The following is a 56266-nucleotide window of genomic DNA, read 5'->3' as shown; positions in this document are numbered from 1 at the left end:
GATCCGCCGGTGCTCGCCAGCACCATTGGCCAACGCGTGGTCTTCGCTGACGCCGCACAGTCCGGCCGGCTCGTCTTCGAAATCGTCGAGCAGAGCGCCGCCGCCCACGAGATCGCCGCGTTCGCTGCTGAAGTCGCGAGGTTTGCGCCATGAGCGAGCGCTCCATCAAGCGCGGCTTCGCCTCGCGACCTTGCGATACTGAGCGCTGGATCAAGACCAGAGACGCGTCGCCGCGCCGCATGGATGACGCAGCCGCATTCACCGCGCGTCTGACCATCGACGTCACGCTAGCGCTGCGCGGCCGTATCAAGGTCGCCGCGTTCCAGCGCGGGGTGACGGTCGCCGACATGTTGCGTGAATTGCTGGCGCGAGAATTTCCCACGGACACCGGAGATCCGTCATGAACGATAACGAGGCCTTGCCGCCGCGTGCCGTGCCGCCCTCGCATCGGCGCGACGTTGCGCTTACTCATGTCGAACTGACCTGGATCGAGAAGCGGATCGAGCACTGGCTTCGCTTCGGCCGTCGCGCTGAAGAGAAGATCCTCGACCGTCGCCGTTGCATCTCGAGCTTTACGCCAGGCAGCATCTTCGGCTTCGTCCGGTGGGCGTCGAACGACTATGGCACGGTGGTGTCGCGGATGGACATCGTGCGCACTGTCGAGTCCGGCCGGCGCTATCAGACGCTGCCATTCGTGCGGCCCGGCGGTGAGATCCTGCTGCGCGTCGATAGCTGGCCGAAGGTCGAGCGCGTGTTGCAGGCGATCGACGCGATCGAGGCGCTTTCTATCGACCCGGCCGACGCCGCGCCTGAATACTGGCGACATCTCCACAACCGCCTCACCGCCGGTCATGAGCCGCGCGCCTACACGCGCGAGCAGCATCTGGCCTGGCTCAAGCGCCGGAGCGTCACGCCATGACCCGCTTCGGCTACGTCATGGTGACGTACATCGCGATGCTCGCCGCCGGCGGCCTCGCATTCCTTCATCCCGCGCCGCGGCTGGTCTGGAACGCCACCGCGAGCACGCCGACAGGGTTTTACGCGCTGCAGCCGGTCGGAGCGCTGCACGCTCTGGAACTGGTCGCGGTACGGCTACCCGAGCCGATCGCGAGCTTGCTAGCCGATCGCGGCTTTCTTCCGAAAAATGTGCCGCTGCTCAAGCACGTGATGGCGCTGCCCGGGCAGACCGTGTGTCGGTCCGAGGACGCCGTGACGGTCGACCATGTCGATGTCGGCGCGGCGCATGATCGCGACCATCTCGGCCGCTCGCTGCCGCGCTGGAGCGGTTGCCACACTCTCAAGCCGGGCGAGGTCTTCCTCATGAATCCGACCGTCTCGGACAGCCTGGACGGCCGATATTTCGGCTCACTGCCCGTCACCTCGATCCTTGCGCGCGCGGTTCCGCTTTGGACCGATGAGGCCGGCGACGGCCGCTTCGTCTGGCGCGCCGCCACCCATTGACCCGCTCCCAAACCAGAAACCCAAGAGGCTTTCCATGACACAAATTGGTCAGTTCACCCGCGAGAAGTCCGGCTTCACCGGGCGCATTGAAACGCTCTTCTTCGAGCGGATTCTCACCCTCGTCCCGGCCGAATCGTCGGATGCCGAGAACGCGCCGGACTACCGAATTCGTCTCGGCGATGGCGAAGGCCCAGAGATTGGCGCGGGCTGGAAGCGCACCGGCGAAAAGGCTGGCGACTACGTCTCGCTGATCATCGACGATCCCACGCTGCCGCGGCCGATCCGCGCCAATCTCTTCCAGTCGGGCGACGACAAATCAGCCTGGACGCTGAATTGGCATCGTCAGCCGCAGCGCGCCGACCGGGACTGATCGCATGCAGGGTCTTGTCACGCTTGCCCACAACCAGGCGCATCAACGGTCCACCTCTTTGTTCGGGGGAAAGCCGTCTCATCCCTTCGTCCCGCTCGAACATCGGTCGGCCACCGCGCAGACCAGCGATCGAGGGCAGGGCAGCCTGCCGCGCATGCTCCTAACGGACATGTGCACGACGGTTTGTTCGCGTCACGGCGGAGACAGGGTGCGCTTTGCCATTCTCCTGATCGCCGGCCTGCCGTTGATTGGTGGGCCAATGCCGGCGGTGTCAGCAGAGAAAGCACCGACGCGAAGTCAAGCGGCAAGCGACCGCTATGTCGCTTTTGTGGCGGAAGCCGCGCAGCGCTTTGGCATTCCGGTAGCATGGATAGATGCCGTCATGCGCATCGAAAGCCAAGGCGATCGGCGCGCGGTTTCACCAAAAGGCGCTCTCGGCCTGATGCAACTCATGCCCAAGACCTGGGCGGATATGCGGGCTCGCTACGGCCTCGGACGCGATCCCTTCGATCCGCATGACAACATCCTCGCTGGCGCAGCCTTCCTTCGCGAGCTGCACGACCGCTACGGCTCGCCGGGCTTTCTTGCGGCCTACAATGCAGGTCCCGGCCGCTACGAGGATTTTCGCGATAGACATCGTCCACTTCCCGCCGAGACGAAAGCCTATGTCGCAGCCATTGTCCCTTTTGTCGATGCGGAGAGGGCGCCAGAGCCTCTCCTCCTGGCGGCCTCCTCTCGGTCCTCCTGGACGCGGGCGCCGCTCTTTTTCGGGCGCGCTGACGAGCCGTCGTCTGCCGCGCGAGTGACACCCGATCGACCGGCGCACGACAGGCCGGCTGTCGTTCCTGTGCACGATCTTTCGGCGATTGCGCCGCAGTCGGAAGGCCTCTTCGTCGCGCTCTCGACAACGGGACGATCGCAATGACTGCACGGCGTCGCGAACATGACGATCCGGATCGGCGCACGCCTACCAGCACCCATGGTGCGGAGATATGGACATCCGTCGCGCGATGGCGGCTCGGCACCGCAATCCGCTGCGAATTCGGACTCAGGCGTATTTCAGCGCATTCCTGCGAAGGAGAAAGTGTAGGCGAGGGAGACGAGCAGGCAACGACCGAACGAGGGCGAGATAAAAGGCCGCAATGTGCGGCTCGGTCGATCGGTTGTTGTTGCTCTGTTTTTTCGCTGATCCGGCAATGTGCAGCTTCGGCGCGCAATGTGCGCCTCGCCATCAACTCATTGCGGGGGTTCTGCCTTTCGCACATTGCCGAGGCTGGCAATGGCTGAAGAGAACGACTTTCAGCCTCGACCTGGCCGCATCCGTTCTTCGCGGAGCCAGCGAGCCAAGCCCTTCATCGCCCAGGCGCTTGCGGCTGCTCAGCGCGCCGGCGGCGGCATTTCGCGAGCCGGCCATCTCGTGAGCCACCGTCATTCGCGCTTCGGCCGCGGACGGATCGCCAGCGTGCGGGCAAACCGTCTGCTCACCGGCCGCTCGCGTCTGGTGACAATCAAAACCCGGGTTGTCCGGCATAGAGCGAGATCGGCGCCGCTGGCCGCTCACCTCGGTTATCTCCGGCGCGAGGGCGTGACCCGTGACGGGGAGAAGGCCCACCTGTTCGGCCCCGACATCGAGGATGCCGATCCCAAGGCCTTCGCTGAGCGCTGTCAGAATGACCGCCACCATTTCCGCTTCATCGTCTCGCCCGAGGACGCGCCTGATATGGCCGACCTCAAAGGTTTCGCTCGCGAGCTGGTTGGTCAGATGGAAGTCGACCTCGGCACCAAGCTCGACTGGGTGGGTGTCGATCACTGGAACACCCAGCATCCGCACGCCCACATCATCGTGCGCGGCGTCGCCGAAGGCGGCCAGGACCTCGTCATCTCCCGGGACTACATCAAGGAGGGGATGCGCGCCCGCGCCCAGGACCTCGTCACACAGGAACTCGGGCTGCGCTCCGATCTCGATATCCGTCAATCGCTCGAGCGCCAGGTCGAAGCCGAACGCTGGACACAGCTCGACCGCCAGCTTGTTCGCGATGCAGACCGGCACGGGGTCATCGACCTTGCGCCCAATGCGGCCGAGCAGCCCGATCAGTTCCATGCGCTGAAGGTCGGCCGGCTGCGACGCTTGGAGAGCCTCGGCCTCGCTCATCAGCTCGGGCCAGGCCAATGGGTCATGGACGAGGCCGCCGAGACGACGTTGCGCGAACTCAGCGAACGCGGCGACATCATCAAGCGCATCCACCGCAGCTTGACCGAACGCGGCATCGATCGCGGGACCGCAAGTTACGTGCTGGCCGGCGAATGCCTCGACGTTCCCGTCATCGGCCGCCTCGTGGATCGCGGTCTCGACGACGAACTCAAGGGGACCGCCTATGCCGTGGTCGATGGCGTCGACGGCCGCAGCCACCACATCAGGCTGCCCGACCTCGACGCTGCCGGCGACAGCGCGCCGGGTTCGATCGTCGAGCTCCGCAAGTTCGATGATGCGAGAGGGCAGCGTCGCGTGGCGCTTGCCGTCCGTTCCGATCTCGCGATCGAAGCGCAGGTGACGGCGAGCGGCGCGACATGGCTCGACCGTCAGGCCGTCGCACGCGACCCTGTGGCGCTCGGCCAGGCTGGCTTCGGCGCCGAGGTTCGCGACGCCATGCAACGGCGGGCCGGGCAGCTCATCGAACAGGGTCTCGCCGAACGCCAGGCGCATGGACTGGTGTTTGCGAAGAACCTCATCGGCACACTGCGCCAGCGGGAGTTAGGGAATCTCGGCAAGCAGCTCGCTGCCGAGACCGGCCAGCCGTTCAACCCGTCGGCTGCCGGCGAATATGTCGCCGGCACCTATCGGCAGCGCTTCGCGCTCGCCTCCGGCCGCTTCGCCATGCTCGACGACGGTCTCGGCTTTCAGCTCGTGCCCTGGACGCCCTCACTCGACAAGCAGCTGGGCCGGTATATCTCCGGCGTCGCCCGCGCGGATGGCGGCATCGATTGGGGTTTTGGACGCAACCGGGGGCTCGGTCTGTGAGCGATCCCGCCAATCACCGACGTCAGGAAAGGACGGCCGCCATGTCCGTAACCAAGATTCTATGGGGGCAGGTCATCACGGTTTTTGCGATCGTCCTTCTGACGATCTGGGCTGCGACGGAATGGACGGCTTGGCGGCTCGGCTTCCAACCGCAGCTCGGGCAGCCCTGGTTCGAGCTGCTCCATTTTCCGTTCTATCTCCCGCCCGCCTTTTTCTGGTGGTGGTATGCCTACGATGCCTATGCGCCCTCAATCTTCATCGAGGGCGGTTACATCGCGGCATCGGGCGGCATCATCGCCGCAGCGGTTGCGATCGGCATGTCGGTTTGGCGCGCCCGTGAAGCAAATAATGCTGAGACCTATGGCTCCGCGCGGTGGGCTGAGGCAAAGGAGATTGAGCAGGCCGGATTGCTTGGACCTGACGGCGTCGTGCTCGGCCGGTTCGAGCACGCCTATCTTCGCCATGATGGGCCAGAGCATGTTCTGTGTTTCGCGCCCACGAGATCAGGCAAGGGCGTCGGCCTCGTCATCCCTTCGCTCCTGACTTGGCCGGGCTCGGCGATCGTCCACGACATCAAGGGAGAGAACTGGCAGCTTACGGCCGGCTTTCGGTATCGGCATGGCCGTGTCCTTCTGTTTGATCCGACCAACGCGAACTCGTCGGCCTACAACCCGCTGCTCGAGGTCCGCCGCGGCGAGTGGGAGGTGCGCGACGTCCAGAACATCGCCGACATCCTGGTCGACCCTGAGGGCAGCCTCGAGAAGCGAAACCACTGGGAGAAAACCAGCCACGCATTGCTGGTCGGCGCCATCCTCCACGTCCTCTACGCGGAGGAAGACAAGACGCTCGCCAGCGTCGCAGCCTTTCTGTCCGATCCGAAGCGACCGATCGAATCGACGCTTGCCGCGATGATGCGGACGCCGCATCTCGGCGAGGCCGGTGTCCATCCCGTGGTCGCTTCCGCTGCCCGCGAGCTACTGAACAAGTCCGGCAACGAACGCTCCGGCGTCTTGAGCACCGCAATGTCGTTCCTGGGCCTCTATCGAGACCCCGTGGTGGCGGAGGTGACGCGACGCTGTGACTGGCGGATCACCGACATCGTCGGCGGAGAGCGAGCGACCACGCTGTACCTCGTGGTGCCGCCCTCGGACATCAACCGCACCAAGCCGTTGATCCGTCTGATCCTCAACCAGATCGGCCGTCGCTTGACCGAGGATCTGCAGGCCAAGGCCGGCCGGCGGCGGCTCCTCCTGATGCTCGACGAATTCCCGGCGCTCGGCCGGCTCGACTTTTTCGAGTCCGCGCTGGCCTTCATGGCGGGTTACGGCATCAAGAGCTTTCTGATCGCCCAGTCGCTGAACCAGATCGAGAAAGCCTATGGGCCCAACAACTCCATCCTCGACAATTGTCACGTCCGGGTCAGCTTCGCGACCAACGACGAGCGGACCGCGAAACGGGTGAGCGATGCACTCGGAACCGCAACCGAGATGAAGGCGATGAAGAACTATGCCGGCAGCCGGCTGGCACCTTGGCTCGGTCACCTGATGGTGTCCCGGTCCGAGACCGCTCGCCCGCTGTTGACGCCCGGCGAGATGATGCAGCTCCCGCCATCAGATGAGATCGTCATGATGTCGGGTCTCCATCCGATTCGAGCAAAGAAGGCGCGCTACTACGAGGACGGACGCTTCCAGGAGCGCATCATGGCGCCGCCGACCCTGACTAAATCCAATGACGGCCGGCCGGACGACTGGAGTTCACGGCCGCTGCCGTCGCACCCAACTCCATTGGCGTCGTTGACCGACGGCCAGACGGATGACGAAGATCCAAAGACCGCGGATCGGCGGCGGCATCCGGAACTGGATAGAGACATCGTGGAAAAGAAGGAACCGCTCGACAATGAGTTTGCATCTGACCTCGCCGATGAACTCGATGAAGATGTCCCGCGGATCAGGCGTATGAACGACGTGATGCAGGGTGTGGCGCGCCAAGCCTCGCTCGATCCTGGCGATGAGCTTGGATTGTGAGGCTGGCATGGCCGCAGCGAAGAAGAAGGCCCAGATGTCGGTCTATCTCGAACCTGATGTCATGAAGGCGCTGTCGGCCTATGCCGCCCGGCGCGAGCAGTCGCTGTCGCTGATCGCCGAAGCCGCCATTGCGTCCTTTCTGTCGCCGGACGCCGGTGAGCGGCGTGAGGCCGCTACTGCCAAGAGACTCGACCAGATCGACCGCCGGATCGCTCGCCTTGAGCGGGATGTTGGAATTTCAGTCGAGACCATCGCTCTCTTCATCCGCTTCTGGCTCACGACGACACCGCCACTTCCCGAACCGGCCGCCAAGGCAGCGAGGGCACAGGCCGGAGCGCGCTATGATAACTTTGTCGCCGCTCTGGGCCGCCGACTCAGTCAGGGGCCAAAGCTGCGGCAGGAAATCCCGGAGGATGCTCAGCAGACTGGCTCGTTTCAAGGCGACTAGGGACGACGCGACACTGAAATCAAGCCAGTGAAGTGGATGGCGGTCTCGAACCCTGCAATGGGCTAGGGCTACGGCCTATCAGTCAGGTAGCTAACCGCTTCGAGCCCGAATTTGTTGGCGAAGATCTCGCAAACGTCGGTCGCGAAATACCAACTGTGCAAGTGATGTTTGCGACCTCTGTTGAAGTTCAACGCAACGAAACTGGCCACGAAGATCAAGATTTCCGCGATCGTTCCTGACCTGCGGTCCAAAGGGATAGCCCGCCGACGCAGGCCACAATGGCCGCGCCACATGCCATGTAGAGGGTTGCCTCCGAGGCTCCTGGCGCAATTGTCGGGATGAGATATATCGCAAGCCCGAAGCCACCTGTAAGCAAGGCCGTGAACGCTTGCACACGGCCAATCATGCCGGCATCCACAACGGTCAAAAGGTGGCCGTTGGCCGCTGCTCGCGACACGTTCCAGAGCATGCCGGCCACACAGTAGAGAACAATAGCGATGGCCCGATTCGGCGCGAGGGAGAACAAGAACAGGGATACGCCAGCAATAGCCAGGATTGCGGGTGTGAGACCTTGCAGACGTTTCGCTATGGACGGAAAGCCCACCACCGCCAATGCGACCATTCCAGTGATCGCGGCAGCCATTTCGAGCAACCCAAAAAGGCCACTATCACCGTCGAGCGATCGAATCACAAAACCCGGTAAGAGAAGTTTGGTTATCTGGATCACGGCAAATGCCAGTCCGACCGTCACCGCTGCGGAGAGTGCTTGAGGACTGGCGAGCAAATAGCTGAGAGCCTGCCGTGAAGCAGGAAGTAGGCTAAGCCGTCGAGACGATCGGACGTCGCGGGCCTGCGCTGTGATCGGCTTCAGCAAAGGAAGACATGCTAGAGCTGCCGCCGCAAACATCAGTGCGGTCGTGAGACTGCCAAGCCTGTCAATGGCAAGCCCGGTAGCACCCGTCCCGATCGCTATGCCCAACTGATTGAAAAGGGAAAGTCGAAGGGCGAACCCCAGGCGCTGTGCTTCGGGGACGATTGCCTGCAAAATGCCGCTCAGTGATCCCGACAGCAGCGCGAAGCCAAAGGCTCCCAATACGCCGGAAGCGATGAGAAGGACTGGCGACAAAGATTCTGTGAGAAATCCAACGGGAGCGAGAAGGGCCAGCCCCAAGGCTCGGATCGTCTGCCCCGCCACCGTGACCTGTGCCCGATCATGACGATCGGCCAGGTGGCCAGCAACCGGCGCGAGCAGTAAGCCGGCGACGCTGGTTGAAAGTAACACCAGTCCAACCAGTCCAGAACCACCCACGTGGAAAGCTACCCAGGCTGGCAGAACAATGCCGACACCAACGATGAAGAAAGAAGCCGACGAAAACGCTATAAACAGAGGTCTTTCCAAATCTTTCACGCTGAATCTGCCTCAAGGGAGATCGTGGTGGGCATTGTCGTCTCCTAATGATCTGACAAATTTTCCGATTCAAGCGACAGTTTTGCATCTGACATTTGCGATGTCCTAGGGTCCACTGGGAGTGATCGCGCATCTTCGCCGAAATCTGCAGGAAACCTGCGTGGTACCGAACAAAAAATCCGCTAATAGCCTAAGTCGAAGAGGGAATATGCCGTGGTTCACTTTCACGGTCATACGAGTTTGCTGGGTTTCTCCATTGGGCACGGTATTCGCCGAAGAGTACCGCAATCAGCCGACCACGGTTGATCAAAACTCCGGCGAACTCGCAAACCGAACTAGGCAGAAACATCTGGAGTTCACTTCTCATGACGTTCGACGATGTTTCCTTTAGGGCCGCTCGCCGCGAGGACGCGGAGGCGGTTTTCAACGTTACCAAGGCGTCGATCGACGGCCTTGCTCGCGCATCCTACTCTCGCAACCAGATCCAGAATTGGATGGGCTACGTTCGCCGGCTTTTTACGAAGAGCTCATCGCCAAGGGGCGAATGACCGTGTGTCTCCGCGGCCGTATCGTGGTCGGATTTGTCGATGCGGAACCCGGCGAAGTAACACGCCTATTTATCTTGCCAGAAGCCGCTGGCGACGGACTGGGTCGGCGGCTGCTCGAGATCGGGATTGAACAGGCACGGTTAGGCCACAACGGTCCAGTGAGGCTCGAAGCGACGATCAATGCCGAAGGCTTCTACCAAAAGCATGGCTTTAAAAGCATAGGTAGGGGCTATTTCTCTCACGGTCTCGGCGGCGAGCCTGTCGAAATCGTGCATATGGAATTGTGAACTTCGACACCCTTGCTGCTATGTGATTCTCAGCGAGTCGCATTCGCGACCTAGCAAGTATTTTTTCTCTGCTCTACGCCCGGTCCCTACGACGGCTGAATACTTGTTGAACTGCGCCAGTTCCTGCCTTTTGTATCCATCCCCGTTGGCCAATCGCTTGCCGCGATTGGCTGTCGACGGGGGACGATCGTGGCAGGCACTTCACTTCATTCGGAAGCGTTCTCGCGTGGCGCGCGCATGCTTCGCACCGCGCTTGGTCCCGCGATAGCCACCTTCCTTGAGGACCCCTCGATCGTCGAGGTGATGCTCAACCCCGATGGCCGGCTCTGGATCGACCGGCTGTCGGGCGGCCTCGAGGATAGCGGACGTACGATGTCCGCGCTCGATGGCGAGCGGATCGTGCGCCTCGTCGCGCATCATGTCGGCGCCGAGGTGCACGCCGAGAAGCCGCGCGTCTCGGCTGAGCTTCCCGAGACGGGGGAGAGGTTCGAGGGACTTCTGCCGCCCGTCGTTGCGGCGCCGGCCTTTGCGATCCGCAAGCCCGCTGTCGCTGTTTTTACCCTCGACGACTACGCGGCGGCCGGCATCATGACGGCCGGCGAGGCCGGCGTGCTCCGCGAAGCCGTTGCCGCCCGCAAGAACATCCTGGTTGCCGGCGGCACCTCGACCGGCAAGACCACCCTGACAAACGCACTGCTGGCTGAGATCGCCGGCACCACCGATCGCGTGGTCTTGATCGAGGATACGCGTGAGCTGCAATGCCGCGCTCCGAATCTGGTCGCGCTGCGCACCAAGGACGGCGTCGCGTCCCTGTCCGATCTGGTTCGGTCCTCCTTGCGTTTACGTCCCGATCGCATCCCGATCGGCGAGGTGCGGGGCAGCGAAGCCTTGGAGCTCCTCAAAGCTTGGGGCACGGGCCACCCCGGTGGGATCGGCACGATTCACGCGGGCTCCGCGCTGGGCGCACTCCGCCGCCTGGAACAGCTCATCCAGGAAGCCGTCCTCACCGTTCCCAAGGCGCTGATCGCCGAGACCATCGATCTCGTTGCGGTGCTGCGCGGCCGCGGCAGCGAACGCCGCCTCGCCGAACTCGCTCTCGTTGCCGGCCTCGATCCCGCCACCGGCGATTACCGCGTCCAGTCCGCCGAGGCGGCCGGCCAATCCTCACATCCTAAGGACCCATCATGATCCAGTTCCCTCCCACGATCCGTCACGTTCGCCGCCGCTTCGCCGACCTCGTGTCGATTGCCTTCATCTCCATCGCTGTCGCTCCCGCAGCCTACGCCTCTGGCTCCTCGATGCCGTGGGAGACGCCGCTCAATCAGATCCTGGAGTCGGTGCAAGGTCCGGTCGCCAAGATCATGTCGGTCATCATCATTACCGTGACCGGTTTGACGCTCGCGTTCGGCGATACGTCGGGTGGCTTCCGCCGGCTGATCCAGATCGTCTTCGGACTGTCGATCGCGTTCGCCGCATCGAGCTTTTTCCTGACCTTCTTCAGCTTCTCCGGCGGAGCCTTGGTGTAATGGCCGGCATCGTCGATCCGGAAGTGGCGGGTTTTTTCGCGCCGGTCCATCGCGCGCTCACAGATCCGATCCTGATGGGCGGCGCGCCCCGCACCGTTGCGATCGCCAACGGCACGTTGGCGGCCGCCATCGCGCTCGGCCTCCACCTCTGGATCCCCGGAGCGCTGATTTGGGCCGTGGGCCATGCGGCGGCGGTCTGGGCGGCTAAGCGTGATCCGCAGTTCGTGGACGTCGTTCGACGTCACCTTCGCTATCCATCCTATCTCGGCCAGTGAGCCTTCCATGCTGAACCTCGCCGAATATCGCAACCGGCCGCACAGTCTCGCCGACTTCCTGCCTTGGGCCGCTTTGGTCGAGAAGGGCGTCGTCCTTAACAAGGACGGCGCGTTCCAGCGCTCGGCGCGCTTCCGCGGTCCGGATCTCGACAGCGCGACACCTGCCGAGCTCGTCGGCGTGACGGCCCGCCTGAACAACGCGCTGCGCCGTCTCGGCTCAGGCTGGGCGATCTTCGTCGAGGCCCAGCGTATCGCCGCCCAGACGTATCCGCACAACACCTTTCCTGATGCCGCATCAGCGCTGGTCGATCTGGAGCGACGGGACGCTTTCGAGGAGGCAGGTGCGCATTTCGAGAGCCGCTACTTTCTGACTTTCGTCTGGCTCCCGCCGGCCGAGGACGCCTCGCGCATCGAGGGCTGGTTCTATGAGGGCCGTGCGCACAGCGGCGTCGATCCCTATGAGCTGCTGCGTGGCTTCGTCGACCGCACCAACCGCGTCCTGCAATTGGTCGAAGGGTTCATGCCCGAAGTGGCATGGCTCGATGACGGCGAGACGCTGACTTACCTGCATTCGACCATCTCAACCCGGCAACAGCGCGTACGCGTTCCCGAGACGCCCATGCATCTCGACGCGTTGCTCGCGGACCAGCCGCTCGCTGGCGGCCTCGAGCCGCGTCTCGGCCGCCATCATCTTCGCACGCTCACCGTGGTCGGCTTTCCGAGCGCGACCCATCCCGGAATCCTCGACGAGCTGAACCGGCTTGCCTTCCCCTACCGCTGGTCGACGCGTGCGATCCTGCTCGACAAGGCCGAGGCGGTGAAGCTCTTGACCAGGATCCGCCGCCAGTGGTTCGCCAAGCGCAAGTCGATCGCCGCCATCGTCAAGGAGGTGATGACCAACGAGGCCTCAACACTGGTCGATAGCGATGCGGCGAACAAGGCCGCCGACGCCGATCTCGCCTTGCAGGAACTGGGCACCGACGACGTCGGCCAGGCCTACATCACCGCCACTGTCACTGTCTGGGACGAGGACACCGGTCTCGCCGCTGAGAAGCTTCGGCTCGTCGAGAAGGTCATTCAGGGTCGCGACTTCACCTGCATGCCGGAAGAGGTGAACGCACTCGAAGCCTGGCTCGGCTCGCTGCCGGGGCACGCCTACGCCAACGTCCGCCAGCCGCCGCTCTCGACATTGAACCTGGCCCACATGATTCCGCTTTCGGCGGTCTGGGCTGGGCCAGACCGCGATGAGCATTTCCGCAGCGCCCCGCTCTTCTTCGGCAGGACCGAAGGCTCGACGCCGTTCCGCTTCTCCCTGCATGTCGGCGATGTCGGTCACACTCTGATGGTCGGCCCGACCGGTGCCGGCAAGTCCGTGCTGCTCGCGCTGATGGCGATCCAGTTCCGCCGCTACCGGAAGAGCCAGATCTTCACCTTCGATTTCGGCGGTTCGATCCGCACGGCGGCACTTGCCATGGGCGGCGACTGGCACGACCTCGGCGGCAGTCTGTCGAACAGCGCGGAGGACTCCGTCTCTCTTCAACCGCTCGCACGCATCGGTGACGCGGCGGAGCGGGCCTGGGCTGCCGAATGGGTAACCGCAATCCTCGCCAAGGAAGGCGTCACCATCGATCCGACCGTGAAGGAGCACGTCTGGTCGGCGTTGACCTCGCTGGCGTCCTCCCCGGTCGAGGAACGCACGATCACCGGCCTGACGGTTCTATTGCAATCGACCGCGCTCAAGCAGGCGCTGCAACCTTATTGCGTCGGCGGCGCTTCCGGCCGCCTGCTCGACGCGGAAGCCGAGCAGCTCGGCTCTGCCTCGGTGCAGGCGTTCGAGACCGAGGGCTTGATTGGCGCTGGAGCTGCGCCTGCCGTCCTCACCTACCTCTTCCATCGCATCGAGGGACGGCTCGACGGCCGGCCGACCCTCCTCATCATCGATGAGGGGTGGCTCGTCCTTGACGATCCAGCCTTCGCGCAACAGCTCAGGGAGTGGTTGAAGACGCTACGGAAGAAGAACGCTTCTGTCGTCTTCGCAACCCAATCGCTCTCCGACATCGACAGCAGCAACATCGCACCCGCAATCGTCGAGAGCTGCCCGACGCGCATCTTCCTGCCGAATGAGCGCGCGATCGAACCCCAGATCACCGCCATCTACCAGCGGTTCGGTTTGAACGACCGCCAGATCGAGATCATCGCGCGAGCGACGCCGAAGCGGGACTATTACTGCCAGTCTCGCCGCGGCAATCGGCTCTTCGAGCTGGGTCTCGGGCCGGTCGCGCTCGCCTTCTGCGCCGCGTCTTCCAAGGCCGACCATGCCGCCATCGAACGGCTGCTCGCCGAGCACGGCCGCGACGACTTCACGGCCGCCTGGCTCGCGGATCACGAGCTGCTCTGGGCCGCCGATCTCATCCCCGACCTGACAAACCTGGAGGTGCAATCATGACCACTCTTAAGACGCGACGCGCAAGCTTGGTCGCCGCGGCCGCTCTCTCGCTCGCACTATCGATCTTGCCGCCTTCGACGACGCCAACCTCCGCGCAGTGGATCGTCTACGATCCCACCAACTTCAGCCAGAACGTGCTGACCGCGGCGCGCGAGCTGCAGCAGATCAACAATCAGATCCAGATGCTGACCAATCAGGCCCAGAGCCTGGTGAATCAGGAAAAAAATCTCGCGAACCTACCGTTGTCGACGCTGACCCAGCTTCAGTCACAGGTCGCACGGACTCAGTCACTGCTGACCCAGGCCCAGAACATCGCCTTCAACGTCGAGCGCATCCAGACGGCTTACTCCAGCACATACGGCACGGCAGCGGCCACGCCCTCGAACGCGACAATGTTTGCCGCGGCTCAAACCCGCTGGCAGAACTCGGTGGGCGCGTTCGAGGACTCGCTCAAGGTGCAAGCCGGCGTCGTCGGCAATATCTCGACGAACTCCAGCGCAATGAGTTCGCTGGTTACCGCCAGCCAGTCCGCAAGTGGCGCCCTGCAGGCCGCTCAGGCCGGCAACCAACTTCTGGCCCTGCATTCCCAGCAATTGTCCGATCTCGTCGCGGTGCTCGCCGCGAAGGGAAGGGCGGATGCGCTGGAGCAGGCGCGCGTGACGGCGACCGAATTGCAGGGCCAGCAGCAATACAAGATCTTCTCGACACGCAGTGGCTATCAGCCCGGCAATGTCACCATGTTCAGCGGCAACTGAGGCACCGATCATGGAGCGCTCGGATATCCTTCGCGCAGGCGCGATGATCGTCGTGTTCGCCATTTTACTGGCCACGCTGCACGTCATTCATAGGCGCCCGGCTGAGCGGCCCGTATCCGACGTCCCCTCTGTATCCGCTCCCGATGATCTGCCAGCCGAGCTGCGCCGCTGCGGAGCGCTCGGACCCCAGGATGCCGAAGATCCGCATTGCCAGGCGGTTTGGAAGGAGAACCGCGCGCGCTTCTTCGGCAGGCCGGCGCGGCCACTTCTGCCGCAGGCCGCGCCGGCCACACAGCCGATGACGAGTGCTCCACAGGGAGAGAAGCCGTGAACAACGTCGGCGTCATCGACACCTTTCTTAATACCTTCACGACCTACATCGATTCGGGTTTCGGCCTGATCAAGGGCGAGGTCACGTATTTGTCGTCGACGTTGATCGTCATCGACATCACGTTGGCCGGCCTGTTCTGGGCCTGGGGCGCAGACGAAGACATTCTCCAACGGCTGGTGAAGAAAACACTCTACATCGGCTTCTTTGCCTTCATCATCACCAACTTCACCAAGCTCTCAGGCATCATCTTCAATAGCTTCGCTAGCCTCGGACTGAAGGCCGGCGGCTCGTCGATCTCGACCGCGGATTTCCTGCGGCCCGGCCGACTTGCGCAGGTCGGCCTCGATGCCGGGCAGCCGCTGCTCGACGCAGCAAGCCAGATGATGGGCTTCACCAGCTTCTTTGCGAACTTCGTCCAGATTGCCGTGCTGATGGTGTCCTGGTTGCTGGTGCTGATCGCCTTCTTCATTCTGGCGGTGCAGCTGTTCATCACGCTGCTTGAGTTCAAGTTGACGACGCTCGCTGGCTTTATCCTCATTCCGTTCGCGCTGTTCAACAAGACTGCCTTCCTCGCGGAAAAGGTGTTGGGCAACGTCGTTGCCTCCGGCGTGAAGGTGATGGTGCTTGCTGTCATCGTCGGCATCGGCACCGGGCTCTTCTCCCAGTTCACCACGGCCTATGCTGGCGGCCAGCCGACCATCGAGCAAGCGCTCTCTGTTGTGCTCGCGGCGCTTGCCATGCTCGGCCTCGGCATCTTCGGTCCGGGCATCGCGACCGGTCTTGTCTCGGGCGCCCCGCAGCTTGGCGCCGGCGCTGCCGTCGGCACGGGCCTGGCCGTCGCCGGCACGGCTATGGCGGGTGGAGCTGCGCTTGGGCTCGCCGGAAGGGGAGCGATAGCGGCTGGCTCCGGTGCTGCGGCCGCCGCGCGTGGTGGTGCGGCGATGGCGGGCGGTGTGTCCTCCGCCTACAGCCTCGCATCGGCCGGTCGGTCCGGCGCTGGCGGCGTCGCGTCCGGTCTCGGTGGCGCAGGCCACGCGGCGGCAAGTCACGCGGCAGCTCCCGTCAGACGCGCCGCTTCCCAAGCGGCAGGGGCAATGAGGGAGAGCTTCACCTCCGGTGCCCGTGCCGGCGTCGCCAACACCGGTGGCTCCTCGACGATGGGGACCATCGGGAGTGGCGAGGCTGCAGCCGATGGAGCCGAATCTCAAGCAGCGAGCGAAAGCGGTCCGCCCGCCTGGGCCCAGCGCGTCAAGCGCAATCAGACCGTCATTCACGGCGCCCAGACCGCCGCGCAAGCCCTCAAATCCGGCGACAGCCATGGTGGCGGCCACTCCGTCGAGCTATCAGGGGGAGAATAAAGAATGTCAGTCTTCCGGCGATCGTCGGTCCGCTATGGCCGCACGCCCGAACCCGAAACCCCGTACCAGCGCGCAGCGCAAGTTTGGGATGAACGCATCGGCTCCGCCCGCGTGCAGGCCAAGAATTGGCGCCTGATGGCATTCGGTTCGCTGATCCTCAGCTGTGGCCTTACCGGCGCGCTCGTCTGGCAATCCACGCACGGCACCGTCGTTCCCTGGGTGGTGCAGGTCGACAAGCTCGGGGAGGCGCAAGCCGTGGCGCCCGCCACCGCCGACTATAGGCCCAACGACCCGCAGATTGCTTGGTATCTCGCCCACTTCATCGAGATCGTTCGCTCGCTTCCGGCCGACCCGATCATCGTGCGGCACAACTGGCTGCAGGCTTATAATTTCACGACCACGGCGGGCTCGGTGGCGCTGAACGACTACGCCCGCGCCAATGACCCCTTCGCCAATCTCGGCAAGCAGCAGGTCGCAATCGACGTCTCCAGCGTCATCCGCGCCTCGCCCGACAGTTTTCGCGTCGCTTGGGTCGAGCACCGCTATCAAGACGGAGCGCTCGCCGGCACCACACGTTGGACCGCGATCCTCACCATCGCAATTGCGCCGCCCACCGACGCCGATCGGCTGCGCAAGAATCCACTCGGCATCTACGTCAACGCTATCAACTGGTCGAAGGAGCTGGGACAATGACCCCGCCGAATTTCTCGAAAGCCGGCGGTCCGGCTTGGCGCTTTTCCATCGTTCACCAAAATTGGAAAGACGGCGATACGTCTTTCCGTAAACCCGCCTTTGCGGCTTTGCTGATGGTCGCCTCGGTGCTTGGCGGCTGCGCGCACAATTTCATCCCGCCCGACATCAACTATGACACTGCGGAGCCGGCAGCGCTCACCAATGATCCGCCGCCGCCCGTCAAGATCGTGGAATTGCCCCAGCCCCTGCCGCTCCCTGGGCAGTTAAAACCGCTCGCTGGGAGCAAGCGCACGCCCGAAGCCGCCGATCCGAAGGTTCGCGTCAAACAGGCCAACGCCGCGGCACGGGTGCAGCCGGTCCGCAATGGCTTCATCAACGCGGTACAGGTCTATCCGTTCTCGGGCGGAGCCCTCTACCAAGTCTATACGGCGCCGGGTCAGATCACCGATGTCGGACTCCAAGAGGGCGAGCAACTCGTCGGCTCCGGTCCGGTCGCCGCCGGTGACACCGTGCGCTGGATCATCGGCGATACCGAGAGCGGTGCGGGCGCGACCAAGAAGATCCACATCCTGGTCAAGCCGACGCGGCCGGAACTGGTCACCAATCTCGTGATCAACACCGATCGGCGGACCTACCTCCTCGAGCTGCGCTCGACGGAGAAGACCTACATGGCCTCGGTCTCCTGGCAGTATCCCGAGGACCAACTGATTGCACTTCGGCGGCAGAATGCGGCGGCTGAAACCGCAGCTCCCATTGCGGCCGGCGTCGATCTCGCCGCGATCAACTTCCGCTACGCGATCGAGGGCGACGATGCGGCCTGGCGTCCGCTGCGCGCCTTTGACGACGGAAACAAAGTCTACATCGAATTCCCCAGCGGCATCGTCCAGGGCGAAATGCCGCCGCTGTTCGTCATCGGTCCGGCCGGCGGCTCCGAACTGGTGAACTACCGAGCGAACCGCAATTACTACATCGTCGACCGCCTGTTCGCTGCCGCCGAATTGCGTCTTGGCGACAAGGATAGCGAACGGCGCGTGCGCATCGTCCGCACCGACGGAAGGCCGCGCTCATGGCGATAGGCAACGAAGACGAACGTCAGAGCGACATCCCGCCCGTCGCGCCGCCCGACCTTCGGCTCCGAGGCGAGCGGCCGCGTGTCACACGCCTCTCGCGCAAGGTGCTTATCGGCCTCGGCGCGGTGTCTGCCCTCGCAGTCACGGGCGCGCTCGGCTATGCCCTCCAGACCGGCAACAAGCCGCAGACCGGCCAAGAGCTGCTCAGCACTCAGAACCGACCTTCGGCCGAGGGGCTCGCTGGGTTGCCGAAGGACTACACCGGCCTGCCGCGTCAAGCGCCGCCGCTCGGGCCGCCACTGCCTGGCGATCTCGGCAAGCCAATCCTCAACGCCGGGGCCGCACCGAACACCATGGCAGCGACGTCTGATCCGGAGACGCAGCACAGATCCCAGGAAATCGAGGCGGCGCGGGTCAGCCGCCTCTTCGCCCAAACTGCTCAGCAACCGCAGAGCGTCGGCCAGCTCATCCCAAATGCTCCCGCCGGGACCGCGACGGCGCCGGCGGCGACACCACCCGTCGATGCCGGATCTGGCCAGAACATGCAGGAGCGCAAGATGGCCTTTCTCACTGCTGCAACGGACAAGCGCACGGTCAGTCCGGACCGGCTCGAGGCCAAGGCCTCCCCTTACGTCGTGCAGGCCGGCACCGTAATCCCGGCCGCGCTCATCACGGGCATTCGGTCCGACCTGCCTGGCCAAGTCACTGCTCAGATCACGGAGGCGGTCTGGGATAGCCCTTCCGGAAAATATCTTCTCATCCCCCAGGGTGCGAAGCTGATCGGCCAATACGACAGCTCCGTCGCGTTCGGCCAGAGCCGAATCCTACTGGTCTGGACTCGCATCATCATGCCGGACGGCAACTCGATCGTGCTGGAGCGCCAGCCTGGTGCCGACACTGGTGGTTATGCCGGGCTCGAGGATGAGGTCGACAATCACTGGGGCATGCTGTTCAAGGCCGCCGTCCTCTCCACCTTGCTCAGCGTCGGAGCGGAGGCGGGCACGAGCCAGAATGAAAACAACCTCGTTCAAGCGATCCGCAGCGGCGCGTCCAACAGCATCAGCCAGACCGGGCAACAGATTGTGCAACGCCAGCTCAATATCCAGCCAACGCTGACCATTCGGCCAGGATTACCGGTTCGCGTCATCGTCACGCGTGATCTCGTGCTGGCGCCGTACGCTAAAGGAGGAACGCCATGACGAAGCTCAAGCTTGGGCCACTTGAAGATGATAAGCCGGTAAAGCTCACGATCGAACTGCCCGCGGCTGTCTTCAGAGATCTTAAAAGCTATGCCGAGATTCTGACGCGGAACGGTGGCCCGACGCGAATCGAGCCCGCCAAACTGATCGCGCCGATGATCGAGCGCTTCATGTCAACCGACCGTGCCTTTGCCAAAGCCCGACGTAATGCCGCTCAGCCCGCACCTGGATCAGCCGAGAGATCCGGATAGCGCTCGCGAAGCAGGTCAAGAAGCGGACGCAGCGATGGATTGCTGTTGTCCTGCCGCCAATAGGCGCGAAAGCTCAGCCGTGTGGGCCCTTCTGCATCATGTACCTCCCGGAACGTGACACCCGGATAGCTAGCGCCAGTTGCACTTTCGAGAATTAGCAGGATCCCCCAGTCCACGCCGACCAAGGTGAGAAGGCGGTCGAGCCCCACATCGTGGCGAAGCACCGGGCACGGATCAGAAGCTCCCATTTTGCTCATGAGAAGCTTGTGGAATTCCGGTCCCGGGCCGCGCTGTGACACTAAAAGCGGTTCGCGCCTCAGTTCGCCCCAGTGAACCACGTCATGGCCTGCCAGCGGATGGTTCGTGGGGAGAGCGGCGACGATACGTTCGCTCCAGAGCAACAATGACCTGTCACTCCACCGTGGATTGGGCTCGGCCACGAAGGCGACATCAATGACGGAGCTGGCGAGGTCCGAGGTTAGATGGTCGCTCAATCCATCGACCAGCTGCGTTTCGACATCGGGGAAGCGGTGCCGGTGCTCGAGGAGGGTGGCTCGTAGATTCCCGGCTGAGAGAGAGGTTTGGATGCCGATGGTCAATTGACCGCTCTCGCCACGCGAGCGGGTCTTGAGGCGAGCCGCCAGGGCTTCCGTATCACCCACGATGCGCCGGGCGGCATCGAGGAATTCCTGGCCTTCGATGGTAGGTCGTGTGCCACCGTTCGTGCGCTCGAAGAGCGTACTGCCCAACGTGTGTTCGAGATTTCGCAGGCAGCGACTGAGCGTTGACTGCTTGATCCTGAGCGTCTCTGCCGCTTGGCGGAGGCTTCGATGCTGGGACGCGGCGATCGCCCAGCGTAGATCTCGAAAGTCCACTGGCACGGTCGAACCCCTATGGCGAGTTGCCTGTGACCAAGCGTTTCCTTGAGTGAATCATTCCATTTGCTCGCGCTGCTTCAGCGCCTCATAGTCGGCGGGTCTAGGTTCGAGCTCTCGTACGCCACCAAACGAAATCACGCGCTTACATTCTGTGTATAAGAACGGGGCATTTCAGTTGGAAGGTTGGCTTGATCCGTTCTGAAGCTTGGTCGAAAGCTGCGCCTACGTAGCTGATCCGTCTTCTTCGTTTCTGCGCCTTTGCGTTGTGGTGCAAAGCCCAATTGTTACAGTCCGCATATCGCAGTCGTAGAATAGGATACTCAAGCGAGCAAGACGGGCCTGCGCCAAATCGGACTGGCAAATATGGAGAAGATTGCGCTCCTTTACGCGAGAGCTGGTCGGATCGGCATCAAGCGGAAGGGGCCAGTCCTGCCGGTCGCTACGACCTGCTAGGCAACGCCGCCGACTACCAACTCAGTGTCTGGTCGAGCGCTAGCCATTGCGCATGCTCGCGGGGACTATAGGCCCGGTGCTGAACTCAGTGGATCGTGTGATTTTGCCGGCGGCCGCGTTTGTTTGGAATTCTGCAGGACTCTGCCGGAGAGTGCGGATTATCCGCGTTATTTGGCTTTTTCTTCGCAAGTTTGCAGGGAAACAACCCGGCCTTTCGACTAGAAGAGGGCATCCAAACTAGGAGATTGCATATGAAGGTCGGTGTCCCCAAGGAAATCAAGACGCACGAATACCGCGTGGGTCTGACCCCTGGCGCCGTCCGCGAATATTTGGCTGCCGGTCACAGTGTACTGGTCGAGACCAGTGCGGGAGCAGGCATCGGCGCGACGGATGACATTTATCGCAAGGCGGGCGCCACGATTGTGAGCTCAGCTCGTGAGGTGTTTGCATCAAGCGAGATGATCGTAAAGGTGAAGGAGCCGCAGCCTTCCGAGTGGATTCAGCTGCGCGAGGATCAGATCCTTTTCACCTACCTGCATCTGGCGCCAGACCCGGAACAAGCGAAAGGGCTCCTGAATTCGGGATGCGCCGCCATCGCCTATGAGACCGTGACGGATGCGCATGGTGGGCTTCCGCTGCTTGCGCCGATGAGCGAGGTGGCGGGAAGGCTTGCGGTCGAAGCGGCAGGCAGCGCCCTGAAGCGCTATGCCGGCGGACGGGGGCTGTTGATCGGCGGCGTTCCTGGCGTGCAGCCGGCTCGCATCGTCGTGATTGGAGGCGGCGTTGTTGGGACTCATGCGGCACGAATGGCGGCGGGCTTGGGCGCCGAGGTCACAATCCTCGACCGCTCGATCCCCCGCCTTCGCGAGCTGGATGAACTGTTCGAAAGCCGCGTTCGTACCAGATTTTCGACGATCGATGCCGTCGAAGAGGAGGTCTTTGCAGCCGACGTAGTCATCGGCGCGGTCCTCGTCCCCGGTGCGAGCGCGCCGAAACTCGTCAGCCGCAGCATGCTGGGCTCGATGCGCGAGGGATCCGTGATCGTTGACGTCGCCATCGATCAAGGCGGCTGCTTCGAGACATCGCGCCCGACCACGCACGCCGATCCTACTTACGAGGTGGATGGCGTCATTCACTACTGCGTCGCCAATATGCCGGGAGCCGTCCCGCTCACATCGAGCCAGGCGCTGAACAATGCCACGCTGCCTTTCGGCCTGGCGCTCGCCAACAAGGGTTTCGCGGCGGTGCTCGAAAATCGGCATCTGCGCGCAGGCCTCAATGTCTATCGTGGCCGGCTCACTTACAAGGCTGTAGCCGAGAGTCTCGGCCTGCCATTCTCACCGATCGAACAGGCTGCGGCCTGATCCCAGAAGTCCCTATGGGACGTTTCCTCCCTCACTTAGGGGCCGCTCCTTGGAGCGGCCCTTTTTTGGTGTGCCGAGCATGTTCGACAGCTTGGAGGTGGAAGTCCTTTACCCGGCCTGATGGCGGCGAAGGGTTAGCGAAGCGCAAGGGCGTCATCGCGAGGTGGGGTCTGAAGGAAGCGTGGAGCAAACCTGCGGCCCGATGGACAAAAACCGGATGACGAGGCCTACCCTGCCGGACGAGCGAGCCAATAATCGCAAAGTCCACAGTCATCAAGGGTTGGGGTGGTAAATCCGGCGGGCGTGTAGGGAAGGCGGCCGAACTTACCTCGGGAGATCTCCGGCGTGTCCGGGAGACCGAACTGAGCGGGCCGCAAAGGTTCGTGATCGTGACGGAGAACGAGTTTCGCTGAAGGCCCGAACGCTGGAAAGACGTTTGGATGTGGAAGCCTCGAGCCGGCCATGCGGCTGAAATCCAGGCCACTCGCCTTTGACGCGGCGGGAAAGGGTGAAGCCCGGACGGCGCCGCTCAAAGGGGCCGGAGCTGACACGACAAAGTCCACTATCTGAGCCTCTGGCGCGGACGCAAAACAAACCATTCGTGCTTAATCCGGTGAACCGCCGTATACGGACCCGTATGTACGGTAGTGTGGGAGGGGAGAGTCGCGAGACTCCCCTATCCCGATCGAAGACGCGAAGGGGCCTACTTTTAGAGTGCGCGAAGGTCCTTCGATTTCATTGCTGTCTCGAAATGTGGGCCCTGACATCTTGCCCAGCGCAGTCGAGGGGTCCTGCTTGGATGACCCTGACCTCCCTAAGAGGCAATTGGATCAACAGTGAAGCATCCTGTGAGCTCTTCCTCGAACGAACTCGCCCAGATGATCCGGGCGTAAGTGCATCACGACGAGTAGATCAGAAGGACGCATCCAGACCGAGCGCCTTGCCGCGAGCGTCATGGCTCGATACGTTCCGACCAGACCGATACTGTCTTCGATTTATCCAGATACTTCTCGTAAAGCTCGTCGATCAGTTCCTTGCCGGCGACGGCGAGTTCAGTTTCGTAGACCGTGCGATCGGTCACCTCGATACGCTCGATATAGTCCCACGGCCCACCGGTGAGACCAGTTTCGGTGATGCGATGCGTGCGATAGCTCAAGATCGACTTCAACTTCGAAGCAATCACATAATCCACGTCGCGTTCGAAGCGCTCATAATCCGCCGCGCTGACACCCGGCTTCAATGCCGCCAAAACAAACCGGACAGTAGCCATCTCGAATTGCAGCTCCTCAGGACCGCGGCCCTAGAAAAGAGACGACCTTCTCAGACCAGGTGACAGGCGACGAACCGGCCGGGCGCAACCTCCTTCAGAGGCGGTCTTTCCGCGCAGACAGGCTTGGCCAATGGACAACGCCCTCTCAGCCTGCATCCGGGCGCGATATCGATAGGGCTTGGAATTTCTCCCGACAAAGCGAAATCGTCGCGCTTTGCGTCGGGATCGGGCACTGGAACAGCCGCCAGCAAAGCTCGCGAGTAGGGATGCAATGGGTTCGCAAACAGATCCTTTGTGTCCGACATCTCCACGATGCTGCCGAGATACATCACCGCAACGCGACTCGCGAGGTACTTAACGGTGGCCAGATCGTGCGAGATGAAGAGATAGGACAGACCAAGATGTTCGCGCAGCTTCTCCAGTAGGAGAATCGCGCGCGACCGCGAGGAGACGTCGAGTGCGGAGGTTGGCTCATCAAGAACAACGAAGCGGGGATTCGTTGCAATGGCCCTGGCTATATTGACCCGTTGGCGTTGACCGCCCGAAAGCTCGTGCGGATATCGGTCCAACAGGTCGCGGCCGAGCCCGACTTCCTGCATGCGCTCCTCAACCCGTTCGCGCCGCTCCTTCGCGTGAAGCTTCGTATGAAGCGTGAGCGCCTCCTCGACCATCCGTCTCACCGAGAGCCTGGGATTGAGCGAGGCAGTAGGATCCTGAAACACCATCTGGATGTCGCGGCGCAAAGGCTTCATGGCACGCGCATCAAGCCTCGCTATCTCCGTGCCATCATAGCGGACGGATCCCGCCGTCGGCTCAAGTAGCCGGACCAGGCAGCGTGCGACGGTCGATTTTCCACATCCGGACTCGCCGACCAGTCCAACCGTTTCGCCGGGCTCGATGTCGAAGGAGACGGAATCGACCGCCCGCACTGTGGGCTGATCCTGGCCGCGCAGGCGCGCGAGCGTGCTGGCGATCCCGCCGAGCGGAAAGTGCATTTGCAGATCACGAATCTCAACAAGTGCCACGGCGTTCCTCGAATCCATAACATGCTACGACATGGCCGGGACCGGCCTCGATCATCGCAGGGCGCGAAGCACGACAGCGATCCATCGCCCACTCACAGCGTCCTGCGTAACGGCACCCGCTCGGCGGGTTGACCAAGGAGGGGACCGACCCGGGTATGGGCTCTAGAACGACGTCCCGATCTACCCTCGGTATCGATCGGACGAGCGCCTTGGTATAGGGATGGGCGGGATTATGGAACAGCTCCCGCACGGGCGCGCATTCCACCACCTGGCCCGCATGCATAACGGCAACGCGGTCGCAGATCTCGGCAACGACGCCGAGATCGTGCGTGACGAGCATGATCGCAGCACCTGTTTTCGCGCTCAATTCGCGCAGCAGATCGAGAATCTTGGCCGCGATCGAAACGTCGAGCCCGGTCGTTGGCTCGTCCGCGAGCAGGAGCTGAGGTGAGGTTGCAAGCGCCATAGCGATCATGATCCGCTGACACATTCCTCCCGAAAGCTGATGCGGGTATTGCTTGGCTCGCTTTTCCGGCGCCGAAATGCGGACAAGGCGCAGCATCTCAAGCATCCTCTTGTCAGCCTCTCGTGCCGACAAGCCCGCATGGACCATCAGCAAGCGTGAAATCTGCTTTCCAACGCTCAGGAGCGGGTTAAGCGCGGTCCGCGGCGTTTGCGATACCATCGCGATCTTTGCGCCGCGCATGCGCCGCATCTCTTCCTCTGGAAGCGTACCAAGGTCTACGCCGTCAAAGTGAACGCTTCCAGAGACCACGCGCCCTGGCGGACGGATCAGGCGCAGAATCGCAAAAGACGTGACCGACTTGCCCGACCCGGACTCGCCAACCAATCCGAGAACCTCGCCCCGGCGAATCTTCAGGTTGATGTGATCGACTGCTTCAACTGCGCCTTGGTTGATCTGGAAATGGACGGTCAGATCGGAGATCTCAAGCAGCTCGGTCATCTCAACCCCCTCATGCGTGGGTCCAGTAAATCACGTAGTCCGTCACCGATAAGGTTGAATGCGAGGACGGAAATCATGATCGCAAGGCCAGGAAACAGGAACAGCCACCATTCACCCGTGACGATCTGAGAGGCACCTTCCGCGGTCATTACCCCCCATTCGCTCTGCGGTGGCTGAATTCCAAGGCCTATGAAAGACAGGGAGGCCATCGTCAGAAGCGCGAAACCCGTCGAGAGGGTCGCCTGCACGATCAGCGGCGGGAGGCAGTTGGGCAGCAGATGAATAAGCACAATCCTCCAGGTCGGGTTGCCGAGAGTGCGGGCAGCATCGGCATATTCCATCTCGCGAAGCCGAAGCATCTCTCCACGCGTCAGCCTCAGATAGGCGGGTATTTGCGTGATCGAGATGGCAATTGCGACATTGGTGGTGGAATTGCCAAGCCCTGCCGTGATGCCCATGGCCAGTACGAAGGCCGGGAAGGCCATGAGAGCGTCGACGACGCGCATCGCGATCGTATCAGCCCAGCCTCGGCTGTATCCAACGACCGCTCCAAGCAACCCTCCAATTAAAACGGCAACAAACGTTGCCGCAAAGGCAACCAGCAGGTCGACGCGTGCGGCAAAAATGATCCGCGAGAGTTGATCGCGGCCGAACTCGTCAGTGCCAAGCGCATGATGCAAAGAAGGGGGCTGCAGAGACGCTGCAGGGTCGGTGGCATCGGGCGCGTAGGGCGCCAAGATCGGCGCCAATATCGCGGCCGCTGCGATCAGCACGATCACGCACAGTGCCGCAAAGGAGACGGGATTGCGCTGAAGCCGCCGCCACATCAGAGACGAAGCCGCTGGTTGCGAAATTGCGGGGGAGACGGGCAATGATGAGGACATCAGCTGAACCTTATCCTGGGATCGACGAGGCCGTACGCAATATCGACCGCCATGTTGACGATGACACACGTCACTGCGACGAAGAGGATGAAGGACTGGATCGGAGCCGAGTCCTTCGTGAGCAATGCAGTAACCGCGTAATTGCCGATACCCGGCCATGAAAACACGCTTTCGACGACCGCATTGCCTGCCATCAGAAATCCGAAAACGATTCCGGAAATCGTGATGACGGGTATCAGCGCATTTCGCAGGGCGTCCCTATAAATCACTGTTCGCCGCGGCAATCCGGCCGCCCATGCCGCCTTGATGTAATCGGACTCGAGGATCTCAAGCATGGTAGATCTCACCATCCGGGCGACCGGCGCGATCGCGCTGAGCCCGAGGGTAGCTGCAGGGAGCATGAGCTGATGCAGGCTTGACCATAAGGTGGTCCAGTTGCCGGTAATCAGGGAGTCGATCACATAAAGCCCGGTTACGTGTGCGGGAGGTTCGATGCCGGATCCCAAGCGTCCAAGCGGTGAGGGGGCCAAGTTAAGCAGGTAAAAGAAGACGTAAACGAACAGGAGCCCCGTCAGGAAGCTCGGCATGGCGACACCCATGATGCCGACCACTCGTCCGATATGGTCAATCAATGTGTCCCGATGCACCGCAGATAAGACCCCAAGAGGCAGTCCGATCACGATAGCGATGAGAAGGCTCGCCAGATTGAGCTCGAGAGTGGCGGGCAGCCGCTGCAGAAAGTCCTGAGACACCGGCCGTCCCGTCGAGGCGCTCTCACCGAGATCGCCTTTGAATATGCCGGTGACGTAGCGGTAGTATTGCTCCGGAAACGGGCGATCCAGGCCCATTTGGTGCTCCATCTCAGCGAGATGTTCCGGCGTAGCAAACGGGCCCGCCTTTACCATGGCCGGATTGCCTGGAAGCAGGTAGGTGAGGGTGAAGCAGATCAGGCTGACGCCGAACAAGGTCGGCAGAGCCAGCGCAAACCGTCGCATGACATAATTGAAGAAACCCATTGGAGTGCTCTCCCGATTGACACGAAGATGGATTTACTCAGGCGAGCTTCATGCCAGAAAAGCGCTCATAACTATCCCAGCGCTTTTCAATGCCAACGAGGTCGGATCGCATGACGCGGGTCCAGTTCTCGTACCAGAGATGCCCCCAGACTGCGTCGCCGATGATGATCTCCTGCAGGCGTTTTGCCGCCGCCAGACGCTTGCTGGTGTCGGTTTCATGCATATGATCATCGATCAGCTTGTCGACTTCCGGATTGGAATAGAATGAGGTGTTAGTGCCTTTCGCTGTGCTGTGGAAGTTGAAGAACAGGTGATAGAAGGGATCATTGATCCAGGACTGCCAAGATTCGATCGAAAGCTGGTGGTCTCCTTTGGTTGCAATCTGGCGGAAGGTGGCTTCGGTTTCCTTGGCGATACTCACCTTGAACCCGATTTTCTCCAGCTCGGTCTGGAGCCAGATCGAGGCCTGCTCGTGCGGCTGCCATCCCGCGCGTACCGCAAGGTCGATCGGAATAGGCTCCTTGCCGAAGCCAGCCTCGCGCATCAACTCCTTGGCCTTTGCAATGTCGTACTTATAGGGACAGATCGTGCTGTCGTAACCGGGCGTCAAACTAGGCACAGGGCTCTTCATCTCGGTGCCATAACCATACAGCACGCTCGGGATGATGGCCTGGACCGGGATTGCGTAGTTGATGGCCTGACGCACTTTGACGTTATTGAGCGGCGCCTTCTGCGTATTCATGCAAAGCCAGTGACACAGGGTATCCGGCACGGAAACGGTCTTCAGACCTGGCTCCGCCTCGAGACTCTTCACATTGCGCGGAGACAGAGTTGATCTGCCGACCACCATGTCGATGGCCTTGCGCTTGAGCAGCAGCACGCGATCGGCTTCGTTCGGCACATATTTGAAGACCACCCGATCGAAGTACGGTCGGCCACGCCAGTGATCGACCTGCGCTTCCAGGACGACCTCGACCCCTGGCTGGTTCTTCACCAGCTGATAGGGACCGAGCCCGGCGGTGTTTCGCTTCAGCCAGTTGGCAGCCCACGGATCTTCCGCGGTCGCATTTGTTTTGACCTCATCCGGATCAAGCAGCGCGTTGTTCATCATCGCCATCATGTCCAGCGCCATCGGACTTGGCGATGGCATGTTGATTTCGACCGTGAACTCGTCGCGCACCTTGAAGTCCTCGGGCTTCGTTACGCCCAGAAGCCGCGGAAACAGGATGCGCATATAGCCCGGCGACTGCAGCCCGCGGTCGAGAAGATACTTCACGGTCGTGGCGGTGACATCGCGGCCACTCGGTAATTTCACGCCTTTGCGGATGTTCAGCACCAGCGTGGCGCCGCCATTTTCGAAGGACCAGGATTGGGCGATGCCGCCCTCAATCTCGCCAGGTTTTGCTTGCGAGACTCCCGGCTTTCCCACGACCGGCTGCACCTTCCACATCAGGGGACTGTCGTACACGTTGGCCTGCACGGTGTAGCCGGCTGACGTTTTGAACGAGGCCGGATCGAGCGTGTCGATGTCGGCATCCCAGGCGACCGTCAGCGTTCGCTTTTCCTGTGCGGCGGCCAAACGAGCTGTGGCGGTGAATGTGAGGGCCGCGACACTGGTTGCGGCAAGCTTCAAGAAATCCCGACGGCGCGTGTCGCTTGTCATCTCGTTCCCCTCCAGACTTTGCGCGAAAGATTTGCCGGTCATCCGGTGCGCGATGGCTTGCATTATTGTCATCGTCCTGTTATTGTCAACTGAGTTTCAATATACGAAACACGGTGATTAAAAAATGGGCTCAATAGAAAACGCAGCGCAAATCCTTAGACTTTTTGGCCCTGGCCGGCTCGAAGTCTCGGTGACGGATGTCTCGCAGCTGTTGAACATGCCTAAAAGTTCATCATCTCGGCTGCTCAAGACGATGCTGGTTGAGGGGCTGCTGTCGCGCTCCGAGAATCCGCCGCGCTACAAGGTCGGAAATCTGCTCTTCGAGATTTCGCGCCTCTACAAGCTGAACTCCTCGCTGATTGACGCGGTCGATGAGGCCGTAAGGGAGGTCACCCGTGAGACCGGGCACACCGGTTATGTCTCGATCCTTGATGGCGCGGATGTACTGGTCATCCGGATGCATCAGGGGTCTCATGCCTTGCGCGTATTCACGCCGCTAGGCCAGCGTGCTCCTGCATTTGCGACTGCGATTGGGCGCGGTCTGCTATCGCGCCTTCCGGACAGTGTGGTGCGCTCCCTTCACGCTGAAGGCGTCACTCCGCCTTCGCGGCGCGCGCCTCAAAATGTCGACGAGCTGGTGGCGGCGCTGGATCAGCCGCGTCGGTTCGGTTGGGCCGAGGCTCTTGATGAGGCGATCCCTGGGGTGGGTTCGATCTCGGTGAGCGTCTCAGATCCGGACATCGGCGAGACGGTGGGCTTCTGTATTTCCTATCCAGCCTCGCGCATGAGCGATGAGGAGAGGAATCGCGCGATCACTCTGCTTACGACTGCCGCCCAGCGCATCGCGCACCGCTTCGGCGATCAGTTTCTCTTGCAGCGGGCGCAGCGCGCCCTTGGCGGTGGCGGCCCGGTTGCTGCGTGATCTGTTTTTTATCGCCGCAATTGACGCGGCTCGGAGGCTATAGATGAGACAGTTGAGTCCAGAGGATATCGAGGCGCTCTCGGTCGGTGCCTGGATTCTCGGAACAGGCGGTGGCGGGAGCCCGTATCACGCGCTGCTGAACTTGCGGCGCTTCTACGATGAGGGCGTTCGCGTCGATCTAATCGATCCCGACGAGCTGGACGATGATGATGCGATCGCGGTTGTCTCCATCATGGGCGCTCCCCTTGTTTTCCAGGAGCGTCTGGTCGACAGCAGGCTGATCGCTCGCGCCGTTTCGGCCATGGAAGAGCATCTTGACCGCAAGTTCAGGGCGGTGATGGCAGTCGAAATCGGTGGCGGCAACGGCATGCAGTCGTTGCTGGCTGCCGTCCACCTGAAGATCCCAGTTGTCGACGCCGATGCGATGGGGCGGGCCTATCCTGAAGCGCAAATGACGAGCTTTGCGGTCGGCAATCTCGCTCCCTATCCGCTGACCTCGGTAGACCCGCGCGGCAACGAGGCCATCGTTGGCAAAACGTCCTCCTGGAAATGGATGGAGCGTGTGAGCCGTAAGCTTTGTACCGAGTTCGGATCCATTGTCGCGACTTGTAAGGCGCCGCGCACTGGTGCTGAAGTGAAAAAATGGGCCATTCCCCGCACCACATCCAAGGCGATCAACCTCGGACGGGCGGTTGCCGAGGCCAACCGGCGGCATGCCGACCCGATTGCGGCCATTCTGAAGGCGGAATCCGGCAAGTTCCTATTCTCTGGCAAGGTCGTTGAAGTCGAGCGGCGGACAACGGAGGGCTTCTTGCGCGGCCGGACAGTCGTGGAGGGGCTTGGCGATGATCACGGCAGCCAGATCCGGATCGATTTCCAGAACGAGTGGATCGTCGTGTGGCGTGATGGGCAGGCGCTCGTCTCGACGCCAGACCTCATTTGCGTTCTCGACAGCGAATCCGGCGAAGCGATCGGAACGGAAACCATTCGCTACGGGCAACGCACGACGGTGATCGCGCTTCCGGCGGCTCCAGTCTTCCTCTCGCCGCGCGGGCTCGACCATGTCGGTCCCCGTGCCTTTGGTTACGACATCGATTTCAAGTCGGTATTCTGCTCATGAGACGCATTGGTATTGACGTAGGTGGCACCAACACGGACGCCGTGCTGATCGACGGCGGAAAGGTCGTGCAAGGCGTGAAGGTCGCTACCACGGCCGACGTCACCAGCGGTGTGGCTGCGGCGATCGAGGCGCTCGATCTGAGCGCCGAACTTGCAACTGGCATCGACGCGCTGATGATCGGTACGACCCACTTCATCAATGCGGTCGTTCAGCGCCGTCATCTGACGAAAGTGGCGGTGATCCGGGTCGCACTCCCCGCCACGAGCTCTTTGCCGCCCTTCACCGATTGGCCGGCTGGCCTGGCTGAGCTCGCCAATGGCGGGGTGTGGCAAATCGAAGGCGGCCACGATTACGACGGGCGCAGATTCGCCACTCTGGATATTGCCGCCGCCAGGCGAATTGCGCGTGAAATCCGCAATCTCGCCCTCAAGTACGTTGTGGTCAACGCACTGTTCTCTCCGCTTGACCCATCCGACGAGGAGGCGGTCGCTGCGATCCTGCGCGAGGAGATTCCCGATGTGTCGGTGACGTGCGCACATCTGCTCGGCGGGATCGGATTGCTCGAACGCGAGAACGCGGCAATTCTCAATGCCTCTCTCATTGCGCTTGCGCAGGAGACCATCACGGCCTTTGAACATGCCAAGTCAAAGGTCGGACTTAAGGCACCGCTTTTTGTCACGCAAAACGACGGCACCGTCGCGGAAGCCTCGCGTGCCGCCGCATACCCGGTGTTCAGCTTCGCGTCCGGTGCGACCAACTCGATGCGGGGTGCGGCCTATCTTTCCGGGCTCAAAGATGCGGTGGTGGTCGATGTCGGCGGCACGACAGCGGATTTTGGCTTTTTGCGGAGCGGCTTTCCCCGTGAAGCCAACACCGTCGTTCACATTGGAGGCGTGAGGACCCTGTTCCGCATGCCGGATCTCGTTTCCATCGGACTTGGTGGCGGCAGCCATATCGACCTAGAAGCGGCAACGATCGGGCCGCTCAGCGTTGGGTACCGCCTTTCCACGGAAGCGCTGGTGTTTGGCGGCAATAGCGTGACGGCAACGGACATCGGCGTTGCCGCTGGATTGATCGATCTCGGCGATCGCAAGCGTGTGGCGCACATCACTGCCGATGACGTGAAGAGGATTTTGCGCCGCTGCAAGGAGATGCTGGAAGAGAACGTCGACCGGATGAAGACAAGCGCGGAAGACGTCACTCTCATCGCGGTCGGCGGTGGCGCATTCCTTGTTCCCGAAGAATTGCAGGGCGTCGAGCGTGTTGTCCGGGTTCAGCACGGAGGGTGCGCGAATGCGGTTGGCGCGGCCATCGCCCAGGTCAGTGGTGAAGTCGACCAGGTCTTCCAAGGGCTAACGCGAGAAGAGGCCGTCGCGTCAGCGCGCAAGCTTGCCGAATCCCGGGCGGTCGAGGCCGGTGCGGATTCGACCTCGCTCGCCTTGGTCGAGGCGGAGGATACGCCGATCGCCTATCTGCCAGGAAACGCCATGCGCGTCCGCGTCAAGGTCGTCGGCAATATTCGTTCAACCCGTGTTGGACAAACAGCCAAGGAGAAAGTCACATGCCAGTCCGTTTCCTGATCAGCACGCTCAAACAAGGGGTCGACCCCGCCGAATACGAGGCCTGGGTCCGCGAGCGCGACTACGCTCTCGTGCGTAGCCTCGACAATTACGTGAGCTACAAGGTTCATCGCATTCGCCGCCCCATTCAGGGCGCCGAAAACTCAACGTGGCAGTACATCGAAAGGATCGAAGTCAAGAGCCTGGAGCAACACGACAAGGACCTTGCCTCACCGGCTGGTGTTGCACTGCGAGAGGAGCTTTATGGCAAGTTTCTCGATCGCTCGAAGAACATCTATTTCGTCAGCGATGAGATAGAATAACCTCTTCGCCCCGTTGAGCTCTGCCGATCCAAGACGTAAGCGCAAACAGGACACCACGATGACCCTCGATCTGCTAATTCTCGGCAACGCGCCCATGGTCAAGATGCTTGATCGCGTCAAGCTCGCCGAAGCGAGCGGATACGATACGGTCTGGCTTGCCGATGAAAGGTTTTATCGGGAGGTTTATTCGTGCCTGGGATACTTCGCGCAAAATACGTCTCGAGTCAGGCTCGGACCTTGCGTGACAGATCCGTACGCCAGACATCCGGCGCTGACGGCCATGGCAATTGCGACGCTCGACGAGATTTCGAACAAGCGCGCAATTCTCGGCCTCGGCGCCGGCATTTCCGGCTTTACTGAGCTCGGCATTGACCGCAAGAAGCCCGCCCGGGCCATCAGCGAAGCGATTGAGGTCATTCGCATGCTCCTGCGCGGCGAAACCGTCAACTATGAGGGGGAGGTCATTCAGTTCAAGGAAGGCAAGCTGAACTTCACCCCCATTCGCGCCGATATCCCAATCTATGTGGCCAGCAACGGGCCGCTCGGCCAACGGACCGCAGGCGCCTGCGCCGATGCCGCGTTCATGGAGGCGGGCGGCAATGCTCCTGAAGTCAAGGCTTTCCGTGCGAGACTGGATGACGGGGCCAGGAAGGCGGGCCGCGATCCCAAATCGGTCAGGCTGATTGTTCGGCTCAATGCCTGTGTTGCCTCAGACGGTCAGGCCGCCCGTGACGCCCTGCGGCCGACGATTGCGAGACTGCTCGGTGCAGGACGTCTCAAGTTTGAAACAGCGGAAGAGCAGGGCCTGAGCTTGCCGGAGGATATACTCGCCTCAGTTCAGGGCGCCCATTACGCCGCCGGCGTGACGCCTTACCTTCCGCTGCTGCCATACGTGACCGATCGCCACATCAACGCCTTCACTCTGGCCGGCAATGTCGAAGAGGTGACCGCGCGCGTGATCGAGCTCCGCGAGGCCGGCGTCGACGGCATTATCATCATGCCCTTTGCGCCCGAAGGAGGTACGATCGAGGACACGATCGCCAAGATGGGCTCCGAGGTGTGGCCCGCGAAGGAAGGGAGCAAGCGATGAGCTTTGATCTCCATCGGCCGGCCACCGTCACCGAGGCCATCGACCTTGCTCAGCGCTTTGCTCCGACCGCGCGCTATGTCGCCGGCGGGACCGATACAGTCATCCAGATCAATCGCAAGAAGATCGATCCGGCCCATCTGATCGATGTCGCGTGCCTTCCCGGCATGAGCGAGATCACCGAGACCGCCGACGCGTTAACCCTTGGAGCACTGACCAGGTACCGCACGATCGAAACGCATCCCGCCTTTCGGGGTAATTTGCAGGGACTGCTCGAGGCTGCCAGCGTCGTCGGTGGCCATCAGGTACGAAACATCGCAACTATCGGTGGCAACATCGTCAATGCCTCTCCAGCCGCCGATTTTGTGCCGCCGCTGCTCGCGCTCGACGCCAGTCTCGACATTACAGGTTCCAACGGACGGCGCTCTGGCTCCTTGCGCGACTTCATCGTCGGCCCGGGAAAGACTGGCCTCTTACCGGCCGAGATCGTGACCAGCATCCGGTTTGCCAAGCTTCCAGCCAGGTCGGCAACCGCGTTCCTGAAGCAAGGACGACGGCGGGCGATGGAGATTTCGATCGTTTGTGTTGCTGCTTGCTTGACGCTGGAGGCGTCGACCTCGCGTTGCGCTTCCGTGCGCCTCGCCGTCGGCGCCGCGAGCCCAAAGGCGTTCCGGCCCGAACAGGCGGAGGGCTACCTCGTCGGCAAGACTGCCGGGAAGGAAAGCTTTGCGGAGGCGGGCAGGCTCGCGGCAGAGGTTTCCAGTCCGATCTCCGATGTCCGCGCGTCGGCCGGCTATCGCCGCGGCCTTGTCGCGGTGATGGTCGAGCGCGCGCTTGAGACGTGTTTGCAACGAATTCGGGAACAGGATCAATGAATCGGACAATTCTCAATATCGTTGTCAACGGCGAGAGCCATCAGCTGCTCATTGAGCCCCATTGGACGTTGCTGCAGGTCTTGCGCAACGAGATCGGCATGATGGGGACCAAGGAGAACTGCCTGGAAGCTGAGTGCGGCGTCTGTACGGTGCTGCTCGATGGCAAGGCCGTCAATTCCTGCATCCTGCTCGCAGGTCAGGTCGAGGGACGCTCGATCACCACGATCGAGGGGATCGGCGATCCCGAGCACCTGCATCCCCTCCAGGAGGCATTCATCGAATGCGGCGCCGTTCAGTGCGGCTACTGCATCCCGGGAATGATCCTGACGGCAAAGTCATTCCTCGATGAAAATCCGGGCTGCCGCCCCTCGCGCGACGAGATCAGGGAAGCCATCGCAGGGACGCTGTGCCGCTGTACGGGCTATCGCAAGATCATTGATGCCGTGGCAACCGCGGCAGACCGCATCGCACTGTCGGGAGCCAAGCAATGAACGCACAAACCCATCGCGTCGCCGGTCACCGCCTGCCGCGGCTGGATGGCGTGGGCAAGGTTACCGGAAAGCATGTTTATGCTGCCGATTTCAAGCTGCCCGGCATGCTCTATGGCAAGATCCTGCGCAGTGCACGCGCGCACGCGCTGATCAAGAAAATCGACAGCTCCCGCGCAGCTGCAATTGCCGGCGTGCGCGGCATCATCACCGCCGCTGACATTCCGCAGATCCGTTATGGAACGGCGGTGCGCGACACTACCGTGTTCGCAACCGATCGTGTCCTATTCATGGGGCATGCGATCGCCGCGGTTGCTGCCTCCTCTCTCGAGATCGCCGAGCGCGCGATTGAAGCCATCAAGGTTGAATACGAGGATCTGCCGCCGCTGTTTGATCCGGAGGAGGCGCTCACGAGCGATATCCGCATCCATCCGGATTGGGAAACCTATAAGGCGCTGCCGATCATTTCGCGGAAAGGCAACATCGCAGGACAAGCCCGTATTCACGTCGGCGATGTCGAAGGGGCCTTCGCAAAAGCCCATAAGGTCTACGAGCATCGGTTCACGACATCGCTGCAGCATCCTGGATACACCGAGCCGCGCGTTGCGACCGCGGACTGGGACGCGAACGGAAACGTGACGGTCTGGTGCAACACCCAATTGCCGTTTGACACGCAAACGACATTGGCCGAAATTCTCGATCTGCCGGCCGCGCGGGTGCGCGTGACCGTACCGGGAATTGGCGGCGGTTTCGGCGGCAAGCTGAGGATCGGTGTTGAGCACTTCGCAGCTCTCCTGGCGCGCAAAACCGCGCGCCCGGTCAAGGTGATGTCGACAAGCGAAGAGGAGCTCACAGCCGCGCTTCCGCGTCAGGGCTCCGTCGTTCTACTCAAAACTGCCGTTGACAAAGAAGGGCATCTTCTTGCCCGAAGCGGCAGGGTCATCGTGGATTGTGGCGCTTATGCAGGCTCAGGTCCCGGTACGGCTGCAATCGCCCTTCAGGTCATGGCAGGTCCTTACAAGACCGGAGCGCTCGCCTTCGAAAGCATCGCTGTCTACACAAACAAAGTCCACTCGGGCTCCTTCCGTGCTCCCGCAGGGCCGATGGCGAATTTCGCGATGGAAAGCCAGATCGACATGATTGCGAAGGATCTCGGCTTGGATGCTCTCGAAATGCGGCTGCGCAACGTCGTCAAGGAGGGAGATCCGGGTCCTTCGGGCGAGACGCACACGTCCGTGAGCATCGAGGAATGTCTGCGCAAGGCAGCCGATGCGATCGGGTGGCACGACCGCAATCCCGAGCCAGGACGTGGCAAGGGCATTGCCTGCAGCTGGTGGATGACGACCGGCGGCTCGTCCGGTGTCTATGTCAAGATCAATCCCGACGGGAGCGCGACACTTGTCAGCGGCGCCGTCGAAATTGGCACTGGCGCCATCACGGGCGCTGCTCAGGTGCTGGCCGAGGAGTTGTCCCTCGATCTGACGGACATCAACGTAACCGGGGTCGACACTCAGGCCGCTCCATTTGACTTCGGCGCTCAAGGAAGCCGCACGACGTTCTCGGTCGGCAATGCGTGCCTTGCGGCAGCTAGCGAGCTGCGGCGCCAGATGTTCGAGCTTGCAGCCAAGCAGCTGGAAGCTCCGATTGAGGACATGAAGCTGCAGGACAAGCATGTGGTCGCCGGCAACAAGTCGATTTCGATCGCGGAGCTGGCGCGCATCTCCCGTGTCGCCGGCGGCGGGCTCATCGCGCATGGCACGGCCAATTCGCCCGCGCCAGCCTATGATCCGACACGCGTCAAGAACCATCCGCTGCCTGTATGGAATACGCCGAGTTACCATGCCCATGCAGTCGACCTCTCGGTTGATCAAGCCACCGGCAAAGTGACGATCAATCGCTATGTTGTGGCCCAGGACGTCGGATATGCGATCAATCCGACCTATATCGAGGGTCAGATCGAGGGCGGCGTGGCGCAAGGTATAGGCCAGGCCCTGTCGGAAGAGATCGTCTATCAGGACGGGCGCGTCATGAATGCGAACCTGACCGACTACAAGATGCCGACGGCAATGGATGTCCCGGAGATCGAGAGCATTATCGTCGAATGCCGCTCCGCTGCCGGTCCTTATGGTGCCAAGGGCGTCGGCGAACCACCCTGCATCGAGCCACCCGCTGCAATTGCCAATGCGATCGCGGCCGCGACCGGCTGCTGGCCGAATTCGCTGCCGATGACGGCTGAAAAGATTGCCGCCACAGTGCGAGCCCAGCACCAATGATCCGCGTCGAGGTCAATATGCATGGAAATCTTCGCCGGTTCTTGCCCGGCGGGGTCGGATCCATTCAGCTTGACCTGCCGGAGGGGGCCACGATTCTCAATGTGGTCGACTCCTTGAGCGCCGAGCATGACGTTTGGCTGGCCTCGATTGGTGACATGGTCGTGCCGTTATCGGCCGAAGTCAAAGACGGGGCCGAGCTCAATTTCTTTCCCTATCTTGAGGGCGGCTAGCATGAACTCCTTTTGTCGGGGAGGGGCTGAGAATTGTCGACTTGCGGCCGAGCCGGCCTTGAAGAGTTCGTTCACGTGAAGAGGCGGTGCCGATCCACCTGATGAGTGTTGGCCTAGTGTGAATACCGTCCGGCACGGTCAAGCAAAGCAGAAATTTTCGCGGCAAGACGTCATGCCGCAACCAAAGGAGTGTAATCCAAATGTCGAACGCGCCCCTTCCGACTTTGTCGATCGTCGGCGGCACTGGAGATCTCGGGTCGGGCCTTGCCCGCAGCTGGAGCCGCGCCGGATACTCCGTCATTCTTGGATCGCGCTCAATTGAGCGCGCTCAGGATGCTGTCGCGCTCCTGAAATCCGACGGGTTCTCCAATGTCCGCGGCGACACCAACGCTGCCGCCGCGGCAAAGAGCGATATTGTCGTTGTTGCCGTGCCATTCTCCAATTACGAGACAAGCTTGGGCGAGATCAAGGACGCGGCCAAGGGCAAGATCGTTGTCACCGCGGTCGTGCCGCTGGTGCCGCCCAAGGTTTCTGTTGTTCAACTCCCGAGCGCCGGGTCGGCTGCCCTGATCGCGCAATCGCACCTTGACCCGAGCTCGCGGGTGGTCGGGGCGTTCCACAATGTCGGCTCGCAGAAACTCCATGCCGGAGGCAAGGCGGACTGCGACGTCCTCGTGTTCAGCGATGACGCGGAGGCCCGCAAGGAGGTGATGCTGCTGGCGGATGCGGTGAGCAATCGCGGCATCGATGGCGGTGCCCTCGCGAACTCGGCGGCAGCCGAGGCTCTCACCTCCGTCCTGATCGCGATCAACCGCAAATACAAGGTGAAGGGTGCCGGCATCACGATCTCCGGCCTGACGTGAATGGAAAACCGCAAGGGCGTTCGCAACGATGCTCACAGCCCTCGATCCTCTTGACCGTAAAATCTTGAGCGAACTCATTCGGGATGCCCGAATAAGCCAGTTGTCGCTGGCCGAACGGGTCGGCCTCTCGGCTACGTCTTGCGCAAGGCGCGTGCTGCAAATGGAGAAAGCCGGGATCATTAAGGGTTACTCGGTCGAGATCGATGCAAACTCGCTTGGCTTTCCCTTGACGGTGATCGTCCACATCACGCTCGACCGCCAAAGCGAGAACGCGCTCAGGGTTTTTGAGACCGAAATCCAGAAGTGCCCCGACGTTATCGCCTGCCATCTGATGTCTGGTACGGACGACTATCGGCTTTTAGTGCTGGCGCGCGACATGGAGGACTACGAACGCATCCATAAGCAGCACTTGTCGCGGCTACCGGGTGTGGCAAGACTGCAATCGAGCTTCGCAATGCGTACCGTCATAAAGCGGTCGATTTCTCCGGCGGCGCTTCATGGCTAACCTCTCAGGTTGCGAAGCGGAGCTCGAAATGAAGGGCGGCAGATGGGTGCAGGCGGTCGCAAACGCGCGTCAGCACGCATGCAGGATGTCAACGTCGAAGACTTGTCCGGAAGGTTCGCCAGCTGGACACTACTTAAGGAGAAGCGGACAAGATATAGAACTGATTTGGGTGCACCACGTCGAGATCGTATTCGAGGTGAGATGCCCACGCGCCAGAAACAACACGAAAAGTCCGGACATGGGCAGCGGCGAAGGAAGGAAGCGCTCGCGATGACGAGGAGCATCACATACACCGCCCTTTCCGGAATTCCTTTGACGGAACCGGGCGACGATCTGGTTGGTGTCATTGCGGCTGGCGTCATGAGCGCGGAAATCGCCGTCGCATCGGGTGATATCTTCGTCATCGCACAAAAAATCGTGTCGAAGGCGGAAAACAGGTACGTCTATCTTGACGATGTGAACCCTTCAGACCGCGCTATCGAGCTTGCAAAGACTGTCGGCAAGGATCCCCGGCACATTGAGGTGGTGCTCTCGGAATCGACCGAGGTCCTTCGCGCAAGACAGAACGTGATCATCGTTGCCCACCACCTTGGCTTCGTGATGGCGAACGCCGGCATAGATGAATCCAACATCGAACAGGATCGAGGCCATCGCGTGTTGTTGCTGCCGGAAAATCCAGATGACAGCTGCCAGCGCCTCAAGGCCGGCCTCGATCGACAATTCGGTGTCGATGTCGGCGTCATCATAAACGACAGCTTCGGACGCCCATGGCGCAACGGCGTCGTTGGCGTGGCGCTCGGAAGTGCTGGTCTTCCTGCCCTTCAGAGCATGATCGGCAAGCCCGATCTATTTGGGCGGCCCATGCAGGTGACGGAGATCGCCGTGGCGGATGAGCTGGCAGCCGCCGCCTCGCTGGTGATGGGACAGGCGGCCGAAGGCCAGCCTGTCATCCATGTCCGTGGATTCTCCTCTCGCGCCCCAATCAATTCGGCGTCCGCGCTCGTGCGTGCGAGAGAACGGGACATGTTCAGATGAACGGGCAGTCACAGTTTGTGCCTGCAGAAGGCCGCGTAGTGGCACTCTGCGGGGGCGTCGGAGGAGCAAAGCTTGCTGTTGGATTGCAGCACGTGCTCGGAGAAAGACTGACGGTGGTCGTCAATGTGGCCGATGATTTCGAGCATCTCGGACTCCATATCTCGCCTGACCTGGACACAGTGCTTTATGCTCTCGCAGGTCTCAGCGACCCGCAGCGCGGTTGGGGCCGATCCGATGAGACCTGGAACTTCATGGAGGCTTTGAAGCAGATCGGCGGCGAGACCTGGTTCTCGCTCGGCGATCGCGACATGGCGATGCACGTCGAGCGGACCCGCCGTCGCTTAAGCGGTGAAAGTCTCACGGCCATTGCCATCGATATTGCGCGCAGGCTCGGTGTTAATTCAGTCGTGCTGCCCGTCACCAACGACAAGCTTTCCACCATAGTCGACAGCACGGAAGGCGAACTCGAATTCCAGCGCTATTTTGTCGGACGTCGCTGTGAACCGGTTGTTAAGCAGATCCGGTTCAGCGGGGCACAAAACGCTTGCCTGAGCGAGGAGGTGCTTGCGTCACTCGATGCTGAGGATCTCCGTCTGATCATCGTATGTCCTTCCAATCCCTATCTCAGCGTCGATCCGATCCTGGCTGTTCCAGGGATGGCCGAAAAGCTGCGTGCGACCAGCGTTCCCGTTGTGGCCATTTCCCCCATTATTGGCGGTCAGGCAATCAAAGGGCCGACGCGCAAGATCATGGACGAACTCGGCCTCGAGCCGTCAAATGCAGAGATTTCCAGACATTATGCAGGGCTGCTCGATGGCCTCGTCATAGACACCGCCGATGCCGCAGGGGCGGGCGATCTTGGGGTCGATGTGCACCCGGCACCTACGCTCATGACAGACTTGCAGTCGAAGATCACGCTCGCCGAGCATGCGCTTGCCTTCGGCGAGAGCCTTCGCGCAACGAACGAACGGCGGGTCAGGCCCCCTTCGAAGGGAGGCGCATCATGACAAGACGTGATGCATGGGTGATCATCCCGGCAAAATCGTTCTTGTGCGCGAAGCAGCGGCTCTCGCCATTGCTGACGCCATCCGAGCGCGCCCTGTTGGCCCGATCGATGCTGGCCGATGTGCTGAGCGCGGCATGCGGCGTGATGAAATTGAACCATGTCGCTGTGGTAACTAGTGCCGAGGATGTCGCTCAAGAGGCGGCTCGTCTGGGGGCTGTCGTGATTGATGACGGCGGTGCGGCCGGAACCAATGCTGCAGTCGCAGCCGGGGTCGCCGCCGTCGAAAGTCGTGGAGGTGAACTCATCCTCATTCTGCCGAGCGATGTACCGGCAATCTTGAGCGAGGACGTTTCGACGCTTCTTCAAGCCGCACAAGGCGACGCCGTGGTGATCGTGCCGGCGCCGCGCGATGGCGGCACCAACGCGGTTGCGTTCACCTTGGCGAGACCATTACAGGCCTGTTTCGGCCCCGACAGCTTTGCCCGCCATATCGCTGCAGCCGATCGCCTCGGCATCGATCCCATCTTGTGCCGCAATGCAAGGATTGGGCTTGATCTCGATGCTCCCGCCGATCTCTTTGATTTTCTTAACCTGAACACGACCACAGCCACCGATCGCTATTTGCGTTCGATCAATCTGGGGCAAAGGCTGCTCGGGGAAAGCACCGGACAGAGCGGGCGCACAAGCGTCGATGCGGCGCCCGAAGTGTGCTCGAAACTAGTTGCCCAAAATGGGGAGAGCTCCGCCGGACTTCGCGGAGCGTGAGGAGTTCTGAGAATGGTGGATCGGATGCTTCTGGAATCGCTGAGGCGAAGTGAAATTTCTGCCTCCGAGGCCCTGTCTCTCGTCAGCGACGTGTCCCTTCCCGATCTCATGCGGATGGCGGCATCAAAGCGGGATGAGGCTCACGGCAGAAAGATCTCCTACTCGCGAAAGGTCTTCATTCCGCTTACGCAGCTATGCCGGGATGTCTGCCACTACTGCACATTCGCCCATCCCCCTCAAAAAGGGCAGCGCGCCTACCTTACCATGGATGAGGTGCTGGCGATCGCGCGTGCCGGTCGTGAGGCCGGCTGCAAGGAGGCGCTGTTTACGCTGGGCGATAAGCCTGAGCTGCGCTACCGCCAGGCCGAGCGTGAGCTGCACGACATGGGGTTTACATCGACTCTCGCTTACCTCCAGGAAGCCGCGCGCGTGGTTTTCTCCGAGACAGGCATGCTGCCACATCTCAATCCAGGCTTGATGGAGGCCGATGATATCGCAGCCTTGCGCAAGGTCTCCATCTCGCAAGGTATCATGCTCGAGAGCGCCTCCGCACGGCTGGGCGAGGCCGGGGGACCGCATTTTGGTTCACCTGATAAGGACCCTGCAAAGCGGTTGCGGACGATTGAACTCGCTGGCCAGCTCTCTGTCCCCTTCACGAGCGGATTGCTGATCGGTATCGGCGAGACGCCGCTTGAGCGCATCTCCTCGCTCCTTGCCTTGCGCAACCTGGACGAACGCTACGGGCACATTCAGGAAGTCATTATCCAGAACTTCAAGCCGAAGCCAGATACCCGCATGAGCGGCGTGCCGACGCCAACAATGGAAGAGCATCTGTGGACGATTGCACTCACGCGATTGCTGTTCCGGCCCGACATGAACATCCAGGCGCCGCCCAATCTCAGTCCGGGCGTACTGGACATGATCTTGGCCGCTGGCATCAATGACTGGGGCGGCGTATCCCCTGTTACACCGGACCATGTAAATCCCGAGGCGCCCTGGCCGCATATCGCACGTCTGTCCGAGGCCACCGCTGAATGTGGCAAGACACTCGTCGAACGGCTCGCAGCTTATCCGGCCTATGCGCGTGAATGTGCACGCTGGACTGACACGTCGCTGCAGAAACGCCTGCTCGGTCTTGTCGACGGAAATGGCTGGCCGCGTCGGGACGAATGGTGCCCTGGAACGAGGTGCGATCCGCCTGCCGGAGACCTGGCGATGCTGCGTGAAGAAATCAAGATGCCCGCGATCATGAGCGGCCGTGTCGGGAGAATTATCGCAAAGGCTGAATCTGGGACACGACTCGAAGAAGCAGAGATCGTCTCCCTGTTCGAGGCCGAGGAGCGCGATTTCACGGCCGTGTGCCGTGCTGCCGATGAGCTGCGCAGCTCCGTCAATGGCGATGCCGTTAGCTATGTCGTCAACCGCAACATCAACTACACCAATATCTGTTACTTCAGGTGCCAGTTCTGCGCGTTCTCGAAGGGGAAACTCGCCGAGAACTTGCGCGGGCGGCCCTACGATATTTCGATGGATGAGATCGGGCGGCGCGCCCGTGAAGCCTGGGAGCGCGGCGCCACCGAGGTCTGCATGCAGGGCGGCATCCATCCCGCCTACACCGGCGCGAAGTATCTTGAGATTTGCCGGACCGTAAAGCAGTTCACGCCCGACATGCATATCCATGCCTTCTCGCCGCTCGAGGTGTTCCAGGGCGCCAAGACGCTCGGGAGTTCGGTTGTTGAGTTTCTGCGCGAGTTGAAGGACGCCGGTCTTGGCACTTTGCCCGGAACGGCCGCAGAAATCCTGGACGATGAGGTTCGCGCGATTCTGTGTCCCGACAAGATCAACACCGCGCAATGGCTGCAGATCATGGGAGCGGCGCATAGAGCGGGATTGCGCAGCACCGCAACGATCATGTTCGGCCATGTTGACCGTTACGACCATTGGGCAAGGCATCTGTTGCGCATCCGGGATCTTCAGACCGAGACCGGTGGCTTCACTGAATTTGTCCCATTGCCGTTCGTTCACATGGAAGCCCCGATCTACTTGAAAGGGCGCTCGCGCAAGGGGCCGACCTTCCGTGAGGTCGTTCTCATGCATGCAATCGGGCGGCTCGTCTTCCACACGAAGATCTCCAATATCCAGACGTCCTGGGTGAAGCTCGGCGAAAAAGGCATTCGCGCCTGCCTTGAGGTTGGCGTGAATGATCTCGGTGGCACGCTGATGGACGAAACGATCTCGCGTTCAGCCGGTGCTCAGCACGGCCACGAGATGGCTCCCAAGCAGATAGAAGAGCTCATCCGTGATATGGCACGCCTGCCGCGCCAACGTACGACAATCTATTGCGATGTTGCTGATCATCGCTATTTCGCCTCGCTGAACGCGCCAGCGCTCAAACCGCTTGTTAATGGCTCGACGGCCATTGCGGTGAGGGAGATGTCCTAGGGCCCGTACTCTTGAAATGACGTAGCAGGAGCGGGGACGTCCGAGCAAACTTCATGCGATGCCGAAACGCGTCGCTTCGGAATGCTTGGCGTTCTTTTGACTTGTCAAGGGTAGGGGTTTTAGCGTTGTTTCCGCATAGTCTAGCCATCAAGCTGGAGGCGGTGAGCGTTTTGGGCAAGGCGATCGAGGACTGCGTCGGCGTAGGTTGAGACTCCGCCCACTTCGTGCCATGTTCCACATGGGAGTTGGCTGGTTACGATGGTGGAGGCACGGTCATGGCGGTCTTCGGGGACTTCCAGTAGATGTGAGCACCGACAATCCTCAATTGTCGAGAACAGGAGTTGGGCGCGGCCAGGATTCTGAGTAAGCGGGCATAACGTCCATCGTCCGCGCAAGCGCCAACGCTTCGAACAATCTTGGGACGCGATGATTGAGAGCCGAGCAATTGTCGCGGCATGCCTTGTGGCCGAGGGCACCGGGAGTTGCCGTGGCGCAGGGGTTGGTGTTCGGAGGGCTCGTCGAGAAAGGTGCGATCCAGGCCGCTCTGGAGGATGGAGCGGATCGAGGCGACGGATCGCGCCTTCATAAGAATGCCGCGCGGGCGGGCCGCGTCGACGCGCTCGCTGCTGTAGCTTTGACCAGCGACAGAATGCCGGGGCAGATGCGAAAGCCTTGCTCTGGATCTGGCCGGGCCGCGATGCTGGACTGGAAGAAGGCGGCGGTCGACGGGCCGATTGGCTCACCGGCGGCGATCACTCTGGCGGGAGTCCATTGCCCGCAGCGCCGATGGGCGCTGGGCATGTGGTCGGTGACGGTGGTGTGTGGCCCCGCCGGTTTGGCGCGCGCGCGTTGCTGGCGATCTGCGGCTGTTGTGGAAGATCTCGACCATCCTGTCGTCGATGGGCGCATTTACGAGCTGACGGATGAGCCGATACGGCGCGGAATACCAGTATCCGTCGATCTCGATATGATAGTCGGGGCCGACCCGGCGTCGATTCCAGCGCGCGAAATATACAGCATATACTCGCTTGGAGAAGAATGCCAATGCGCCGCTCGGCAAGGAGCGTACCGGTATTCTCGACTTGGAGCCGAAGAATATCCAGGCTCACCTATTCGACGGGGACCGATTTAGCTAGATTGCGTGGTTGGTAGACGTCTGTGCCCATCACCAACCCCGTATGATACGCCAAAAGCTGCATCGGAATGTCATAAACTATCGGAATAAAGCTTGTCGCCACGTCAGGCAGTACGATTGTCGCGAGTGAGTCCACAGTGGAAGCTTCGGCCCCCTTTGCATCGGTTATTAAGATAATGTCGCCGCCTCTTGCTGCAACTTCTTGCATGTTTGAGACTATCTTTTCGAACAGCAGGTCGCGAGGGGCGATCACCACGACCGGCGTGCCAGCGTCGATCATTGCAAGCGGGCCGTGCTTGAGCTCACCCGCAGCATAGCCTTGGGCGTGGAGATGGGCGATTTCTTTCAGCTTCAGCGCTCCTTCTAGCGCCAGCGGAAAGGAGCTGCCGCGGCCGATATAGAGCACGACACTCGACTTGGCGATCTTCCGCGCGAGACGCGCGATCTGCGGCTCGGTCGCAAGCGCTGCTGCAATCAGCCGAGGAACTTCGATCAACTCCTGCACGAGCCTAGCCTCGTCGGCCCGAGACAATTTAGCGCGCGCTCTCCCCGCGGTGATCGCAAGAACCGCTAGCACCGTCAGTTGGCACGAGAAGGCCCTGGTCGAAGGGACGCCGATTTCCGGCCCGGCCAGGGTCTGCAACACGGTCTCGCTCTCACGCGCAATCGTCGAGGTCGGTACGTTGACTACGGAGAGCGTGTGCAGTCCAAGCGACTTGGCGTAGCGCAGCGCCGCCAGCGTATCAGCCGTCTCGCCGGACTGCGAAATGAGGATGGCGAGATCGCGCTCCCGCAGAGGCAATTCGCGGTAACGGAATTCAGAGGCGACATCGACCTCGACGGGGACGCGGGCCAACCGCTCGAACCAATATTTGCCGACGTGACCTGCATAGCTTGCGCTACCGCAACCGGTTATCAAGATTCGACCAAGGTCGTCGAAATCGAATGGAAGCTTCTGAGGCAATGCGACGCGCGCGGCCGCCACATCGATATAGCGCGCCAGCGTACGTCGGACGACTTCCGGTTGTTCGTGGATTTCCTTGGCCATGAAATGGCGATAATTCGCCTTGTGCGTGAGGAGCGGCGACGCGCTACATTTCAGCCCCTCGCGATGGGCAACGATGCCTTGGATGTCATAGATCACGAGCGAGTTGCGGGTCAGAACGGTCCAGTCGCCGTCCTCCAGATGGGTAATGGTCTCCGTGAAAGGCGCAAGCGCGATCTCATCCGACGCCAGATACATTTCGCCGGTGCCACGGCCGATAGCAAGCGGCGAGCCATTGCGGACCCCGATCAATAGGTCGTCGTGGCCCTTGAACAGGAAGACTAGGGCGAACGCGCCACGCAATTTAGGCAGCGAAGCCTTCACCGCGTCCTGAGGCGAACAGCCCTTCATCAGAAGGGAATCGATTATATGGGCGATCACCTCTGTGTCGGTCTCGGAAACGAATCTGGCACCCTGCTGTTCCAGGTCGGCGCGCAGCTCAAGAAAATTTTCAATAATGCCATTATGCACGACCGCCACATTGTCAGTCGCATGCGGATGAGCGAAATTCTCGGTCGGCTTTCCGTGGGTGGCCCAGCGGGTATGCCCGATTCCGATATGCCCCCACAGCGGCTGAGCGCGCAGTCGGTTCTGTAGGGCTTCCAACTTGCCCGCGGCGCGCCGCCGATGAAGATGAGAGCCTTCCAGCGTCGCAACGCCTGCAGAGTCATAGCCGCGATATTCCAGGCGCTTCAGCGAAAGGAGCAATTGCTCTGAGACCGGACTGCGTCCCAAAATGCCGACAATTCCGCACATGCAGATCAATATGCTCCGCAGTTACCGTTGAACACACGTCTTTCCTGTTGTCGCCGACAAGTTAAAGGCGTTGCCGGATCAATGAGGCCTCACATTATTTGCCTGCCGCAAATTAGCAATTTGCATGCCAATAGCGTGCGAGTTTACAATGCTCATTTTTCGAAACGAAGCTCTTGGTTCTGCGAAGCGTATCCCGTGCGACAGGCTTTTCGGCGGAGATCATCATGCCAATCGATCATTCCGCACCTAGCAGGAACGAATTCAAACAGCGCTGGCTCTCGGCTGATCGTCCAGTGCTTGCCTAAACCGACGAGAATGCAGTGCCGGACAGGATACTCTGCCGAGGATAGCGCGAGAGCCAAATGGTGCGCCGCCGCGGCGCCGTGCCCAGAATGGGTCGGCCATCACGGCCATAGATTCAGACATTCGCCCTCGGCCTTGCTGCCCCATGGCGGCAAGAGTGATAATGGGAGACGGGTGAAGCAGAGTTTATCACACCGGTAAACGTGAATTCCTCTCGGCTACTCGCCACATCGTGCTGGTTCGGGGCCGAAGGCCCGCGAACGCGCCGAAATCCGCGCTAAGCAGCATGCCACCACTCTCAAAATCCTTGGCCCCGTTATAAGCCAACGCCCCATGCTGCCCTCAAGTCTCCGACGCGGTTTGCCCTTTCTCATCCCTGCCGACTGGACCCCAGAGTAGGCGCTTACCTCTTCGAGCTGCTCGCCGATCTATTCGCCGTCAGCAGCCGCCTCCATCAACGCAGACGATTGTCCGTCTTCGTACGTCTTCAGGCGATACGCCGCCAGCCACTGCCGGGCGTTTCGCGAAGCTCTCTACGGGTCCATCTCATCTTGCGCTCGAAAACTCGAACATCGAGGAGCCAATCAGGGACCACGATCTTGCCTCGTCGATCTCAACAGCTGCAGTCGCCGCCACGTGGCCACCGCGTTTTGATATTCAGCCGTGTATGGATCAAGACGTGTAGCTGCGAAAGTCGACAAGAGCGCGCAGTATTCCGCCCATGAGGCGCGAAGTAGTTGTTTTTTCGCACAAGCTCGCATGAGGGACTTGTGGCACGCCGTTTGCTGAGAGCTGGTGAGAACCCATTTCGAATATGGGCGGTCTCGCAGACACCCAGCCCGGAAATCACATGGCGCTTGCTCAACTGATTCAAGAAAATACGATCAACATCGCAGGGGTGCGTAAGATCCCACCAATAGGGAGCCGGTCGGGTGCGTCGCAGTTGCTTCTGTGGCTCGTGTTGTGCACGGGGTTGGTCCTTATCACGTCTGGAGAGCGGCAACGATCATGACATGCACTGTACTTCAAGGTCGCATCGATAACAATCGAGCGCGGGCCGAGTTGTCACTCAGAATATCAGACGCAAACGAACCGAGTTGTTCCCTTCCTAGAGGAGGCGAACCGTACGTTTTGCGCTAGCGCTTTCGCGGCAGTTATGTCCATCGGCCAGGGCAACCAGCGCAAAAGAACTTCGCTGGATTCGCACTCAGGTAGACGCGTCGCCTACACTTGTGACTGAGACAGACAGCCGCTTGAACTTTCATGCGGCAAAAGCCAAGAGCAGGAATGAAAATGGCTGTTGTTCGATTTGTGTTTGCCGCATTGAAGGCGGGTGTCAGCGGACCCGACTATGAACGATTCGAACGCGAGGTCGACTATATAGTCGCAAGCAAATTGAAGACCATCATCAGCTATTCAACGCATCGGATTACCGAAATCGGTCCTGGCATCTCAGGCGGGCCGTGGGATTATGTCGAGCGCATTGAGGTGACCGATCGCGCCGCGTATCAAGCTGAGCTGGCTGTGGTTGGCAAGGAAATGCTTAAGGAGCTCTACGAAAAGTATCTCGACCGATCCATGACGGTGTCGGTCTGGTCGGAGCAGATCGAGCCATGAGTCTCGCATGCTCACTTCCAGCAAAGGCTGCCTGGTAGACTCGAGCACCGCGCCAGAAATCTCATATGAGTTCGCGCGACCCGCAGCGCATCGTACACTTCACCATTGGGAGCAGATTTGAAAGCGTGCACGGCGATTGCGGTCTGGCACACGTTCGGCAAGACCTCTGTCTGCTGATTAAGTCCCGAACTCTCCGGTCAGGCTGACATGCTGGGTTGGTGCCGACGTTGCGTATAGTGAATGGAAGAAGTGGTGTTCTCATGTCCGACAACATTGACCAATTCGATGAACTCGCAGGTCTGCACGAGCATATGTCTCAGTGGCCTCTTCGACGATACATCGAAATACCGAGCGTACTAGAGGCGATTGGTGACGTTGATGGCCTGTCCATTCTCGATTTCGGGTGCGGCACGGGCGCATATTCGCGCATCCTTAAGGAACGCGGAGCGCTCTGCGTTGTAGGGTGTGATCCCGCGCCAGGCATGCTGAACTACGCGCGGCGTCGGGCAGAGAAAGAGGCGCTCGATATCTCCTTCATCTCCTATCTCTGCGCCAATATGAAAGCCCAATTCGACTTGGTACTTGCATCCTATGTGCTGCCCTATGCCGCCGACAAAGCTGAGCTGGACAGCATGTGCGTCGAAATGGCTGGACTGTTGCGTCCGGGCGGGCGCTTAGTATCCTTATCGACTCATCCGTCTTACAATCCGCACCCAAATCACTACGAACCCTATGGGTTCAGGCTCATTGCCGACGATCCTGAGAACCCTCATTTAGAAGGCCGACGTATCAGGATCGAGTTCTGCAAAGAGGGAGAACAGGGCGGCGTATTCGCATGGCATTGGCCCGCTCCTTCCTTGGAAAGGGCATTAGGACAAGCCGGGTTCCTGTCATTGAGATTGCGGGAATTGGGGCCTCTAGCGCACGCCCATATAGATCAGCTTCCCAAAGAGCTGCATCCATATCTCCAAAGTCCACATGCAATCATCATTGAAGGTGTACTTGCGCGTGACGCACGACATGCAGAGCGAGACCGATGATGTTTCTCCCATTCAGGAGCGTTCCGCAAGCTCTATGCGGCTTAGACGAGCATGACTGGGATGCCCTGGTCAGTGATAACAATTTCTATAATAGCTACCGATGGCTGCGAGGTCTCGAGCACTCATTCGGTACAACCGACGTGCTCGCGGTCCACGGGTCGGCCGGACTCGTGGCTGCGTGTTCACTTTGGGAGGGAAGCCGATCAGCTGGGATGTTCTTCCTACCAGATTGCATGGGGGATATTCCTGGCCCTTGGCAACAACCCTTTCTTTGGCTGGGGGGGCGGCGCAACACCCACAACGAGATCCCCTGCGTACAGGGCAGGCGAAGGCATGAGGCTTTGACAGAGCTAGCACGCAGCGCTCTATACTATGCTCAGGAGCGAGATTATGCAGGCTTTGTAATGCCCTACATGCCCTACCAGGCGGCGGTGGAATTTGCAGAAGTCATAGGGGGGGCTGTCGTTTTGCATTCTGCCGAAGCGTCTCTGGACGTGCCGGGCACAGGGCTCGCCGGGATGATGGCGCGCTCACGCGCGCATGATCGCAATCAAAGCAAGTCTGAAGTTGCGGCCTTCCGTCGAACGGGAGGCAAGATCGAATGGATACCAGCCGAACAACTCGATGACTTAGTAGCCGCTGATTTCGTAACCCAGAATAGGTCTCGGTACGGCAATGCCGAGGATCGGGACTGGATGGAAAAGATCCTGGCCGGGCAGAGGAAGGCGGGTGTGTCGCATTTTGGTGTTGCAGCGGTTTCCAAGCGTAACAACGAACCAACCGGAATGGCGGTCTTCTATGGCTTTGGAGCGGCACTTCACTTGCGCTACTTCGGGGCGGACTACAACCTCGATCTCAACGATTACAGATACTTCGTATTGTGCTATTATGAGCCTGTCGAATACGCTGCGGCGCGCGGCTTCAAGACATTGCGGCTTTCCACCTCTGCGCTGCGCGCCAAGGTGAACCGCGGGGCAAAGATCGAGCCCCAGGCGATCGTCGTCAAATGTGTTAGTGAACTGCACATCTGTCGCTCTGAAATCAAGCGGCACAATCGGTGTATGCTCAGGCAATATCAGGATCAATTCCCCGGCCATCTCGGCCGTGATTGGGAATTGGTCGAGTCTCATCAAGATCAGACTGGTTAAGTAGCTGCGAGATCAGGCTAAGACCCGCGGAGACTTAGGTGAGACGCCTCTCGACGCGGTGCCGGGACTCGGAGTGATTGATGCTGCGCTGGTTCTTCAAGCCAACATGACCAAGGCACGCTCGACGAGGATCCGCTGCGAACCTTCCGGATAAGCTTCGCGATCACGCAGCTGTGGCGCGAGAACAAGATCGAAGCTCACTGCTTCCCGGGCGGAGCGACACCCATTTCTTGAGAAATTCGTGCCGGCGGGCCTGGCCCTTTTATCGATCTCGGCCTCGCACCTTCCTCTACCGTAAGCGCGAATTTCCCTGCACCTTTTGCTTTTGGGTGCTCTGATGCATGAGGTGTCCACCAAAATAGGTGGACACCTTGTGATGGCAGACGATGATCAGAAACGGCGGGTCAGGCTTGTTGGTCGGAACGGTCGCCGGCGCTACGAGGCGACATCGAAGGAGCGTCTTGTCGCGAGTTGTCTTGAGCCTGGCGTTTCGGTATCGAGACTTGCGCTCGAACACGGGGTCAACGCGAACCTGCTTCGGAAATGGATCAAGAAGCACACCGCGACCAGGTCTCTCCCGCGGTCTTCCCCATCGGCGTTCATCCCGGTTCAACTTGAGGGGGCTTCCGATCGCGCCCTGTCGCGGGGGAGCAGCGTGGCGATGGTGGGTTTGCCGGCGGCTTGCGATGAAGTGCGCGGGTCGGAACCCAAGGGGACTACAGCTTTTTGTTCTCCGGCCAAAGTGAGCGCGTCGCTGCCGAACGGCGTGAAGGTCGCGCTGGAATGCGGCGATGTGGATGCATTGACGGCGATCATCGGAGCCCTGGGCCATGTTCAGACTGGGCGGTGACCTGCAGGTCTATCTGCACCGTGAGCCGATCGACTTCCGGGCTGGCATCAACAGCCTTGCGGTTCTGGTCCAGGAAACGATGGCGCTCGATCCGTTCGCTCCGGCGGTTTTTGCGTTCTGCAATCGCCGTTGCGACCGGATGAAGTTGCTGTTCTTCGACCGGTCCGGCTTTGTGCTGGTCCTGAAGCGGCTGACCGAGGACAAGTTCCGATGGCCGCGCCGCCAGGAGGCGGTCGTCACGCTGACGACCGAGCAATTGCACTGAATACTTGACGGCATCGATATCGATGCGATGGTCCGCCATCCGGTGCGGCAATATCAGGTTGCCGGCTGAGCTATCGAGTTGAGCGGTTGACGCGTCGGTACGGTTCAGATTCAAGAATCCGATGAATCGAACCGGCGAACCGAGTGTCGAAGCGCTGTTGGCGCGCATTGCTGCGCTGCAGGTGGAGAATCGTCAGCTCACGGGGCGCGTCGTCAGGCTCGAGGAAGAACTGGCGCTGGCACGCCTGCATCGTTTTGCGCCGCGCAGCGAAAAGCACGTCGACCGTCTGTTCAATGAAGCCGAGCAGGCCGCCGACGAGGATGATGCCGGCAGCGAAACGGACAATATCGACGAACTTCCGGACACGGGCTTGCCACCCGTCGAAAGCACAACGGGAAAGAAGCGCGGCCGCAGACCGCTGCCGGGGAACCTGCCGCGTGAGCGGGTCGAGTATGACCTGCCCGACGATCAGAAGGCGTGTCCTTGCTGCCGTGGCCAGATGCATCGCATGGGCGAGACTGTCACCGAGCAACTTCATATCGAGGTGAAGGCGAAGGTTTTACAGAATGTGCGCTTCAAATATGGGTGCCGCCATTGCGATCGCACCGGGATCAATGCCCCTGTCGTGACCGCGCCGATGCCGACGCAGCCCTTGCCGGGCAGCGTTGCCACGGCCTCAACGCTGGCGTTCGCGCTGGTTCACAAATATGTCGATGGCACGCCGCTCTACCGTCTGGCGCAGGCCTTCGAACGCGCAGGTGTTCCTGTCAGCCGCGGCGCTTTGGGTCACTGGGTGATCGGCTCGAGCGAGAAGCATCTGCATCGCATCTCAGACGCCCTGAAGCTGCGGCTCAGACTGCAACCTCTCATCCATGGCGACGAGACGACGGTTCAGGTCCTCAAGGAGAAGGACAAAAAAGCCACCAGCACATCGTACATGTGGGCTTATCGCAGCGGCCAGGGCAGTCACGAGCCCATCGTTCTTCTGGATTATCAGCCGGGCCGCGGCCAGATCCACCCGCAGGCCTTCCTCGGCGATTACCGTGGCATCGTGATGAGTGACGGCTATACCGCATGGCGCACGCTGGAAGGGGCCACCCACATTGGATGCATGGCCCACTCCCGACGGCGCTTTGCCGATGCCCTCAAGGCGAGGAAGAAGGGCGGCGGTCCGCCCGAGCAGGCGCTGCGGTTCTTCGAACAGCTTTACCGGGTTGAAAGGCAGGCGCGGGACGAAAAACCAGACAGAGGCGAAACGCCAGATCAATGCATTCGCCGCTTCCGCCAGCAACACAGCATTCCCGTCCTGAACGCCCTCAAGGAATGGCTCGATCAAATCGCCCCGAAAGTCTTGCCCGACAGCAAGCTTGGCGATGCCGTATCCTACACTCTGAACCAATGGGAATATCTGACGCGCTACACGCAAGACGGCAGGATGCCGATCGACAACAATCTCCTGGTGCGCGATATCAGAATCTTTGCCACTGGCAGAAAGAGCTGGCTGTTCAGCGACACCGTCGAGGGGCCAGGGCCAGTGCCGTCGTCTACAGTCTGATGCTGACCTGCCGCGCCTCACGCGTCGAGCCGTTAGCCTGGTTGCGCCACGTGCTCACCGAATTGCCTCAGCGCGCCGACGACGCCGATATTACCGACCTGCTGCCCTTCAACTTCCTCAAAACCGCCGCTGCCTGAACGGGTCAGATGCCGCCCTCGATACGAAGGCCATCCGTCAAAAGCGCGGGCGTCACCGTGCGGAGAAAATCGCGCTTACGTTATACCCCGTGGTTTGACAGGTTGCGCGATGGCATGCTTTGCCACATGAAAGCTCGTACGCTTGTGGCTCGGAATGTCCGTCGGATCCGCTTGAAACGCGGTATTTCGCAAGAAAGATTAGCTTGCGAGGCCGGGATTGACCGCTCCTACATGGCTAGTCTAGAGCGGCAATCGAAAAGTCCGACAATTGATGTTCTTGACCGCATCGCCGGAACGCTGGGCGTTCAATTGTTTGAATTCTTTGTTCGACCATCCAAACGTGCGGAGACCTCCAAGACGTTGCCTAAAAGTCGCAAGCTGCGTCCAGGACATGGGGAGGAATAACTATCATGCGTGCTGGGAGCTGGTCGGATTCAAGCGCACGTTGTGGTCCGAAGTGCCGCGACCGCCATGCAGCGCTGGGGCGCAGCGCCGTTTCGTCAACCAGCTGCCCATTGATCGTCAAGCCGTCAAGCCATGGCAGGTACTGATCGAGAGAACTCTCCCGGATCCGGAAGACGTCATGGCGTTCGCCGCGGATCACCTGTCGCACCAGCCCCTGCTGTGGCCAGTCGGGCGCATGATCTCCTTGATCGGCATTCCACCTTTCGACAGGCCCAAGATAGTCGCGTTGGCCTCCTCGCGCCGGAGATAGCCCTCACTAGAGACGTTCCGCAGCTGTTAGCAACTCGGGATCGATCGTCGTTGCTCCGATTGCGCTGCGGATCTGGCGCATCGATTTTCGGACGCAGAGAGGCCAACCTTTCGAGGCCTTTCTTGCCTTCAGGCAGTCGGGCCTTTCCTAGTGGCTCTGCACAGTGATTTTGACAGGTTGGGTCCGGCGGTCAGATTAGCTCCGGCAGGAGTTTCGGATCAATGAGGACCTCGACGCTGCGAGGCGTTTTTGGCTGCCGTCTGATGAGGCCGGCGCGTTCCAACGTCAGCGCCATCTGGTGAACCGAAGGCGGGCTGACGCGGAAATATTCCTGCATGTCGGTTTCGGCCGGGGCCTGCGATGCAGCCGGGTATAGAGATGGATAAAAGCCAGATACTGCCCCTGTGTGGGCGTGAAGGGGTTTGTCGAAGGACTCACGGGCCATCCGATTCAGTTGTTCGTGCGTGCCTCGAACGAGGCGGCACGCCATGAATGTACGCTATCGGGTCGAACTCAGCCAAATCGAACGCACCGAACTGAGGGCTCTGCTCAGCGGCGGCAAGCATACGTCCCGCAAGCTCAAGCGCGCGCAGATTTTGCTGGCCGCCGATGCCGCGACCGGCGACGAGGAGATCGCAAGGAGCGTCGGCGCGAGCGGCTCGACCGTGTACCGGACTAAGCGACGCTTCGTGGAAGGCAATCGTCCAGGATGATCTATCGACCCACTCCGCCGGCGCCCTGTATCAGGCGTTTCCGCCCGCCGAAGCCAGGCGGATTTGCGACGGCTTGAGTTCCACTACACCCCAAGCACGCAAGCTGGCTCAACATGGTCGAGATCGAAATCGGCGTCCTGCGGGGCCAGTGCCTGGATCGCAGGATCGACGCCGCCTGGGAACGATAACGAAATGCCGCACGCTCATGCATCAAAAATGGATGTTCACAACAGACAAGGCTCACGCCAAAATGGCAGGCGCCTAGCCCGCCACTTCCAAAGAGTCATAGTCACTGTGACGAGGTACTGGTTCTTTAGGCTTTGTACTGGCCTTTGACGGGGCTCGAGTGTCCGTCGCAACGTCGTGAGCAGCAAAATCCTGCAGGCCGCTCGGCGACTTTCAGGTCAAGCGTCTCCACACCAGGATCATACGGCAGCAAACAGCCAATCCCAGATAGCTCTGTCGGAACCGGTGATCGGGGCTGACCTTGGAGTCGAGCGGGCAGCCG

Annotated in this window: 53 protein-coding genes and 5 pseudogenes (1 of these 58 running past the window's edge); 45 read left to right on the top strand and 13 right to left on the bottom strand. The window is 61.0% G+C overall.

All coding sequences use genetic code 11. The features are described 5' to 3' along the window. The 9 genes from parA to ABIA96_RS32300 form a co-directional block, all read left to right on the top strand. Nucleotides 1-153, top strand: partial view of a ParA family partition ATPase gene (gene parA / locus ABIA96_RS32340; protein ID WP_354140968.1) — the 3' end only. Its footprint begins 486 nt before the window's first position; 153 of the gene's 639 nt are visible here — the last part of the coding sequence; the start codon falls outside the window, past its left edge; its stop codon occupies nucleotides 151-153. After that, the gene (locus tag ABIA96_RS32335; RefSeq protein WP_354140967.1) at nucleotides 150-404 is read left to right on the top strand and encodes a hypothetical protein; all 255 of its coding nucleotides are present in this window, start codon (nucleotides 150-152) and stop codon (nucleotides 402-404) included. The genes parA and ABIA96_RS32335 overlap by 4 nt, the downstream gene beginning before the upstream one ends. Next, nucleotides 401-919 carry a DUF2840 domain-containing protein gene (locus tag ABIA96_RS32330; RefSeq protein ID WP_354140966.1) on the top strand — a complete coding sequence of 173 codons (519 nt, stop codon included), beginning with the start codon at nucleotides 401-403 and terminating at the stop codon, nucleotides 917-919. Before ABIA96_RS32335 ends, ABIA96_RS32330 begins: the two co-directional genes overlap by 4 nt. Beyond that, nucleotides 916-1461 carry a S26 family signal peptidase gene (locus ABIA96_RS32325; protein WP_354140965.1) on the top strand — a complete coding sequence of 182 codons (546 nt, stop codon included), beginning with the start codon at nucleotides 916-918 and terminating at the stop codon, nucleotides 1459-1461. The genes ABIA96_RS32330 and ABIA96_RS32325 overlap by 4 nt, the downstream gene beginning before the upstream one ends. A gap of 34 nt (nucleotides 1462-1495) precedes the next feature. Further along, nucleotides 1496-1831 carry a DUF736 domain-containing protein gene (locus ABIA96_RS32320; RefSeq protein ID WP_247455201.1) on the top strand — a complete coding sequence of 112 codons (336 nt, stop codon included), beginning with the start codon at nucleotides 1496-1498 and terminating at the stop codon, nucleotides 1829-1831. 208 nt (nucleotides 1832-2039) lie between these two features. Then, nucleotides 2040-2756, top strand: coding sequence for a lytic transglycosylase domain-containing protein (locus ABIA96_RS32315; protein ID WP_354140964.1), 717 nt, complete (start codon nucleotides 2040-2042; stop codon nucleotides 2754-2756). Between the two features lie 354 nt (nucleotides 2757-3110). Beyond that, the gene (locus ABIA96_RS32310; RefSeq protein WP_354140963.1) at nucleotides 3111-4850 is read left to right on the top strand and encodes a relaxase/mobilization nuclease domain-containing protein; all 1740 of its coding nucleotides are present in this window, start codon (nucleotides 3111-3113) and stop codon (nucleotides 4848-4850) included. Nucleotides 4851-4891: 41 nt separating this feature from the next. Further along, a complete protein-coding gene (locus ABIA96_RS32305) occupies nucleotides 4892-6874 on the top strand; it encodes a conjugal transfer protein TraG (protein WP_354140962.1) in 1983 nt (660 codons plus the stop codon). A 7-nt stretch (nucleotides 6875-6881) separates the two neighbouring features. After that, a complete protein-coding gene (locus ABIA96_RS32300; protein ID WP_354140961.1) occupies nucleotides 6882-7322 on the top strand; it encodes a CopG family transcriptional regulator in 441 nt (146 codons plus the stop codon). Nucleotides 7323-7536: 214 nt separating this feature from the next. Here the strand turns inward: ABIA96_RS32300 and ABIA96_RS32295 are convergent, their stop codons facing one another. Beyond that, complete coding sequence (locus tag ABIA96_RS32295) at nucleotides 7537-8730, bottom strand: MFS transporter (RefSeq protein ID WP_354140960.1); 1194 nt, start codon at nucleotides 8728-8730, stop codon at nucleotides 7537-7539. Nucleotides 8731-9220: 490 nt separating this feature from the next. Between ABIA96_RS32295 and ABIA96_RS32290 the strand changes: the two genes are divergently transcribed. The 12 genes from ABIA96_RS32290 (at nucleotide 9221) to ABIA96_RS32235 (ending at nucleotide 19469) form a co-directional block, all read left to right on the top strand. Next, nucleotides 9221-9565: a GNAT family N-acetyltransferase gene (locus ABIA96_RS32290; protein WP_354140959.1), complete on the top strand. Its 345-nt coding sequence runs from the start codon at nucleotides 9221-9223 to the stop codon at nucleotides 9563-9565. 189 nt (nucleotides 9566-9754) lie between these two features. Further along, nucleotides 9755-10753 carry a P-type conjugative transfer ATPase TrbB gene (gene trbB / locus ABIA96_RS32285; protein ID WP_354140958.1) on the top strand — a complete coding sequence of 333 codons (999 nt, stop codon included), beginning with the start codon at nucleotides 9755-9757 and terminating at the stop codon, nucleotides 10751-10753. Continuing rightward, nucleotides 10750-11091, top strand: a complete 342-nt coding sequence (locus ABIA96_RS32280) for a TrbC/VirB2 family type IV secretion system protein (protein ID WP_354140957.1) — start codon at nucleotides 10750-10752, stop codon at nucleotides 11089-11091. The genes trbB and ABIA96_RS32280 overlap by 4 nt, the downstream gene beginning before the upstream one ends. Then, nucleotides 11091-11366: a VirB3 family type IV secretion system protein gene (locus ABIA96_RS32275; RefSeq protein ID WP_354140956.1), complete on the top strand. Its 276-nt coding sequence runs from the start codon at nucleotides 11091-11093 to the stop codon at nucleotides 11364-11366. Before ABIA96_RS32280 ends, ABIA96_RS32275 begins: the two co-directional genes overlap by 1 nt. A gap of 7 nt (nucleotides 11367-11373) precedes the next feature. After that, on the top strand, nucleotides 11374-13812 hold the full coding sequence (gene trbE, locus ABIA96_RS32270; protein WP_354140955.1) for a conjugal transfer protein TrbE: 2439 nt from the start codon (nucleotides 11374-11376) through the stop codon (nucleotides 13810-13812). After that, complete coding sequence (gene trbJ / locus ABIA96_RS32265) at nucleotides 13809-14567, top strand: P-type conjugative transfer protein TrbJ (RefSeq protein ID WP_354140954.1); 759 nt, start codon at nucleotides 13809-13811, stop codon at nucleotides 14565-14567. Before trbE ends, trbJ begins: the two co-directional genes overlap by 4 nt. Before the next feature lie 10 nt (nucleotides 14568-14577). Then, nucleotides 14578-14898 (top strand): putative entry exclusion protein TrbK-alt, encoded by a 321-nt coding sequence (gene trbK-alt, locus ABIA96_RS32260; RefSeq protein ID WP_354140953.1) that lies wholly within the window; start codon nucleotides 14578-14580, stop codon nucleotides 14896-14898. Further along, nucleotides 14895-16256, top strand: a complete 1362-nt coding sequence (trbL, locus tag ABIA96_RS32255) for a P-type conjugative transfer protein TrbL (protein ID WP_354140952.1) — start codon at nucleotides 14895-14897, stop codon at nucleotides 16254-16256. The genes trbK-alt and trbL overlap by 4 nt, the downstream gene beginning before the upstream one ends. A 3-nt stretch (nucleotides 16257-16259) precedes the next feature. Then, on the top strand, nucleotides 16260-16949 hold the full coding sequence (gene trbF, locus ABIA96_RS32250; protein WP_354140951.1) for a conjugal transfer protein TrbF: 690 nt from the start codon (nucleotides 16260-16262) through the stop codon (nucleotides 16947-16949). Beyond that, entirely contained in the window at nucleotides 16946-18025 is a 1080-nt protein-coding gene (gene trbG, locus ABIA96_RS32245) for a P-type conjugative transfer protein TrbG (protein ID WP_354140950.1), read from the top strand. Before trbF ends, trbG begins: the two co-directional genes overlap by 4 nt. Beyond that, the gene (locus ABIA96_RS32240) at nucleotides 18016-19218 is read left to right on the top strand and encodes a TraB/TrbI/VirB10 family type IV secretion system protein (protein WP_354140949.1); all 1203 of its coding nucleotides are present in this window, start codon (nucleotides 18016-18018) and stop codon (nucleotides 19216-19218) included. Before trbG ends, ABIA96_RS32240 begins: the two co-directional genes overlap by 10 nt. Then, nucleotides 19215-19469, top strand: a complete 255-nt coding sequence (locus ABIA96_RS32235) for a DUF2274 domain-containing protein (RefSeq protein WP_354140948.1) — start codon at nucleotides 19215-19217, stop codon at nucleotides 19467-19469. The genes ABIA96_RS32240 and ABIA96_RS32235 overlap by 4 nt, the downstream gene beginning before the upstream one ends. Here the strand turns inward: ABIA96_RS32235 and ABIA96_RS32230 are convergent. Continuing rightward, nucleotides 19433-20344, bottom strand: a complete 912-nt coding sequence (locus ABIA96_RS32230; RefSeq protein ID WP_354140982.1) for a LysR family transcriptional regulator — start codon at nucleotides 20342-20344, stop codon at nucleotides 19433-19435. The two genes, ABIA96_RS32235 and ABIA96_RS32230, sit on opposite strands and share 37 nt — an antisense overlap. Before the next feature lie 707 nt (nucleotides 20345-21051). Between ABIA96_RS32230 and ald the strand changes: the two genes are divergently transcribed. Next, complete coding sequence (gene ald, locus ABIA96_RS32225; protein WP_354140947.1) at nucleotides 21052-22164, top strand: alanine dehydrogenase; 1113 nt, start codon at nucleotides 21052-21054, stop codon at nucleotides 22162-22164. Nucleotides 22165-23116: 952 nt separating this feature from the next. Here the strand turns inward: ald and ABIA96_RS32220 are convergent. From ABIA96_RS32220 to ABIA96_RS32195, 6 genes are read right to left on the bottom strand one after another with little or no spacing between them, the layout of a single operon-like run. Continuing rightward, nucleotides 23117-23434, bottom strand: coding sequence for a RedY/HapK family protein (locus tag ABIA96_RS32220; protein ID WP_354140946.1), 318 nt, complete (start codon nucleotides 23432-23434; stop codon nucleotides 23117-23119). A gap of 50 nt (nucleotides 23435-23484) precedes the next feature. After that, on the bottom strand, nucleotides 23485-24459 hold the full coding sequence (locus tag ABIA96_RS32215) for an ABC transporter ATP-binding protein (protein ID WP_354140945.1): 975 nt from the start codon (nucleotides 24457-24459) through the stop codon (nucleotides 23485-23487). Continuing rightward, on the bottom strand, nucleotides 24446-25423 hold the full coding sequence (locus ABIA96_RS32210) for an ABC transporter ATP-binding protein (protein WP_354140944.1): 978 nt from the start codon (nucleotides 25421-25423) through the stop codon (nucleotides 24446-24448). The genes ABIA96_RS32215 and ABIA96_RS32210 overlap by 14 nt, the downstream gene beginning before the upstream one ends. After that, nucleotides 25420-26307 carry an ABC transporter permease gene (locus tag ABIA96_RS32205; RefSeq protein ID WP_354140943.1) on the bottom strand — a complete coding sequence of 296 codons (888 nt, stop codon included), beginning with the start codon at nucleotides 26305-26307 and terminating at the stop codon, nucleotides 25420-25422. Before ABIA96_RS32205 ends, ABIA96_RS32210 begins: the two co-directional genes overlap by 4 nt. Then, nucleotides 26307-27323, bottom strand: a complete 1017-nt coding sequence (locus tag ABIA96_RS32200; protein ID WP_354140942.1) for an ABC transporter permease — start codon at nucleotides 27321-27323, stop codon at nucleotides 26307-26309. Before ABIA96_RS32200 ends, ABIA96_RS32205 begins: the two co-directional genes overlap by 1 nt. Before the next feature lie 37 nt (nucleotides 27324-27360). Continuing rightward, nucleotides 27361-29049, bottom strand: a complete 1689-nt coding sequence (locus tag ABIA96_RS32195; protein WP_354140941.1) for an ABC transporter substrate-binding protein — start codon at nucleotides 29047-29049, stop codon at nucleotides 27361-27363. Between the two features lie 61 nt (nucleotides 29050-29110). Between ABIA96_RS32195 and ABIA96_RS32190 the strand changes: the two genes are divergently transcribed. The 15 genes from ABIA96_RS32190 (at nucleotide 29111) to cofH (ending at nucleotide 44479) form a co-directional block, all read left to right on the top strand. After that, on the top strand, nucleotides 29111-29908 hold the full coding sequence (locus ABIA96_RS32190; protein ID WP_354140940.1) for an IclR family transcriptional regulator: 798 nt from the start codon (nucleotides 29111-29113) through the stop codon (nucleotides 29906-29908). 43 nt (nucleotides 29909-29951) lie between these two features. Further along, on the top strand, nucleotides 29952-31028 hold the full coding sequence (locus ABIA96_RS32185; protein WP_354140939.1) for an S-methyl thiohydantoin desulfurase family protein: 1077 nt from the start codon (nucleotides 29952-29954) through the stop codon (nucleotides 31026-31028). Then, nucleotides 31025-32608 carry a hydantoinase/oxoprolinase N-terminal domain-containing protein gene (locus tag ABIA96_RS32180; protein ID WP_354140938.1) on the top strand — a complete coding sequence of 528 codons (1584 nt, stop codon included), beginning with the start codon at nucleotides 31025-31027 and terminating at the stop codon, nucleotides 32606-32608. The genes ABIA96_RS32185 and ABIA96_RS32180 overlap by 4 nt, the downstream gene beginning before the upstream one ends. Beyond that, nucleotides 32590-32910 carry a RedY/HapK family protein gene (locus ABIA96_RS32175; RefSeq protein ID WP_354140937.1) on the top strand — a complete coding sequence of 107 codons (321 nt, stop codon included), beginning with the start codon at nucleotides 32590-32592 and terminating at the stop codon, nucleotides 32908-32910. The genes ABIA96_RS32180 and ABIA96_RS32175 overlap by 19 nt, the downstream gene beginning before the upstream one ends. Nucleotides 32911-32968: 58 nt before the next feature. Beyond that, nucleotides 32969-34000: an LLM class flavin-dependent oxidoreductase gene (locus ABIA96_RS32170; RefSeq protein ID WP_354140936.1), complete on the top strand. Its 1032-nt coding sequence runs from the start codon at nucleotides 32969-32971 to the stop codon at nucleotides 33998-34000. Continuing rightward, the gene (locus ABIA96_RS32165) at nucleotides 33997-34872 is read left to right on the top strand and encodes an FAD binding domain-containing protein (RefSeq protein WP_354140935.1); all 876 of its coding nucleotides are present in this window, start codon (nucleotides 33997-33999) and stop codon (nucleotides 34870-34872) included. The genes ABIA96_RS32170 and ABIA96_RS32165 overlap by 4 nt, the downstream gene beginning before the upstream one ends. Further along, nucleotides 34869-35363 (top strand): (2Fe-2S)-binding protein, encoded by a 495-nt coding sequence (locus tag ABIA96_RS32160; protein WP_354140934.1) that lies wholly within the window; start codon nucleotides 34869-34871, stop codon nucleotides 35361-35363. The genes ABIA96_RS32165 and ABIA96_RS32160 overlap by 4 nt, the downstream gene beginning before the upstream one ends. Beyond that, the gene (locus tag ABIA96_RS32155) at nucleotides 35360-37633 is read left to right on the top strand and encodes a xanthine dehydrogenase family protein molybdopterin-binding subunit (RefSeq protein WP_354140933.1); all 2274 of its coding nucleotides are present in this window, start codon (nucleotides 35360-35362) and stop codon (nucleotides 37631-37633) included. The genes ABIA96_RS32160 and ABIA96_RS32155 overlap by 4 nt, the downstream gene beginning before the upstream one ends. Next, nucleotides 37630-37863 carry a MoaD/ThiS family protein gene (locus ABIA96_RS32150; RefSeq protein WP_354140932.1) on the top strand — a complete coding sequence of 78 codons (234 nt, stop codon included), beginning with the start codon at nucleotides 37630-37632 and terminating at the stop codon, nucleotides 37861-37863. Before ABIA96_RS32155 ends, ABIA96_RS32150 begins: the two co-directional genes overlap by 4 nt. A gap of 200 nt (nucleotides 37864-38063) precedes the next feature. Then, a complete protein-coding gene (gene npdG / locus ABIA96_RS32145) occupies nucleotides 38064-38726 on the top strand; it encodes an NADPH-dependent F420 reductase (protein WP_354140931.1) in 663 nt (220 codons plus the stop codon). 28 nt (nucleotides 38727-38754) lie between these two features. Then, nucleotides 38755-39231 carry an Lrp/AsnC family transcriptional regulator gene (locus tag ABIA96_RS32140; protein ID WP_354140930.1) on the top strand — a complete coding sequence of 159 codons (477 nt, stop codon included), beginning with the start codon at nucleotides 38755-38757 and terminating at the stop codon, nucleotides 39229-39231. Nucleotides 39232-39501: 270 nt separating this feature from the next. Next, nucleotides 39502-40266, top strand: a complete 765-nt coding sequence (gene cofE / locus ABIA96_RS32135) for a coenzyme F420-0:L-glutamate ligase (RefSeq protein WP_354140981.1) — start codon at nucleotides 39502-39504, stop codon at nucleotides 40264-40266. Further along, nucleotides 40263-41273 carry a 2-phospho-L-lactate transferase gene (cofD, locus tag ABIA96_RS32130; RefSeq protein ID WP_354140929.1) on the top strand — a complete coding sequence of 337 codons (1011 nt, stop codon included), beginning with the start codon at nucleotides 40263-40265 and terminating at the stop codon, nucleotides 41271-41273. The genes cofE and cofD overlap by 4 nt, the downstream gene beginning before the upstream one ends. Then, nucleotides 41270-42037, top strand: a complete 768-nt coding sequence (cofC, locus tag ABIA96_RS32125) for a 2-phospho-L-lactate guanylyltransferase (protein ID WP_354140928.1) — start codon at nucleotides 41270-41272, stop codon at nucleotides 42035-42037. The genes cofD and cofC overlap by 4 nt, the downstream gene beginning before the upstream one ends. A 12-nt stretch (nucleotides 42038-42049) precedes the next feature. Further along, nucleotides 42050-44479 (top strand): 5-amino-6-(D-ribitylamino)uracil--L-tyrosine 4-hydroxyphenyl transferase CofH, encoded by a 2430-nt coding sequence (gene cofH, locus ABIA96_RS32120; protein ID WP_354140927.1) that lies wholly within the window; start codon nucleotides 42050-42052, stop codon nucleotides 44477-44479. A gap of 140 nt (nucleotides 44480-44619) precedes the next feature. On the opposite strand, the pseudogene ABIA96_RS32115 reads toward cofH, so the two are convergent. The 3 genes and pseudogenes from ABIA96_RS32115 to glmS all read right to left on the bottom strand — a co-directional run. Beyond that, nucleotides 44620-44953: pseudogene (locus tag ABIA96_RS32115) on the bottom strand (ATP-binding protein); the annotation flags it as partial. A gap of 1 nt (nucleotide 44954) precedes the next feature. Next, nucleotides 44955-45488: pseudogene (locus ABIA96_RS32110) on the bottom strand (Mu transposase domain-containing protein); the annotation flags it as partial. Nucleotides 45489-45588: 100 nt separating this feature from the next. Then, nucleotides 45589-47415: a glutamine--fructose-6-phosphate transaminase (isomerizing) gene (gene glmS, locus ABIA96_RS32105; RefSeq protein ID WP_354140926.1), complete on the bottom strand. Its 1827-nt coding sequence runs from the start codon at nucleotides 47413-47415 to the stop codon at nucleotides 45589-45591. A 1590-nt stretch (nucleotides 47416-49005) separates the two neighbouring features. On the opposite strand from glmS, the gene ABIA96_RS32100 reads away from it, so the two are divergent. The 7 genes and pseudogenes from ABIA96_RS32100 to ABIA96_RS32070 all read left to right on the top strand — a co-directional run bounded on the left by ABIA96_RS32100 (nucleotide 49006) and on the right by ABIA96_RS32070 (nucleotide 54735). Then, nucleotides 49006-49335, top strand: a complete 330-nt coding sequence (locus ABIA96_RS32100; protein ID WP_354140925.1) for a RedY/HapK family protein — start codon at nucleotides 49006-49008, stop codon at nucleotides 49333-49335. A gap of 260 nt (nucleotides 49336-49595) precedes the next feature. Then, the gene (locus ABIA96_RS32095) at nucleotides 49596-50375 is read left to right on the top strand and encodes a class I SAM-dependent methyltransferase (protein WP_354140924.1); all 780 of its coding nucleotides are present in this window, start codon (nucleotides 49596-49598) and stop codon (nucleotides 50373-50375) included. 404 nt (nucleotides 50376-50779) lie between these two features. Beyond that, nucleotides 50780-51523 carry a peptidogalycan biosysnthesis protein gene (locus ABIA96_RS32090; protein WP_354140923.1) on the top strand — a complete coding sequence of 248 codons (744 nt, stop codon included), beginning with the start codon at nucleotides 50780-50782 and terminating at the stop codon, nucleotides 51521-51523. A gap of 376 nt (nucleotides 51524-51899) precedes the next feature. Beyond that, nucleotides 51900-52373 carry an IS66-like element accessory protein TnpA gene (gene tnpA / locus ABIA96_RS32085; RefSeq protein WP_354140922.1) on the top strand — a complete coding sequence of 158 codons (474 nt, stop codon included), beginning with the start codon at nucleotides 51900-51902 and terminating at the stop codon, nucleotides 52371-52373. After that, entirely contained in the window at nucleotides 52354-52638 is a 285-nt protein-coding gene (gene tnpB / locus ABIA96_RS32080; RefSeq protein ID WP_354140921.1) for an IS66 family insertion sequence element accessory protein TnpB, read from the top strand. The genes tnpA and tnpB overlap by 20 nt, the downstream gene beginning before the upstream one ends. Before the next feature lie 121 nt (nucleotides 52639-52759). After that, nucleotides 52760-54330: pseudogene (gene tnpC / locus ABIA96_RS32075) on the top strand (IS66 family transposase). Nucleotides 54331-54456: 126 nt separating this feature from the next. Next, entirely contained in the window at nucleotides 54457-54735 is a 279-nt protein-coding gene (locus tag ABIA96_RS32070) for a helix-turn-helix domain-containing protein (RefSeq protein ID WP_502918865.1), read from the top strand. A 98-nt stretch (nucleotides 54736-54833) separates the two neighbouring features. On the opposite strand, the pseudogene ABIA96_RS32065 reads toward ABIA96_RS32070, so the two are convergent. Then, nucleotides 54834-55141 (bottom strand): annotated as a pseudogene (locus tag ABIA96_RS32065) (ISL3 family transposase); the annotation flags it as partial. A gap of 94 nt (nucleotides 55142-55235) precedes the next feature. Next, on the bottom strand, nucleotides 55236-55382 hold the full coding sequence (locus ABIA96_RS32060; protein WP_354140919.1) for a hypothetical protein: 147 nt from the start codon (nucleotides 55380-55382) through the stop codon (nucleotides 55236-55238). Nucleotides 55383-55533: 151 nt separating this feature from the next. Here ABIA96_RS32060 and ABIA96_RS36655 point away from each other — a divergent pair. Beyond that, nucleotides 55534-56023: pseudogene (locus ABIA96_RS36655) on the top strand (transposase). Nucleotides 56024-56266: the final 243 nt, after the last annotated feature.

This window comes from Bradyrhizobium sp. LB11.1, assembly GCF_040549385.1.
Classification (GTDB): domain Bacteria; phylum Pseudomonadota; class Alphaproteobacteria; order Rhizobiales; family Xanthobacteraceae; genus Bradyrhizobium.
This window is presented reverse-complemented; position numbering and strand designations above follow the sequence as displayed.

Coding starts and splice junctions, on each gene's coding strand:
- ABIA96_RS32310 (WP_354140963.1), top strand. CDS start 3,111: ATGGCTGAAGAGAACGACTTTCAGCCTCGACCTGGCCGCATCCGTTCT.
- ABIA96_RS32190 (WP_354140940.1), top strand. CDS start 29,111: ATGGGCTCAATAGAAAACGCAGCGCAAATCCTTAGACTTTTTGGCCCT.
- ABIA96_RS32100 (WP_354140925.1), top strand. CDS start 49,006: ATGAAAATGGCTGTTGTTCGATTTGTGTTTGCCGCATTGAAGGCGGGT.
- ABIA96_RS32095 (WP_354140924.1), top strand. CDS start 49,596: ATGTCCGACAACATTGACCAATTCGATGAACTCGCAGGTCTGCACGAG.
- ABIA96_RS32200 (WP_354140942.1), bottom strand. CDS start 27,323: ATGGGTTTCTTCAATTATGTCATGCGACGGTTTGCGCTGGCTCTGCCG.
- ABIA96_RS32320 (WP_247455201.1), top strand. CDS start 1,496: ATGACACAAATTGGTCAGTTCACCCGCGAGAAGTCCGGCTTCACCGGG.
- trbK-alt (WP_354140953.1), top strand. CDS start 14,578: ATGGAGCGCTCGGATATCCTTCGCGCAGGCGCGATGATCGTCGTGTTC.
- trbE (WP_354140955.1), top strand. CDS start 11,374: ATGCTGAACCTCGCCGAATATCGCAACCGGCCGCACAGTCTCGCCGAC.
- ABIA96_RS32195 (WP_354140941.1), bottom strand. CDS start 29,049: ATGCAAGCCATCGCGCACCGGATGACCGGCAAATCTTTCGCGCAAAGT.
- ABIA96_RS32160 (WP_354140934.1), top strand. CDS start 34,869: ATGAATCGGACAATTCTCAATATCGTTGTCAACGGCGAGAGCCATCAG.
- ald (WP_354140947.1), top strand. CDS start 21,052: ATGAAGGTCGGTGTCCCCAAGGAAATCAAGACGCACGAATACCGCGTG.
- ABIA96_RS32180 (WP_354140938.1), top strand. CDS start 31,025: ATGAGACGCATTGGTATTGACGTAGGTGGCACCAACACGGACGCCGTG.
- ABIA96_RS32235 (WP_354140948.1), top strand. CDS start 19,215: ATGACGAAGCTCAAGCTTGGGCCACTTGAAGATGATAAGCCGGTAAAG.
- cofE (WP_354140981.1), top strand. CDS start 39,502: ATGACGAGGAGCATCACATACACCGCCCTTTCCGGAATTCCTTTGACG.
- trbG (WP_354140950.1), top strand. CDS start 16,946: ATGACCCCGCCGAATTTCTCGAAAGCCGGCGGTCCGGCTTGGCGCTTT.
- ABIA96_RS32165 (WP_354140935.1), top strand. CDS start 33,997: ATGAGCTTTGATCTCCATCGGCCGGCCACCGTCACCGAGGCCATCGAC.
- ABIA96_RS32240 (WP_354140949.1), top strand. CDS start 18,016: ATGGCGATAGGCAACGAAGACGAACGTCAGAGCGACATCCCGCCCGTC.
- ABIA96_RS32330 (WP_354140966.1), top strand. CDS start 401: ATGAACGATAACGAGGCCTTGCCGCCGCGTGCCGTGCCGCCCTCGCAT.
- ABIA96_RS32170 (WP_354140936.1), top strand. CDS start 32,969: ATGACCCTCGATCTGCTAATTCTCGGCAACGCGCCCATGGTCAAGATG.
- ABIA96_RS32150 (WP_354140932.1), top strand. CDS start 37,630: ATGATCCGCGTCGAGGTCAATATGCATGGAAATCTTCGCCGGTTCTTG.
- ABIA96_RS32220 (WP_354140946.1), bottom strand. CDS start 23,434: ATGGCTACTGTCCGGTTTGTTTTGGCGGCATTGAAGCCGGGTGTCAGC.
- ABIA96_RS32090 (WP_354140923.1), top strand. CDS start 50,780: ATGCCCTACATGCCCTACCAGGCGGCGGTGGAATTTGCAGAAGTCATA.
- ABIA96_RS32175 (WP_354140937.1), top strand. CDS start 32,590: ATGCCAGTCCGTTTCCTGATCAGCACGCTCAAACAAGGGGTCGACCCC.
- ABIA96_RS32210 (WP_354140944.1), bottom strand. CDS start 25,423: ATGACCGAGCTGCTTGAGATCTCCGATCTGACCGTCCATTTCCAGATC.
- npdG (WP_354140931.1), top strand. CDS start 38,064: ATGTCGAACGCGCCCCTTCCGACTTTGTCGATCGTCGGCGGCACTGGA.
- ABIA96_RS32155 (WP_354140933.1), top strand. CDS start 35,360: ATGAACGCACAAACCCATCGCGTCGCCGGTCACCGCCTGCCGCGGCTG.
- ABIA96_RS32185 (WP_354140939.1), top strand. CDS start 29,952: ATGAGACAGTTGAGTCCAGAGGATATCGAGGCGCTCTCGGTCGGTGCC.
- ABIA96_RS32275 (WP_354140956.1), top strand. CDS start 11,091: ATGGCCGGCATCGTCGATCCGGAAGTGGCGGGTTTTTTCGCGCCGGTC.
- ABIA96_RS32325 (WP_354140965.1), top strand. CDS start 916: ATGACCCGCTTCGGCTACGTCATGGTGACGTACATCGCGATGCTCGCC.
- ABIA96_RS32300 (WP_354140961.1), top strand. CDS start 6,882: ATGGCCGCAGCGAAGAAGAAGGCCCAGATGTCGGTCTATCTCGAACCT.
- ABIA96_RS32060 (WP_354140919.1), bottom strand. CDS start 55,382: ATGCAGGAATATTTCCGCGTCAGCCCGCCTTCGGTTCACCAGATGGCG.
- ABIA96_RS32140 (WP_354140930.1), top strand. CDS start 38,755: ATGCTCACAGCCCTCGATCCTCTTGACCGTAAAATCTTGAGCGAACTC.
- ABIA96_RS32205 (WP_354140943.1), bottom strand. CDS start 26,307: ATGTCCTCATCATTGCCCGTCTCCCCCGCAATTTCGCAACCAGCGGCT.
- tnpB (WP_354140921.1), top strand. CDS start 52,354: ATGTTCAGACTGGGCGGTGACCTGCAGGTCTATCTGCACCGTGAGCCG.
- tnpA (WP_354140922.1), top strand. CDS start 51,900: ATGGCAGACGATGATCAGAAACGGCGGGTCAGGCTTGTTGGTCGGAAC.
- ABIA96_RS32070 (WP_502918865.1), top strand. CDS start 54,457: ATGAAAGCTCGTACGCTTGTGGCTCGGAATGTCCGTCGGATCCGCTTG.
- ABIA96_RS32305 (WP_354140962.1), top strand. CDS start 4,892: ATGTCCGTAACCAAGATTCTATGGGGGCAGGTCATCACGGTTTTTGCG.
- glmS (WP_354140926.1), bottom strand. CDS start 47,415: ATGTGCGGAATTGTCGGCATTTTGGGACGCAGTCCGGTCTCAGAGCAA.
- trbJ (WP_354140954.1), top strand. CDS start 13,809: ATGACCACTCTTAAGACGCGACGCGCAAGCTTGGTCGCCGCGGCCGCT.
- cofC (WP_354140928.1), top strand. CDS start 41,270: ATGACAAGACGTGATGCATGGGTGATCATCCCGGCAAAATCGTTCTTG.
- cofD (WP_354140929.1), top strand. CDS start 40,263: ATGAACGGGCAGTCACAGTTTGTGCCTGCAGAAGGCCGCGTAGTGGCA.
- ABIA96_RS32335 (WP_354140967.1), top strand. CDS start 150: ATGAGCGAGCGCTCCATCAAGCGCGGCTTCGCCTCGCGACCTTGCGAT.
- trbF (WP_354140951.1), top strand. CDS start 16,260: ATGTCAGTCTTCCGGCGATCGTCGGTCCGCTATGGCCGCACGCCCGAA.
- cofH (WP_354140927.1), top strand. CDS start 42,050: ATGGTGGATCGGATGCTTCTGGAATCGCTGAGGCGAAGTGAAATTTCT.
- ABIA96_RS32280 (WP_354140957.1), top strand. CDS start 10,750: ATGATCCAGTTCCCTCCCACGATCCGTCACGTTCGCCGCCGCTTCGCC.